Source organism: Microbacterium sp. IO18, assembly GCF_049099505.1.
GTDB classification, from domain to species: domain Bacteria; phylum Actinomycetota; class Actinomycetes; order Actinomycetales; family Microbacteriaceae; genus Microbacterium; species Microbacterium aurugineum.
The window spans coordinates 519,929-576,165 of record NZ_JBMJAF010000001.1 but is presented as its reverse complement, the minus strand read 5'-3'; the positions used below and the strand labels follow the sequence as shown (position 1 = coordinate 576,165).

Here is a 56,237-nt window from a genome sequence, read left to right as displayed (position 1 = left end):
CGTCCGCATCGCCTCGTTCCCGCTCGTGAAGGGCGGCTACGTGGTCGCTGACGTCGATGCAGCTCTCGGTCGCGTGGAAGACGCGTTCGCCGCTCGGGAGCGCGAGCGCGTCGTGCGCACGGAGGGAGCCGGCGCCTGGGTCGATCAGGCGAGAGCCGATGCGCAGGTGATCCTCGACCACCTCGCCCGACCCCGTCGTCATCGTTTCGCTCGCACCGGCGTGCTGACCTTCGGGTATCGCATCGACGAGGTCGACCACGTGTCGACGAGGATCGTGCGCTATCTGCGTGACGGCGATGCGCTCACCGCGGAACAACTCCGCTCGGCAGCCTTCCGGATGCAGCGCGGTGGCTACCGCGAAGAGCAGGTCGATGCTCTCCTCGACGCGACGATCGACGTCATTCTCGCCGTCCGCTGAGGTTCCTGATGGTCGATTCAGGCGCCTTTGCGTAGACTGTCCTTCATCGTGAACTCCCGAAACGACATGAACCTCGAACGAAGCGACTCCTCGCCGGTGCCCGCGGCCAGGGTGAAAGCCGCGCGCCCGGGTGCTCGCCGTTGGTCGCGTCGACGCGGTGTGGTGAGTGTCTTCAGCGCCCTCGCCGTGGTCGGATTCGCCGGAGCACTCGTCGCACCGACCGGAGTGGCGCTGGCGGACCCCACCCCGACCGACTCGCCCGACTCGGCCTACTCGTTGGCTCTCGCCGATACCCAGAATCTCGCGGTCACCGTGAGCGGTGCGGCGATCACGCCGGTCGAGCGCGGCACCTTCGAGGTGTATGTGAAGCCGAAGCCCAAGCCGAAGCCCGCTCCCACGGTCGCGTCCAGCTCGAACGGCGGGTCGTCCGGCGGATCGTCCCTGCCCCCGTACTCGGGAGGCGGAGCACCCGCCGAGTGGATGGCTGCAGCCGGGATCGCCCAGAGCGACTGGCAGTACGTCGACTACATCGTCTCGCGTGAGAGCGGTTGGAATCCCAACGCCACGAATCAGTCGTCGGGCGCATGCGGCCTGGTTCAGGCACTGCCCTGCAGCAAGGTGCCGGGGAACGGCTACAACCCGGTCGACAACCTGCGGTGGGCGACGGGGTATGCCACGGGACGGTACGGCAGCTGGGCCGGCGCCTACAACTTCTGGACCAACAACCACTGGTGGTGAGCAGGCGCCATGCCACGCTCACGCAGACGCCCTCCGGCGCGCCCGGAACCCGAGGACGCGTTCGACAGGTTGCTCGCCGGCTGGAAGCGCACGGAGACACGCCGCGGCGCGGAGTGGACCGTGCAGCCGGTGTCTGCCGTGCAGGCACAGAAGGCGTACGTGTGCCCGGGGTGTGGCGGACAGATCGTGATCGGCACGGCGCACCTCGTGACCTGGCGTGCCGACGGAGTGCTGGGCGACGCGGCGGACCTCGCCGCGCGCAGACATTGGCACACACACTGCTGGAGGATGGCGTGAGCATGGAGATCCGAGGACCGTTGGAGCTTCCGGCGCAGCGCGAGGACATCGAGCTGACGACCGCGGACGGGCTCACGCTCGTCGGCGAGCTCGCCGTGCCGCAGGAGACCGCACCGGTGGCGACGCTCGTGACGCTGCACCCGTTGCCCACCGCGGGCGGCTTCATGGACTCCCACATCATCCGCAAGTCAGCGGCCCGCCTGCCTGCTCTCGCCGACCTCGCGGTCCTGCGCTTCAACACCCGCGGAACGACATCGCCGCGCGGGACCAGCGACGGCGCGTTCGACGGCGGTGCCGCCGAGCAGTTCGACGTGGCGGCGGCGATGGATTTCGTCCGTGACCGCGCCTTGCCGAACCCCTGGCTCGTCGGATGGTCGTTCGGCACGGAGCTCGCCCTCAAGTACGGTCGCGACCATGACATCTCCGGCATCATCCTGCTCTCCCCGCCCTTGCACCGCGCGACGGACGCGGAAGTCGCTGCCTGGGGTGCGGTCGACGTGCCGGTGGTGATCCTGGTGCCGGAACTCGACGACTACCTGCGTCCGGACGAGGCACGTGAACGGTTCGCGTCGATCCCGCACGCGAATCTGATCGCCGTGGACGGCGGCAAGCATCTGTGGGTCGGGGAGACGCAGACCCGGCGCGTGCTCACCGAGATCGTGGCGGCGGTGAACCCGTCGGCGCTCCCGCTGGCGACGCACTGGCCCGAGGCGGACTGAGCCCTTCGCCTCGCCTCAGAGCTCGTTCATGCGGGGGATGAGCACCTGACGGTAGATGATCAGGATGCTCGCGGCGACGGGGATCGCGATGAGCGCCCCCAGCAGCCCGAGCAGGCTTCCTCCGGCGAGTGCGGCGACGACCACGACGGCGCCCGGAACGGAGACCGCACGACTCATGATGCGCGGGGAGATCACGTACGCCTCGATCTGCATGTAGATCAAGTAGTAGATGGCAGCGGCGATCGCGATTCCCGGCGAGCCGAGTCCGGGGATGAGACACACGAGCACGATGATCGTCGAGCCCGTCAGGGTGCCGACGAGCGGGATCAGCGAGAAGAAGAACGCGATGATCGCGAGGACCGTGGGGAACGGCGCGTTGATGATGGAGAGGAAGATGGCGCTCAGGACGCCGTTGAGCACACCCTGGGAGACCTGGCCCATCACGTAGTAGCCGACCGAGTCGGTGATCTGCTCGGAGAGATCGATGAACCGATCGCGCTTCGAGGCCGGGGCGAGCTGGTAGACGGCGCGCTTGAGGGAGGGGGTCGACGCGGTCAGGTAGATCGTCAGGATGAGCACGATGAACGCCCCGAAGAGTCCACTGAGGACGGCACCGCTCGCGACGAGGACCCCTTGACCGATCGAGCCGCCGATCTCGGCCAGATTCGTCGTGAGCCATTCCGTCACGTAGGTGAAGACGTCATCGACGAGCAGGTTGGGGAACGTGGCCTGCATCCACTCCTTGAGATCGGGGATCAGGTTCCCGCGTGAGACGATCGCCGAGATCTGTGCGATGAGCTGAGAGATCTGGTCCACCAGCACCGGGAGGATGATCAGGACGATCCCACTGAACACGGCGAGGACAGCGACGATGGTCACCAGCACGGCGAGCCACCGGGGGAGTTTGCGGCGTTCGAGGAACGAGACCAGCGGATCCAGGCCCAGGCTGAGGAAGAGCGCGGTGCCGACGTAGAGGAGCACCGTGGAGAGCGTCTGCACGCTGCTGATCAGCAGGATCCCCAAACCCACTCCGAGCGTCGCCACCAGCGCGGTGCGGAAGGGATTGTGGATCTTCATCTGTGGACTCCTCGAAACGGCTGCAGCAAGGCTACCGAGCGGGAGCCTCGAGCAGCGGGCGACGTGCCGTTTCCTGCCCGCACTGCACCTCCTCGTGGGCAACACACAGCTGATTTCGCTAGTCTGAAATGTCGAGTGTTGCGTCGCGGGCAGATGCCGGTGATGCGTGAGGAGACTATTCGTGCGTTTCGTATGGGCCGTGGTGGCCTTCGTGCTGGCCGCGGTGCTGATCGGGGCGGGGATCGCCCAGCGCACCATATTCATGGGGCCCGACTCGCAGCAGACGCAGGTCGAGATCGATGAGCCCGCACCGTTCGTGCTGCTGGATGGCGACGTCCTGCGGACGAACCCGGGTGCGCAGAAGCTGATCGTCCGCGGCCAGGGAGACATCTTCAGCAGCTACGGCCGGACCGCCGACATGGAGGCCTGGCTGGCTGACTCCGACTACAACCGGGTGACGGTGGACGACGACGGCGAGTTGTCGGTCGAGCACGTCACGGCACCCGAAGACCCGGATTCGACGGACGCCGGTGAGGACGCGGGCGACGGGGCGACCGAGGAACCCGCAGGCCGCGACCCGCGAGGGTCCGACCTGTGGCTGGACTCCTTCGAGGATGAGAACCTCCTCACCGTCGACAAGATCCAGTTGCCCGAGGGAACGAGCACGTTGATCGCCTACGACGGCACGCTCGACGCGCCCGACCAGATCACGGTCTCCTGGCCGTTGGACACGAAGACGCCTCTGGCAGGGCCGCTGATGGTCGCCGGTGGCATCGTGCTGCTGATCGGACTCATCCTGTACGTGCTCGGGATCCGCCATCAGCGGCGAGGACGCGGCCCTCGTCGCAAGGGTCCCGGCCCGCTTCCGGCGACCGAGCCGATCGACGTCGCCGCGCTTCCGCCCGCGGAGCGCGCCGCACTCGAAGCCGGGAACGATACATCGGAATCTCAGACTTCCGTCGACGGAGCATCGGACGGCGGGACCGAAGATGCGGAGATCGTGGACGATCACAAGGGAACCGACTCGAAGAACGCCATGCGTGCGGCGCGCCCGGTACGGCGGCGTCGGATGCTGGCACTCCCGGCACTCGGTCTGACGGCCGTCCTCGCTGCCGGATGCTCGGCGGACTCCTGGCCCCAGTTCGACGGCGCTTCGACGTCTCCGTCGCCGAGCCCGACGGTGATCGCCCCCGAGAACCAGAAGCCGCCCGCTGTGACGGAGTCACAGGCCAAGCGCATCCTGCAGTCCGCGTCCGAGACCGTCGCCGAAGCGGACTCCGCGCTCGACCTCGACCTCGCGACCACTCGTCTCGACGGCCCCGCACTCGCCGCGCGGACCACGGAGTATGCACTGCGGTCGAAGATCGCGGATATGGCGCTACCCGCAGCCATCCCGACCGACGACTTCGAGGTGGTGCTCCCCGAGGCCACCGACCGCTGGCCCCGCACGGTCCTCATGCTGTCGAAGAGCACCGGTGACGACACCGTGCCCCCGGTCCTCCTCATGATGACGCAGGCGGACCCGTGGTCGAACTACCGGATCAGCAACATGGCGGAGATGTCGGCGGACGCTGTGTTCCCCGACGTCGCAGCCACCTGGCTCGGCACGTCCCTCGTGCCGTCCGATTCCGCCTTCCTGACGCTTCCACCGGCTGAGCTCGCTGCGGCCTTCGCCGATGTCGTCGATGCCGGGGAGAAGAGCGAGTACTACGGTCTGTTCGACGACCTCGCGTTGAATCTCGCGACCTCGATCACCGACAGCAGGCAGGCCGTCGTGAAGAACCTCGCCGACAAGGGGGCGTCAGAGACGTCGAAGGCAGCCTTCGACATGTCCCCGACGACCGCCGAGCCCATCTCGATGACCACTCTCGACAGTGGTGCGATCGTCGCCGTGTCTCTCACCGACAAGGAGACCGTGACTCCGACGTCGTCGGATGTGGTGATCCGATTCGGTGACAACGCCGAGGCGAAGGCGCTGACGGGGGCGACCGAGTCCGCGAAGGGCGTCGAGACGACGTACGAGTTCCAGCTGTTCTTCTCGGTCCCCGCACAGGGATCGACGGAACAGATCCGACTCCTGGCAGTCCACCAGGACCTCCTCTCCGTGAAGGTGATCAAGTGAGTGAAATCTCCCCGGCCGCGCTGCGTGGCGCGGTGGACCTTTCGAGCCTCCGCAACCGGCCGGCGTCGCCGTCCGAGAGCACAGCAACGTCCGGCGTCGTCGATGTCGTCGTCGACGCCACTGATGAGACGTTCGGCCAGATCCTCGAGCTCTCGCGCACGGTGCCGGTCGTCGTCGACCTGTGGGCGGAGTGGTGCGGTCCGTGCAAGCAGCTCAGCCCGATCATCGAGAAGGTGACCCGCGAACTCGGCGGTCGCGTCCTGTTGGCGAAGGTCGATGTCGATGCGAACCCGCAGCTCGCGCAGAGCTTCCGGGCGCAGTCGATCCCGATGGTGGTCGCGTTGATCGCCGGCCAGCCCGTGCCGATGTTCACCGGTGCGGTGCCGGAGCAGCAGGTGCGAGAGGTCTTTGCCCAGCTGTTGCAGGTCGCCGCACAGAACGGTGTCACCGGCACTCTCGCGGTCGAGGAGCCGGCGGCGGCTGACGCACCGAGCGCACCGGAGGAGCCGGAGCTTCCGCCGCTGCACGCCGAGGCCTTCGCCGCGATCGAGGTCGGGGACTACGCCGCCGCGATCCGCGCGTACGAGAAGGCACTGGCCGAGAACCCGCGCGATGAGGAAGCCCTCGCCGGACTGGGACAGGTGCGCCTTCTCGATCGCGTGCAAGGGCTCGATCTGCAGGTGGCCCGTGCGGCCGCCGCCGAGCGTCCGCTCGATGTCCAGGCGCAGTTCGATGTCGCGGATCTCGACCTTTCGGGAGGCCACGTCGACGATGCGTTCGGTCGACTGCTCGACCTCTTCGCGCAGCTGCCCTCCGATGAGCGCACTCCTGTCAGGGAGCGCCTGGTCGAGCTGTTCGGACTCATCGGCGCAGCCGACCCGCGCGTCGTCTCCGCCCGCAACCGGCTCTCTTCGCTGCTCTTCTAGGGAAGACGGGAACCGGGCGGGTGCACTGTTACCCGTGACTCACGGTGGGCACGTGCGGCTCGGGCTGATGGCGCAGCCAGAGCGTCGAGAGCGCGGGGAGTGTCACCGCCGCGGTGGGAGCGGCGCCCTCATCCGCGCTCGCGAAGACCATGCCGAGGTTTCCCGAGCCTCGCCCGCCGTACTCGGCGGCGTCTGTATTGAGCACCTCCTGCCACACCCCTTCCCGGGGGAGCTCGAGGCGATAGCCGGCGTGCTCGACGCCCGCGAAGTTGCTGACGACGACCAAGCGTCCTCCGTGGTCGTCGCGCCGCTCGAACGCGATCACGGACGGATCCCAGTTCGGCGCACCGAGTCGATGGAAGGAGGACCCGTCGTTGTCCCGCGCCCAGAGCGGTGCCTGTGCGCGATAGGTCCGGTTCATCGCGCCCACGAAATCCTGCAACTGCAGATGCGAGGGCTGGTCGAGAAGCCACCAATCGAGTTCGCGACTCTCCGACCACTCGGCGAGCTGACCGAACTCCTGTCCCATGAACAGGAGCTTCTTGCCCGGGTGCCCCCACATGTATGCGAGGTACGCGCGGGTGTTGGCGAGCTTGTGCCAGTGATCGCCCGGCATCTTCGTGAGCAGGCTCCCCTTGCCGTGCACGACCTCGTCGTGGCTGATCGGCAGCAGGTAGTTCTCGCCGAAGGCATAGACGAACGAGAACGTCATCTCGCCCTCATGATGCGAGCGGTACATGGGATCACGTGAGATGTACTGGAGCGAGTCGTTCATCCACCCCATGTTCCACTTGAAGCCGAACCCGAGCCCCGCGTGATCGGTGGGGGCGGTGACGCCCGGGAAGCTGGTGGATTCCTCGGCGATCATCATGATCCCCGGATGCAGGCGGTAGGCGGTGGCGTTGACCTCCTGCAGGAACCGGATCGCTTCGAGGTTCTCGCGTCCGCCGTGGATGTTGGGCTCCCATTGGCCGGCCTCGCGGGAGTAGTCGAGATAGAGCATCGAAGCGACCGCGTCGACCCGCAGCCCGTCGACATGGAACTCTCTGAGCCAGTAGAGCGCGTTGGCGACCAGGAATCCTCGGACCTCGGGGCGTCCGTAGTCGAAGATGAGCGTGCCCCAGTCCTGGTGTTCGCCGCGGCGCGGGTCGGGGTGCTCGTACAGCGGCTGACCGTCGAAGCGGGCGAGGGCGAACGCGTCCTTCGGGAAGTGCCCCGGCACCCAGTCCATGATGACGCCGATACCGGCCTGATGCAGACGATCGATCAGGTAGCGCAGATCGTCAGGGCTGCCGAACCGGCTCGTCGGCGCGTAGTACCCGCTCACCTGGTAGCCCCAGGAGCCGCCGAACGGATGCTCGGCCAGGGGCATGAATTCGACATGGGTGAACCCTGCCGCCGTGACATGCTCGATCAGCGGACCCGCGAGCTCGCGATACCCGAGCCCGGAACGCCAGGACCCGACGTGGAGCTCGTAGATCGAGAGCGGCTGCGCGACGGCATGCGTTGCCGCACGCCGGGTCATCCACGCACCGTCGGACCAGGCATAGGACGAGGAGGTCACCACGGAGGCGGTGTCCGGAGGAACCTCGGCGGCGAGCGCCATGGGGTCGGCCTTGAGGATCCATGCCCCGTCACGCGTACGGATCTGGTACTTGTACCGGGTGCCGACCGACAGGTCCGGGATGAAGAGCTCCCAGACTCCACTCACCCCCATCGAACGCATCGCGTGGGCTTCGCCGTTCCAGTCGTTGTGGTCACCCACCACGCGCACCGCGGTGGCGTTGGGCGCCCAGACGGCGAAGGAGACGCCCGGCTCGCCCTCCGAGGTCCGGGGGTGCGCACCCAGCGCGTCCCAGAGGCGTTCGTGACGCCCCTCGGCGATCAGATGCAGGTCGAGGTCGCCGAGGGTGGGACGGTGCCGATAAGGATCGCCCACGACGGTTTCCGCGTGATCGGCGTAGCGCGTCGCGACCCGGTAGGGGAGAGGGGGACCGACGTGCTGCCCCTCCCAGATGCCGTGCGCGGCGTGGGAGAGTTCGAGTCTGGTTCCATCATCGAAGACGGCGGCGACCTCCGACGCGAGAGGGCGTCGGACGCGGATGACGGTCACCGTCCGGTCGGCGGCGTCCTGGTGGGCATGTGCGCCGAGCACGGAATGCGGATCATGGTGGGTGGCCGAGGAGACCGCCTCCCATTCGGTGGATGCGGCGACGTCTTCCGTGTAGCTCATGATCGCTCCCTCACCTTCAGGATGTGGACCGGCTCGGCGAAGGCGTCGAGTCGTACGTAGTTGTGGTCGCTCCAGGTCCAGATCGCGCCGGTGAGGAGGTCCTCGACCTCGAACGGGTGGCCGAGGGGAACGCCCCACCGGGTCGTGTCGAGGTGGACGGTGGTCTCCCGCACCGAATGCGGGTCGACGTTGGCGACCACGATGATCGTGTCCGCGTGCCCGCTCCCGGTGAACGGCGCCGCGAGGTGCTTGCTGTAGACGAGGACGGCGTCGTCGTCGCTCCAGTGGGTCGAGAAGTTGCGGAGCTGACGCAGTGCCGGGTGGGCGGCGCGGATTTCGTTGAGCCTGCGCAGCAACGGCGCGAGTGACTCCCCGCGAGCCTCGGCCCCGTTCCAGTCGCGGAACTTGTACTCGTACTTCTCGTTGTCGATGTTCTCCTCGGAACCCGGACGGGCGACGTTCTCGAAGAGCTCGTAGCCGGCGTACACGCCGTAGATCGGTCCTGCCGTGGCCGCGATGCAGGCACGGACCCGGTAGGCCGCCCGACCGCCGAACTGCAGATACTCGGTCAGGATGTCGTGGGTGTTCACGAAGAGGTTCGGGCGCATGTAGTCGGCGGTCTCGTGCGAGACCGAGGTGAGGAACTCCTCGAGCTCCGCTTTCGTGTTCCGCCAGGTGAAGTAGCTGTAGCTCTGCTGGAACCCCACAGCGGCGAGGGCGCGCATCACCGCGGGACGGGTGAACGCCTCCGCGAGGAAGATCACGTCAGGGTCGACCGCGTTGACTTCCGCGATCAGCCACTCCCAGAACTGCAGAGGCTTGGTGTGCGGGTTGTCGACCCGGAAGATCTTCACCCCCTGCGCGACCCAGTGCTGAACCACCCGGAGCATCTCCGCCGAGATCCCCGCAGGGTCGTTGTCGAAGTTGAGCGGGTAGATGTCCTGGTACTTCTTCGGCGGGTTCTCCGCGTACGCGATGCTGCCGTCGGGCAGCGTGGTGAACCACTCCGGGTGTTCTCTGACCCACGGGTGATCGGGGGAGGCCTGCAGTGCGAGATCGAGCGCGATCTCGAGGCCCTCCTTCCGCGCGGCGCGGACGAAGGCCCGGAAGTCCGCGAGAGTGCCGAGGTCGGGGTGGATCGCGTCGTGGCCGCCCTCTTCCGCACCGATGGCATACGGCGATCCCGGGTCGCCCTGCTCCGCCGTGAGGGTGTTGTTGCGTCCCTTCCGGTTCGTGATGCCGATCGGGTGGATCGGTACGAGGTAGACCACGTCGAAGCCCATCGCCGCGACTTCCGGGAGGCGCTTCGTCGCTGTGCGGAACGTCCCGCTCCGCACCGTCCCGTCCTTCAACCGCTTGGCGCCTTCGGAGCGCGGGAAGAACTCGTACCAGGCACCGACTCCTGCGGCCAGCCGATCGACGACGAGACTCTGCTCGGGGGTGGCGGAGCGGATCGCCGTGACAGGCCGGGCGCGGAAGATCTCCGTCAGCTGGGGGTCCGCGGCGAGGGCCGCGGTCACCGCGCCGTCGCCGCTCCGCAGTGACTCGGCGTCTGTGAGCAGCCGTCGTCGCTGCGCGGCCGGGCGGTCCTTCTCCGCGGCGGCGCGCTCGAGCAGTTCGGCCCCCAGGGCCGCCATCACGGGGATGTCGACGCCCGCGGCGACCTTCAACGCCGCCGCGTGGGCCCAGGTCGCGAAGTCATCGGTGAACGCCTCGAAGCGGTAGTGCCAGGTGCCCTGCTCGTCGAGCGCGACGTCTGCTGACCAGGTGTCGGTGCCGTCGTGACGAGGGGAGAGTCTGTGGAGCGTCTCTTCTCCGGAGGGCGACGTGAGGCGGAGATGCACACCGATGATGTCGTGGCCCTCGCGGAAGGACACCACGTGGAAGGGGACGACTTCGCCGACGAAGGCCTTGGCGGGAAAACCACCGGGCACCGCGGGCGAGGGGTCGAGCAGCGGGAGCCGGGTCGTACGCAACGCACCGGGGAGGTCTACGTGCCCGGGCGCGCGCGCCGGGATCTGAGCGGGGCTCCGGAGAGCCGAGGACCGAGTACCAGCACGTGCAGCCACATCCCGAATCTACCGCGCGGACGTGATCGCGGGTAGCGCGCCGTGGGGTGCGTCGGAGCCGGGTGTCATTCGACCCGGAACAACCTCATCGACGTGCCCGATACGGGCAGGACGTCTCCGGGGGCGAAGACCTCCTCGTCGTCGGAGGGACGCTCCTGCGCACTCGACCACAACGAGACGAAGCGCGTCGCATCCTCGATCTCCTCCGGGAGACGCACGTCGATCGGTGACTCGGTTCCGTGCACGATGAGCAGGATGCGGTTGTACGCCTCGGCGTCAGGAGTGGATGCCGCGACGTACTGCAGGGTGCGGTTGCCGGGATCCGCCCATTGGCTCTCCTCCATCGTCTCGCCGTTCTGGTCGTACCAGTCCATGACGGAGGCGTTCGGGATGTGTTCACCCAGTCGGGCATAGCGACTGGGACGGAGCGCGGGGTTCTCCCGCCGCAGCCGGGTCAGGCGGGAGACATGCGCGCGCAGATCCTCCTGCCACGGTTCGAACTCCCACCCGAGCCACGTGAGGGCGGAGTCCTGCGCGTAGGCGTTGTTGTTGCCGCGCTGTGTGCGTCCGACCTCGTCGCCGGCCGTGAGCATCGGCACGCCCGCGGACAGCAGGAGCGTCCCCAGGAGGTTGCGCATGGCCTTGCGCCGCGCGGCCAGGATCGTCGGGTCGTCCGTCGGGCCTTCGATCCCGTGGTTGAACGCGCGGTTCATGTCGGCGCCGTCGCGGTTGTGCTCCCCGTTGGCCTCGTTGTGCTTCACGTCATAGGAGACGAGGTCGTGCAGGGTGAAACCGTCGTGCGCGGTGATGAAGTTCACGCTGGCGAGGGGACCGCGCTCCTCGCTGAACGTGTTCGAAGAGCCGGCGAGCCGCGTCGCGAACCCGCCGATCCCCACCGGTGCTGAGGCGCGACGCGCGTAGTCGATGTCGCTCAGCCAGAAGTTGCGCACGCGGTCACGGTAGCGGTCGTTCCATTCCTGCCAGCCGGTCGGGAAGTGCCCCGTCTGCCAGCCGCCGAGTCCGACGTCCCACGGCTCGGCGATGAGCTTGGTGTCCGCCAGGATCGGGTCGTTCGCGATGGCTGCGAGGAGCGGATGATCGGGTGTGTAGGTGTGCGTGCCGTCCCGCGCGATCGCGGTCGCGAGGTCGAAGCGGAAGCCGTCGATCTGCATCTCCTGCGCCCAGTAGCGGAGGGAATCGAGCACGAGCCTCGCACCGGCGTCGGTGGCCGTGTTCAGAGTGTTCCCGCACCCCGTGGTGTCGATGTAGACCCCGGACTCGTCCTGTCGGTAGTAGGAGGCGTTGTCGATGCCGCGCAGACTCGAGCGGGGACCGCCGATGCCTTCTTCCGACGTGTGGTTGTAGACGACGTCGAGGATCACCTCGAGACCGGCTTCATGCAGCAGCCTGACCATGCCCTTGAACTCGGCGAGCACGGCCTCGGGGCCCTCCTTGCGGGCCTCCTCGGTGGCGTAGGCCGTGTGCGGGGTGAAGAAGTTCAGGGTGTTGTAGCCCCAGTAATTGGTGAGGCCGCGCTCGAGCAGGCGGGGCTCCGGCACGAAGGCATGCACGGGGAGCAGCTCGATCGACGTGATCCCGAGCGAGTGGAAGTACTCGATCATCGCGGGGTGCGCGAGACCGGCGTAGGTGCCGTGCAGAGCAGGAGGAACGTCGGGGTGACGCTTGGTGAGCCCTTTGAGGTGGCCCTCGTAGATGACCGTGCGATCCAGGGGCACCCGGGGCTTCTGCGAGTCGCCCCAGTCGAAGCCGTCGACGATCACGACCGAGCGCCACTCCTCGTAGCCGTCGCCCTGAGCGAGGCCGCGGGCGTAGGGGTCGAGGAGGAGGGTCTCCGGGTTGAAGGTGTTCCCGGGCCCGTGCGGCCCTCCGACCCGGATGGCGTACCGCACGCCGGGCTGCAACAGCTCCGTCGTGATCTCCCAGACACCGCCGGGGCGGCGCTCGAGCTCCAGCTCATCCGTCGCCCAGTCGAGGTCGGTGGCGTCGAACACCACGAGCTCGACGGAGGAGGCGTTCTGCGACCAAACGCGCAGCGTGCCGAGGCCGTCATGGAGACGGACACCGAGGTGGTCGAGAGTGGAGCCGCCGGGCACGGCGAGGGCAGGGGACACGGGCATGAGTACACACTAGAGGCGATGTGTCGCCGTCTCATCTCCGGGCGTACCGGGTTCCACGCCCACACGCCCCGACCGAGGCCGATTCGCGAGAGAATCGAGGGATGCGGCACTATCTCGATCATGCGGCGACCACGCCTCTGCGCCCGGAGGCGCGCGCCGCGTGGCTCGATGCCTCCGAGACCGTGGGCAACGCGTCGTCGACACATGGGGCAGGACAGGACGCCCGGCGTCTGCTCGAGGAGTCGCGCGAGCGTGTCGCCGCGGTGTTGGGCGCCGATCCCATCGAGATCGTGTTCACTTCGGGCGGTACCGAATCGATCAATCTGGCACTGCAGGGGATGTGGCGATCCCGCGCGACCGGGACAGCGGCGGTCGTGATGCCGGAGGCGGAGCACCACGCCACGATGGACACCGTCACCGCTCTCCTCGACGACGGCGCCGAGTTGCGTCGGGTGCCGGTCACCGCCCACGCGCGGATAGACCCCGAGGTCTTCGCCGCACGCCTTCCCGGTGCCGCCCTCGCGACGGCCCTCGTCGCGAACAACGAAGCGGGCACGATCAACCCGGCCGCGATGCTGGCCCGCTATGCGGCGATCGCCCGCGTGCCGCTCCACCTCGACGCCGTGGCCGCGCTCGGCCATGTTCCGGTGTCTTTCCGCTCGATGCGTGGCGATGCCGCCGACGGTGTCGGACTCGTGGCGATGAGCCTGGCCGGCCACAAGATCGGCGCGCCCGTGGGAGTCGGAGTCCTCGTCGCTGCCCGCACCGCACGGATCACGGCGCTGTTGCGCGGTGGTGCCCAGCAACGCGGGCTCCGGGCCGGGACGCAAGACGTCCCCGGAGCTGCGGCGTTCGCCACCGCGGTCGAACTCGCCGAGACCGAGCGCGAACAGGAGGCCGCACGATTGGCCGGTCTCCGCGAACGCCTCATCACGGGAATCCGCTCCGCCGTGCCCTCCGCCGTGCTCCTCGGTGACCCGATAGAGCGTCTGCCCGGCAACGCGCACGTGCTCTTCCCCGGTGCCGTGGGGGAGAGCCTGCTGTTCCTTCTCGACGTGGCCGGGGTCGCCGCATCCACAGGATCCGCGTGTCAGGCAGGGGTGGCCGAGCCCTCACACGTCGTGATGGCGATGGGGCGGAGCGAGCGGGAGGCGCGCAGTGTGCTGCGGTTCTCCCTGGGGCGCACGTCGACGGCCACGGACGTCGATGCGGTACTCGCCGTCATCGCCGATGCCTACGCCCGCGCATCCGGCGCCGGCACAGGCACACGCTCGTAGACTGTTCTCATGCGGATACTTGCGGCGATGAGCGGTGGAGTCGATTCCGCCGTTGCAGCCGCCAGGGCTGTGGAGGCGGGACACGACGTCGTCGGTGTGCATCTGGCTCTCTCCCGCGCCGGGGGCACGCTGCGAACCGGTAGCCGTGGATGCTGCACGATCGAAGACGCTCTCGATGCACGCCGGGCTGCCGACGTGCTCGGCATCCCCTTCTACGTCTGGGACTTCTCGGAGCGCTTCCGCGACGACGTGATCGAGGACTTCATCGCGGAGTATCAGGCGGGCCGCACGCCCAACCCCTGCATGCGTTGCAACGAGAAGATCAAGTTCGCCGCGCTTCTGGAAAGAGCCATCGAGCTCGGCTTCGACGCCGTGTGCACGGGCCACTACGCCACACTCATCGACGGCGAGCAGGGGCTGGAGCTGCACCGTGCCTCGGACAACGCCAAGGATCAGTCGTATGTGCTGGGCGTCTTGACCTCCGAGCAACTCGCTCACACATACTTCCCGCTCGGCACGACGCCGTCGAAGGCGATCGTGCGCGCGGAGGCGGAGTCGCGTGGGCTGAGCGTCGCGCAGAAGCCCGACAGCCATGACATCTGCTTCATCCCCGACGGCGACACCCGCGGCTGGCTGGCGGAGAAGGTCGGCACCGCCACGGGCGAGATCGTCGATCGCAGTGGTGAGGTCGTCGGATCGCACGAGGGCGCCCACGCATTCACGGTAGGACAGCGTCGCGGACTCAAGCTCGGCATCCCCGCCCCGGACGGCAAGCCTCGGTTCGTCCTCGAGGTCCGGCCGGTGTCGAACACGGTCGTCGTCGGTCCGAAGGAAGCGTTGGCGATCGCGGAGATCGCGGGGGAGCGCTTCAGCTGGGCGGGCGCCGCACCCACCGAATCCGTGTTCGAATGCCACGTCCAGATCCGCGCTCACGCGGAACCGGTCCCTGCGCGGGCCACGGTTTCGGACACCGGCGTCCGCGTCGTCCCGGACGTGCCGCTCGACGGGGTGGCGCCGGGGCAGACAGCGGTGCTCTATGTCGGCACCCGCGTTCTCGGACAGTTCACGATCGACACCACGGTCTCGGCCGTTCCGGTCGGCGCGTAGACGTTTCCGGTGTCGGTGCCCACTCATAGACTGTCGAGGTGCCGGAGAACATCTCGCTGGAAGACGCCCGAACCGAAGCCGAGGAGCTGACCACCCGCATCCTCGATGCGAAAGAGGCCTACTACGGCCGAGACACCTCGCTCGTCGACGATTTCACGTATGACGGGTGGATGCACCGGCTCGAAGAACTCGAGAGGCTTCATCCCGAGCTTCAGGGGCAGGACTCGCCCACGCAGATGGTCGGCGCCGCCGAGGCCACAGGGCTCGCGACCATCGAGCACGCCGAGCGCATGCTCAGCCTCGACAACGTGTTCTCCGTCGACGAGCTGAGGGACTGGGCGGCGAAGACCGAAGCCGCGGCCGGCCGTCACGTCGCATGGCTCACAGAACTGAAGATCGATGGCCTCGCGATCAACCTCCGGTATGAGAACGGGGTCCTGACCTCCGCCGCGACGCGTGGTGATGGACGAGTGGGGGAGGTCGTCACCGAGAACGCCCTGCGCCTTCCGGAGATCCCGTATCGTCTGAGCGGCGAGGGACACCCCGAGATCGTCGAGGTGCGCGGTGAGGTGTTCATCCCGGTCGCTGCCTTCGAACGTCTCAATGCCGCGCAGGCGAGCTACCGCGATCGCGCCTACGCCGATGCTCTCGCGAAGTGGGAAGCGCGGGGCGGGGTCAAGAAGCCCTTCGACGAAGAGAAGGCGCGCACCGCCGCCGCGCGACGCTTCCCGTCCTTCGCGAATCCACGGAACGCGGCCAGTGGAGGGCTCCGTCAGCAGATCGACAAGAAGAACGGGCTCGAGCTCGAAGCGGGACTTCTGCGCATCGAGTCCCTGTCGCTCTACGTGCACGGTGTCGGCGCGTGGACGAATCCTCCCGTCGCAGCGCAGAGCGAGGTGTACGAGGTGCTCGCCGGATGGGGCCTGCCGACGAGCCCGCACACGAAGGTCTGCGGCACGATCGACGACGTCGTCGCGTTCGTCGAGTACTTCGGCGAGCATCGGCATGACATCGAGCATGAGCTCGACGGCATCGTGGTCAAGGTCGACGAGCTCGAGCTGCACGCTGAACTCGGAGCCACGAGTCGTGCGCCGAGGTGGGCGATCGCCTACAAGTACCCGCCGGAAGAGGTGCAGACCACGCTGCTCGACATCGTGGTCTCGGTCGGTCGTACGGGTCGTGCGACCCCCTTCGCCGTCATGGCGCCGGCGCACGTCGCCGGTTCCGTGGTGCGTCAGGCCACGCTGCACAACAAGGACGTGGTCAAGGCCAAGGGCGTGCTGATCGGTGACACCGTCGTGCTGCGCAAAGCCGGTGATGTCATCCCCGAGGTTCTCGGACCCGTGGTCGAGAGACGAGACGGCACGGAGCGCGAGTTCGTGATGCCCGTCGAATGCCCCGAGTGCGGCACACCTCTTCGGGCGATGAAGGAGGGCGACATCGACCTGAGGTGCCCGAACGCCCGTTCCTGCCCCGCACAGGTCCGCGGTCGCGTCGAGCACATCGGCTCACGCGGGGCACTCGATGTCGAAGCTCTCGGTGAGGTCACCGCAGCCGCGTTGACGCAGCCGACCTCGCCGGCGATCCCGCCTCTCGAGACGGAGGCGGGCCTGTTCGCCCTCACCCTCGAACAACTCGTGCCGATCGAACTCTTCGTGCGCGATGCCGAGACCGGGCTTCCGAAGGAGGATGACGACGGGGTCGTCAAGACGCGTGCGCCGTTCCGCAGGAACCCGACCCCGGCCGAGAGGAAGTCCGGTCTCGAGGGGCCGCAGCCCTCCTCGCAGGCCTTGACACTCCTCGCTGAGCTCGAGAAGGCGAAGACGAAGGACTTGTGGCGTCTGCTCGTGTCGCTGAACATTCGTCACGTCGGGCCGGTCGCGGCGCGCGCACTCGCCCAGTGGTTCGGTTCTCTCGACGCGATCCGCGCTGCGACGCGGGACGAACTCGCCGCCGTGGAGGGGGTCGGGGGGATCATCGCGGATTCGGTCCTCGACTGGTTCGAGATCGACTGGCACCAGGAGATCGTGCAGAAGTGGGCGGACGCCGGTGTGCAGTGGTCGACGCCCGGTCACCCCGGTCCGGGTGGTGCGGTTCCCGCCGGCGGCGTCCTCGAAGGCCTGACCATCGTCGCCACCGGCTCGCTCGACGGATACACCCGGGAGGGCGCTCAGGAGGCCATCATCAAGGCGGGGGGCAAGGCGGCATCCAGCGTCTCGAAGAAGACGGACTTCGTCGCTGCCGGGCCGGGTGCCGGGTCGAAGCTGGCGAAGGCCGAAGAGCTCGGACTCCGGATTCTCGACGCAGCCCAGTTCCACGTGCTGGTGACGGAAGGGCCTGGGGCGCTTCCTCCCGCAAGCGAGGGGTCGTGAAGCGATACGGTCCGCTGATCGTCGTCCCGGATGCGCTGGCCGTCGGCGACCCCGGCCGCCATCATCTTCGGCTGACGCCGGAGGCGGTGATGATCCGGGCGGGTGTCGAGAGCCGAAGCATCCTGCCGTGGGCGAGCGTCGAACGGGTCGTGTTCGACGTGCCGACCACCAGGTTTCGTCTGCCGGGTCTGGTCGGCACGCTGGTGCTCGGTGCCGTGACCGCGGCGACGCTGAGCGACCCCGGAGTCGAACCTGAGGACGGTACCGCGACCCTCACGGTCGGTGGTGAGAACACCACCGTGCCGTTGAGTCGTCATCATGTCGGCGGATACTGGGCTCCGAGCGTCGCGGGGGCGCACCGCCTGATCGCCCATCTCATCGCGCACACCGAACAGCGTGCACTGCTCGAGCATCCGGAACGGTTGATCGACGTGGCGGCGCAGCTCGCGCGCGGATCGGGCTAGCTGTGATGTCCAGGGAGCTTATTCCCTTGAGCCGATCCGTCCCTCGCGACTTTGGTGACATCGTCAGATGGTGTTGGCTTGATGCCAACGTCGCGTGTCGTTGGCAGTCCGTGTCAGGCATGGAGGCGTGGGATATGAAGGAGGACGACAGATGATGTCGACCCCTTCGCCCTCTCGTGACTGAGGGCGAGAACACCGGGCTAGGAGCCCGGAACGACGAAACCGACAGCACTGCTGTCAATGCGTTCAATCGCGGTGTCATCGACGAGTTCCGTGCGAACGCCGGCCGCGTCGGCGGCAAGTTCGAGGGGTTCACCCTCGCTCTGCTCACCACGACCGGCGCGCGCACGGGCATCCGCCGCACGACACCGTTGGCGTACTTCGAGCTGAATGGGATGCCCGCCGTCGTCGCATCGGCGATGGGCGGGCCACGGCACCCCGCATGGCTTGCGAACGTCCGCGCGCGTCCCCAGGTGAGCGTCGAAGTCGGAGCGGAGTCATTCGACGCACTCGCGTCGATTCCGTCAGGCATAGAGCGCGACCGGCTGTTCGCGCAGGTCGTCGAGCAGGATCCGGAATTCGGTGACTATCAGGCGCGCACATCGCGGGTGATTCCCGTGGTGATACTGCAGCGACTCAGCTCGCCGTCCGTCCCGCCATTCGAGGGGGAGCGCGCGCGCTTGGTCGCCTGGGCAACCGAACTGCGGCAGGTTCATGACCGGCTCCGTCAGGCGCTGCGGGTCGCGCAGGACTCCGCCGCACAGGGACGATCTCCCGAGGTCGCGGGGCGTGAGCTGCTGCTGTTCTGCCATGGGTTCTGCACGGCACTGACCGGACATCACGAGGGCGAGGATCGCGAGCTTTTCCCCGCGATCGCGGCCGCGCACCCGGAACTGCGGGACACGTTGCGGTATCTGCAGCAGGATCACTCGATGATCGCTCACCTTGTGAGGGGGTTGCAGTCGTCGGTGGACGCATCGGCAACACCGGTCGAGCTCGCCCGGCACCTGGAAGGGATCGCCGCGATCATGGAAAGCCACTTCCGTTACGAGGAACGGCAACTCCTCGAGGTGCTCGAGACCCTCGCACTCGATGCCGACCCCAAACGCGTGCTCGGCCCGCTCTGAACCCTGTCTCTGCGCGGGTTGGACGTGATTCTGCATCGCCGACCGCGCGCTGTCTCTTGGAGTTGATCCTCATGTCCCCCGTCAACGCTGTTCTTACGCCACGCACTCGGCTTCGACTCGCACGCATGATCGTCGACGGCAAGCATCCCGTCCGCCACGTCGCGAAGCTGTTCATGGTGTCGCCGGTCACCGCCCGCAAATGGGCAGACCGGTATCGCGCCGAGGGCGCGACGGGGATGAAGGATCGGTCGAGCCGCCCGCACGGCATCCCGCATCGGACGAGCGAGCACATGAAGCGGAAGATCATCGCATTGCGTTGGCGGCAGCGCCTCGGCCCTGCCCAGATCGCAGCCCGAACATCCCCGACGGCGGCGGATGGCGCTTCGTCGGCAAACAGCAAGGCGACTGGAACCGTCAGGCCACCGCCCGCCGAACGGGGCAGCGCAACAGTCGGTCAGAACCCCGCCTCGGCACCGCGTTCGTCCATATCGTCCTCGATGACCACTCTCGCGTCGCCTATGCCGAGATCCATTCCGACGAGAAAGCCGTCACCGCGATCGGCGTCGTCGAACGCGCGACGACGCGTCAGCTCTTGTGACGGGGTTTGCGGTACGGCTTCTCGTCGCGGTTGTCGCGTGCCGGACGGTCGTCGCGGTCGCGTCGTTCGAACTTGCCACCGTCGCGCGGAGCAGTGCGCCGAGCGCCCCCGGGGCCACGATCGGGCTTGATCTCGATCAGGCGACCGGAGATGCGCGTGTCGCGGAGCTTCTCCAGGACGGCGGGGTCGAGATTGGAAGGCAGCTCGACGATCGAGAAATCGGGGCGGATGTTGATGGCTCCGAAATCATCTCGACCCAGCCCGCCCTCGTTCGCGAGGGCGCCGACGATCTGGCGGGGTTCGACACGGTGACGGCGTCCGACCTCGATGCGGTACGCCGCATAGTCGCCGCGGCTACGGCGTTCGGTGCGCGGCTCACGCGAGTCGCGGGCGCTGCGCTCCCGAGGCGGACGGTTGTCGGCCTCGACCGCCTTCGAGAGAGGATCGTTCGCGGGGTCCAGGAGCAGTGGCTTGTCGCCCTGAGCGACGACGGCCAGGGCGGCGGCCACGTCTCCCTCCGGCACATCGTGGTGGCGGACGTAGTGGGCGACGATGTCGCGGAACGCCTCGATCCGTCCGGTCTCCGAGAGCGCGGTGGTGATCGCGTCGTCGAAGCGGTTCAGACGCGTGGTGTTCACGTCCTCCGTGCTCGGCAGCTGCATCTGGGTCGGCTGCTGACGGGTCGCCTTCTCGATGTGCTTGAGCAGGTAGCGCTCACGCGGTGTGATGAAGCTGATGGCGTCGCCCGAGCGTCCCGCCCGACCCGTGCGACCGATGCGGTGCACGTACGACTCGGTGTCGGTGGGGATGTCGAAGTTCACGACGTGGCTGATGCGCTCGACGTCGAGCCCGCGCGCAGCCACGTCGGTGGCGACGAGGATGTCGAGCTTGCCGTCCTTGAGCTGGTTCACGCTGCGCTCACGCTGCACCTGGGGGACATCGCCGTTGATCGCTGCCGCGGAGTAGCCGCGGGCGCGGAGTTTCTCGGCGAGCGTCTCGGTCTCGTTCTTGGTGCGGACGAAGACGATCATCCCGTCGAAGTTCTCGACTTCGAGGATCCGGGTGAGAGCGTCGACCTTCTGCGCGTAAGACACCACGAGGTAGCGCTGGGTGATGTTGGTGCCGGTGGCGGTCTTGGACTTGATGCTGATCTCTTCCGGCTCACGCAGATACTTCTGCGCGAGGCGGCGGATCTGCGGGGGCATCGTCGCCGAGAACAGGGCGACCTGCTTCTCTTCGGGAGTCTGCGCGAGGATCTGCTCCACGTCTTCGGCGAAGCCCATCTTCAGCATCTCGTCGGCTTCGTCGAGCACGAGATACTGGAGCTGGGACAGGTCGAGAGTGCCCTTCGCGAGGTGGTCCATGATGCGGCCGGGCGTGCCGACGATGACGTGGACGCCGCGACGCAGCGCCGACAGCTGAACGCCGTAGCCCTGTCCGCCGTAGACGGGGAGGACGTGGACGCCCTTCATCTTGGAAGCATAGGACTCGAAGGCCTCGCAGACCTGGAGCGCGAGTTCGCGGGTGGGCGCGAGCACGAGTGCTTGCGGGGTCTTCTGCGAGACGTCGAGGCGCTCGAGGACGGGAAGCGCGAAGGCCGCGGTCTTTCCGGTTCCGGTCTGCGCCATCCCGACGACATCGCGTCCGGCCAGGAGCGTGGGAATGGTGGCCGCCTGGATGGGCGACGGGGTCTCATAGCCGAGATCCTTGATGGCTTTGAGGACGGGCCCGGTGATGCCGAGCTCCTCGAATCCGGGGGTCGCGGGGGAGTCCTCGGGGGCGTCGGTCAGCTCTGCATCTTCAGGGGTCACTTCCCAAGGGTAGCGCGCCGCGATGCTCGGCGCCTGTGAGGGCGGCCTCAGACGCCGGTGGTCAGTGAGATCAGCCGCTCCTTCACCTGGCGTCGGAGCACCTTTCCGATCAGGGACTTGGGCAATTCGTCGACCACGAAGACGCGACGGGGCACCTTGTACGGAGTCAAGATGCTGCGCGCGAAGTCACGGATCTCTTCGACATCGATATCGGTTCCGGGGTCCACGACGATCGCAGCGACGACCTCTTCGCCCGAATGCTCGCTGGGCAGACCGACGACCGCTGCATCGGCGACCTTCGGGTGCTGGCGCAGGACGTTCTCGACCTCGGTGGGAGCGACGTTGAAGCCACCCGTGATGATGAGTTCCTTGATCCGATCGACGATCCGTACGAAGCCGGCGTCGTCGATCGTGACGATGTCGCCCGTGCGGTACCAGCCGTCGACGAAGACGGCTTCGGTCTCCTCGGGCTTGCCGTAGTAGCCCGAGAAGACCTGCGGCCCGCGCACGACGAGTTCGCCGGCCGCCCCGGCCTCGACGTCGCGGCGGGGGTTCTCCGGGTCGACGACGCGACACTCCGTCCCCGGAAGGGGGAGCCCGACGGTGCCGGGCACACGGTTGTCGGCGACCGGGTTCGCCATGAGGACGGGCGAGCACTCACTGAGCCCGTAGCCCTCGACGAGGTAGCCGTGGGTCGCCTCTTCGAAGGGGACCACCAGCTCATGCGGCAGTGCCATCGCGCCGGAGATCGCGACCTCTATGCCGTCGAGCGACACGTCCTTCGCCTTTGCCGCAGCGAGAAGACGGTCGGCGATCGGCGGCACGAGCGGCAGGAAGGTCGCGGGGTGCTTCTTGACGACGTCGAGGACGAGGTCGGGATCGAACTTCGGGAAGAGAACGAGTCGTGCACCCATCGACATCGCGAACGTGAGACACAGGGTGAGGCCGTAGGCGTGGAACATCGGCAGCACGGCGTAGACGACGCAGCCGTTCCCGCGTTCGATCGACGGTACCCAGGCTTGCGCCTGGGCGGCGTTCGCGAGCAGGTTGCGATGGGTGAGGGCTGCGCCCTTCGGCGTTCCGGTGGTTCCGGACGTGTACTGGATGATCGCGAGGTCGTCGGTTCCCGGTCTCGGATGCGATTCCGGGATCGGAGCCGCCGCGAGCAACGTCTCCCAGGCGACCGCCCCGCGGACCTTCTCGGTCAACGCTGCACGGGATTCGCGGGCCTTCGCCATGGGAAGTCGCAGAGCGACACGGGTGAGGAACGGCATGGCCCTCGTCACGTCAACGGCGATGAGGTTCGTCACGGCAAGATCCGCGGGGAACTCCTGCACGGTGGAGACGACCTTGTTCCACACGATCGCGTGCTTCGCACCGTGGTCCTCGAACTGCTTGCGCAACTCTCGTGGCGTGTAGAGGGGGTTGTGTTCGACGACCACCGCGCCGAGACGGAGGACGGCGTAGAACGCGATGATTTGCTGCGGGCAGTTGGGCAGCACGATCGCGACCGGGTCGCCGGCGCGGACGCCCAGGTCGCGCAGTCCCGTCGCGGCGCGGTCGATCGCGGTCTGCAGCTGCGCATATGTCGTCTCCCGCCCGAAGAACTGGAGGGCGGGCGCGTCCGGGTAGTCGCGGGCCGACGCGGTGACGATGTCCACGAGAGATCCGTCGACGGGAGGCAGGTCTTCCGGGACGCCTCCGGCGTAGCTGGCGATCCACGGGCGAGGGGGCTGGAACGTGCTCACCCGCCCAGCATATGTCGAGTCGCTCGTCGGGACGGAGGACCGGGGAACGCGCCAACTAGACTGAAGGGGTGTCTGAAATCACCCCTGATCTTGTACGCCATCTCGGCGTGCTCGCGCGCATCCAGCTGAACGACGACGAGGTGACGCGGCTCACGGGCCAGCTCGACGCCATCGTCGACAACATCGCCAAGGTGTCGGAGGTCGCCACCGCTGACATCGTCGCGACGAGCCACCCGATCCCGCTGAGCAACGTGTTCCGTCCCGACGTCGTCGGACAGACGCTCACGCACGAGCAGGTACTGCAGAATGCGCCGGACGCTGCCGACGGCCGTTTCCGCGTCACCGCGATCCTGGGAGAAGAGCAGTGAGCGACATCATCGGACTGAACGCGGCCGATCTCGCCGCGAAGCTGGTCGCGGGCGAGGTGTCGAGCGTCGAAGCGACGCAGGCCCATCTCGATCGCATCACCGCGGTCGACGGCGACGTCCACGCGTTCCTGCATGTCAATGAGGGTGCCCTCGAGGCCGCGGCGGCGATCGATGCCCGTCGTGCCGCGGGTGAGACTCTCGGCCCGCTGGCCGGTGTGCCGCTGGCCATCAAGGATGTCCTGGTCACGACCGATCAGCCGACCACCAGTGGTTCGCGCATCCTCGAGGGATACCGCTCGCCGTACGACGCGACCGTCGTCGCCCGTTCGCGAGCGGCGGGACTGGTGCCGCTGGGCAAGACCAACATGGACGAGTTCGCGATGGGATCGTCCACCGAGCACTCGGCATACGGCCCCACTCGCAATCCGTGGGACCTCGACCGCATCCCGGGCGGCTCGGGCGGCGGCTCGGCCGCGGCGGTGGCGGCTTTCGAAGCACCGCTGGCCCTGGGCTCGGACACCGGTGGCTCGATCCGGCAGCCCGCGCACGTCACCGGCACCGTGGGCGTCAAGCCGACCTACGGCGGCGTGAGCCGCTACGGCGCGATCGCTCTCGCATCCAGCCTCGACCAGGTCGGTCCGGTCTCGAGAACGGTCCTCGACTCGGGGCTGCTGCACGATGTGATCGCCGGGCACGACCCGAAGGATTCCACCTCCCTGCGTGACGAATGGCCGTCGTTCGCCGAGGCGGCGCGCGAAGGCGCGCGAGGGGACGTCCTCAAGGGACTCAAGGTCGGCGTCATCCGTGAACTGCCCGACAGTGGATTCCAGCCCGGTGTGGCAGCGTCGTTCCGCAGCGCACTCGCGATGATGGAGGCGCAGGGAGCGGAGATCGTCGAGATCGGTGCTCCGCACTTCGAGTACGGCGTGGCCGCCTACTACCTCATCCTGCCAGCGGAGGCATCGAGCAACCTGGCGAAGTTTGACTCCGTGCGCTTCGGCCTGCGCGTGACTCCCGACGGCACGCCCACTGTCGAGGATGTGATGTCCGCGACGCGCGATGCCGGTTTCGGTGACGAGGTGAAGCGCCGCATCATCCTCGGCACGTACGCGCTCTCCGCCGGGTACTACGACGCCTACTACGGGAGTGCGCAGAAGGTCCGCACGCTCATCCAGCAGGACTTCGCGAACGCCTTTGCGGAGGTGGACGTGATCGCGACGCCCTCGGCTCCGACCACGGCGTTCAAGATCGGCGAGAAGGTCGACGATCCGCTGCAGATGTACCTCAACGACATCACCACGATTCCGGTCAACCTCGCCGGCGTCCCCGGCATCTCGATCCCGAGCGGTCTCGCCGACGAGGACGGGCTGCCCGTCGGCATCCAGTTCATCGCTCCTGCGCGTGAGGACGCGCGCCTGTATCGCGTCGGCGCCGCGTTGGAGACGTTGCTCGTCGATTCGTGGGGCGCTCCGTTGCTCACCCGCGCACCCCAGCTCGCAGGAGGGACCCGCTGATGGCCGCCGCCAAGCTCATGGACTTCGACAAGGCGCTCGAGCTGTTCGAGCCGGTCCTCGGTTTCGAGGTGCACGTCGAACTCAACACGAACACGAAGATGTTCTCCGACGCGCCCAACCCGGCCAACGAGGCCTACCACGCCGCGGAACCGAACACTCTCATCGCTCCCGTGGATCTCGGTCTCCCCGGCTCGCTGCCGGTCGTGAACGAGACGGCGATCCGTTCCTCGATCAGCCTGGGTCTCGCCCTCGGCTGCTCGATCGCGGAGTCGAGCCGGTTCGCCCGCAAGAACTACTTCTACCCGGATCTCGGCAAGAACTACCAGATCTCGCAGTACGACGAGCCGATCGCCTATGACGGGTCGGTCGAGGTCGAGCTCGAGGACGGCACGCTCATCACGATCCCGATCGAGCGCGCGCACATGGAGGAGGACGCCGGCAAGCTCACTCACATGGGTGGGGCGACCGGACGCATCCAGGGGGCCGAGTACTCGCTGGTCGACTACAACCGGGCGGGTGTCCCGCTGGTCGAGATCGTGACGAACATCATCTACGGCACCGAGCACCGTGCACCGGAGGTCGCCAAGGCCTACGTGCAGGCGATCCGCGACATCGTGCGTGGCCTCGGCATCTCCGAAGCGCGACTGGAGCGGGGCAACCTGCGTTGCGACGCGAACGTCTCGCTGCGTCGACGTGGCACCGACGAGCTCGGCACTCGCACCGAGACGAAGAACGTCAACTCGATGCGCTCCGTGGAGCGGGCCGTGCGGTACGAGATCCAGCGCCAGGCGCAGATCCTCGCCGACGGCGGCACGATCACCCAGGAGACGCGTCACTGGCACGAGGACACCGGGACCACCTCGCCGGGGCGCCCGAAGTCGGACGCCGATGATTACCGGTACTTCCCGGAGCCTGACCTGCTGCCCGTGGAACCGGCCGCCGAGCTGGTCGAGGAGCTGCGTGCGGCTCTTCCCGAGCAACCGGTGGCTCGCCGCCGTCGTCTGATGACGGAATGGGGATTCACCGATCTGGAGTTCCAGGACGTCCGCAACGGCGGCCTGCTCGAGGTCGTCGAGGCGACGATCACCGCGGGGGCGACACCCGCCACCGCACGCAAGTGGTGGACCGGTGAGATCACTCGCATCGCAAACGCCCAGGACCAGGACGCCACCGCGCTGATCAGCCCGGAGAACGTCGCTGCTCTGCAGCGGCTCGTCGACGCGGGAACGCTCACCGACAAGCTCGCCCGCCAGGTGCTCGAAGGCGTCATCGCCGGTGAGGGCACTCCGCAGGAGGTCGTGGATGCCCGCGGGCTCGCGGTGGTGTCTGATGACGGCGCGCTGATCGCGGCGATCGACGAGGCTCTGGCGGCACAGCCCGACGTGATGGCGAAGATCAAGGACGGCAAGGTGCAGGCGGCCGGAGCGGTCATCGGAGCGGTCATGAAGGCGATGAAGGGCCAGGCGGATGCCGCGCGCGTCCGTGAGCTCATCCTCGAGCGCGCGGCGCAGTAGCGCGCGCCCCCGGGCCTCATGTCTGAGGCTCGGGGGAGAATCCTCGCATGGGACACGGTGACGGCAGAGGGCGGATCGTCTCCGACGCGGGTGCGGAGGATACCGGCACGCGTATTCTGCACGTCGACATGGATGCGTTCTATGCGGCCGTCGAGGTGCTGGATGACCCCACGCTCCGGGGTCTGCCGCTGATCATCGGCGCACCGGATGGCCGTTCCGTCGTCTCGAGCGCCTCGTACGAGGCCCGTCGATACGGCGTGCGCGCCGCGATGCCGGTGTCGCAGGCGCTGCGTCTGTGTCCGTCCGCGCGCATCGTCCCGCCGCACTTCGCGCGCTACCAAGAGGTATCCCGACAGGTCATGGCGATCTTCGAGTCGTTCACGCCGCTCGTCGAGCCGCTGTCCGTGGACGAGGCCTTCCTCGATGTGCAGGGCGTGCGGCGTCTGTGGGGGAGCCCGGCGCGCATCGCCGAGCTGATTCGAGAACGTGTGCGCGACGAGGTCGGCATCACGTGCAGCGTGGGCGTCGCGGCGACCAAGCATGTCGCCAAGATGGCTTCGACGATCGCCAAGCCCGACGGGATGCTCATCGTCGCGGGCGACGACACGCTCGACTTCCTCGCGCCTCGGCCCGTACGTGCGATGTGGGGAGTGGGACCGAAAGCTGCGGAGGCGCTCGAAGCACGCGGTATCCGCACGGTGCAGGACGTCCGCGACGCGCCGACGGAGATGATCGATCGTGCCGTCGGAGCCGCGCTCGGTGCCCGCCTCAGACAACTCGCCCGCGGAGAAGACCCTCGATCCGTCGATACGGAGCGAGTGGAGAAGAGCATCGGCCATGAGGAGACCTTCGACACGGACATCCTGGACCGGCCGTTCCTCCGTGCCGAACTGCTGCGTCTGGCCGACCGGGTCGCGGTCCGGCTTCGACGCGCCGGCTGGGAGGCGTCGACCGTCGCGATCAAGATCCGATTCGACGACTTCCGCACCGTGAACAGATCCCATACTCTGACGGAGCCCACGGCAGTCGGACAGCGGATCGGCGAGGCGGCACAGACGCTCTTCGAGCAGATCGACCGACGCGACCCCGTCCGTCTCGTGGGGGTTCGGGCAGAGAATCTGCGACCTGCCGGTGGCGCGGGAATGGCACTCTGGGACGACGACGAGGACTGGCGCAAGGTCGAAGGCGCGGTCGATGAAGCCATGGCTCGTTTCGGCTCGACGACGATCAGCCGCGCACGGCACATCGGACGCGGTGAAGGGCGAGGCGCGGCCCAACATCCCAAGGCGCACGGCGTGGATTGATCCCACACGCTCGGCGTTCCTCGACTACCGTGGGCTTATGCCGAACATTGCACTGGAACTCGGAAAGCAAGCTGCGTCCTTCGGCGTGAAGAGCGCGTATGGAGAGCCGCAGGACGTGGATGGGGTGAGCATCACGCCGGTCGCGTTCACCTATTCGGGATTCGGCGGGGGGAGTGGGGACGGCGCCGAAGGCGGTGGAGGCGGAGGCGTTTCCGTTCCGGTCGGTGTCTACGTGCGGCGTGAAGAGGGCCTGCGCTTCGAGCCCAACATCGTCACTCTGCTCGTTGTGGCCGTGCCGTTCGTCTGGGTCGCCGGACGAGCGTTCGCACGTATCATCCGTGCCCTCAAGAAGTGACGACCCGGTCGCGGCAGCACTCGAGCATGCGGCGACCCTGATCGCGCAGGACATCCGATCACTGGCTGCGGCCAACCCGGTCGTCCTCATCGACGGCGGCAGCGGTGCAGGCAAGTCTTCCCTCGCTGCGCGGCTCGTGCGGCGCTGGCCTGAGCTCGGCCACGTGCAGCTCGTCGCGCTCGACTCGATCTACCCGGGCTGGGACGGGCTCGATCAGGGCGCGGAACGCGCTCTCGAGTGGATTCTTCGCCCGCACGGGCGGGGGTACCTGGGGACCTGGCGGCGCTGGGATTGGGAAGCGGAGACCGAGGCCGAGAGCCACGCCGTCGACCCTGCTCTCGGCGTGATCGTCGAGGGCAGCGGGATCCTGCGGCCGTCGACCGCAGGCCTCGCCGACGTCCGGATCTGGGTTGAATCGACGGAAGAATCCCGGAAGAGGCGCGCGCTCGCCCGTGATGGCGACACCTATCGCCCGCATTGGGACCGATGGGCGGCTCAGGAGCGACGCCACATCGACCGAGACGACCCACGCGCGCTCGCGACGCGTATCGTCGAGATCCCCTAGCGGTCAGTCGATCGGAAGTCCTTCGGCCTCATCTGCAGCGTGGATCAGCAGATCCAGGCGATAGCCCAGCCAGTCGTAGATGCCGTGGCGATCGTCCCCGCCGGGGTCCTCGTCGGAGGTGATGCCCAGTCGGGTGGCGATGACGAGACGGATGGCAGTGAGCGTGCGCAGCCAGGCGTCGACGCTCTCGATGGACACGAACACCTCTCGCGTCGTGAGAGCCGTGTCCTCCGTGAGCGCGTCGGAGTCCGGGGGCAGTGTGCCGAGAGCCGACCGTACGATGCGGGCGTCGGCGAGGCGACGGTCGAGAAGATCGTCTCTCGTCGCGACGCTGAACTCCGCCGCCGCGTCCGAGTCCTCCGGATACGGGGTCGGAGTCAGCCGATCGACGGCGGGGTCAGCGATGTCCCGGGAATCGGTGACGAGTTCCACGAAGTCGTCCACCAGTCGCGCGAGGTGGAACGCCTCGATCAACGTCATCTCCTGAAGGATGCGCTCAACGGTCATCATGCCGCCTTCCGGACTGTCGCCCAGAGCCCGAAGTCGTGCATCGCCTGGGCATGGACCTCCATGGTCTCTCTGGGGCCGGTCGCGACCACCGCATGGCCTTCGTGGTGGACGGCGAGCATGAGTGCGGTGGCATGGTCGACCGAGTAGCCGAAGTACGTCCGGAACACGCGCACCACGTAGCTCATGAGATTCACCGGGTCGTTCCAGACGACGACCTGCCACGGCTCGAGGGGAGCGGCGCGAAGATCGGTGGTCTCGTCGAGCTCGGGAAGCGCAGCCGGTGTCGTCATGCCCATCCCATCTCATGCAGCTGGTCGTCGTCGATGCCGTAGAAGTGGGCGATCTCGTGCACCAGTGTGGTGTGGATCTCATCGCGGAGTTCGTCTTCGGAATCGCACTGTGCCAGGTGCGGGTCACGGTAGACCACGATGCGGTCGGGGAGCTCGCCCATGCCGTACTGGGTGCGCTCGGTGAGTGCCAGACCGTCGTAGAGACCGAGAAGATCGAGGCTGCCGTCCTCCGGGCGATCTTCGACGACGAACACGATGTTCTCCAGCCCCTCGACCATGTCATCGGGGAGCCGGTCGAGCTCGTCGATCACGAGCTCTTCGAAGGCGTCGGCGTTCATTTCCATCGCATCCAGCCTAGAGGCGGTAGCCGCCCGGCGCCCGCTCAGTGCACGACGACGAGGACACCGGCGACGGCGATGAACAGCGTTCCGAAGACCACGTTGAGTACACGTTGTCCACGCGCGGACGCCGTCAGCCGTCGGAAGGGCCGTGCGGCAGCTGCGAAGAACCCCCACATGACGATCACGTCGACCACGACCACGGTGGCGATCAAGGTGAGGTACTGGGGGAGTGGCGGTTCATCGAGCCGCACGAACTGGGGGATGAACGCCAGGAAGAAGACGATCGCCTTCGGGTTCAAGAGGTTCACCCAGAATCCCCGTCGGATCATCGACCAGTGGCTCTCACGGAGGTCGATCGGGGTCGGGGCGTCGACATCGACGTTGACCGCAGCGGGCCGGGCGAGCAGGAGTCTTACCCCGAGGAAGACGAGGTAGGCGGCTCCGGCATAGCGGATGGCGTTGAAAAGGAGTTCCGAGCGTGAGACGAGGAGACCGACGCCGGCAGCGACGATCGCCACGTGGACGACCAGAGCGATCTGCTGGCCGATGATGCCCCAGATCGAGCGCCGCCACCCTTGGCTCATGGCGTTGGACATGGTGTTGATGGCGCCCGCACCGGGCGTGAGGCTGATCACGACGGACGCGGTCAGCAACGAGAACCAGACCGCGAGTGACACGAGGTCAGTCTAGAGCTTCGGGGTGACGTGCCCGGCTTGTTCACGAGGGGACGAAGAAGGCCCGGGTCATTCGACCCGGGCCTTCTTCCTGAGGGTGAGTAACGGGACTCGAACCCGCGACATCCGGCACCACAAGCCAGCGCTCTACCAGCTGAGCTATACCCACCATGCGCCCACCGGAGCGGGCAACCATACGAGTCTATTACATGTTCGGAGTGAACTCTGACACCGTGCGGGTCGAGATCTCTCGTGCTTCGTCGCTGGACGGTCCCGGCTCATCGACGAAGACCGCTTCGCGGTAGTAACGGAGCTCTCGGATCGACTCCAGGATGTCAGCGAGCGCACGGTGCCCGCCGTCTTTCGTCGGCGCTTGGAAGAACACACGCGGGTACCAGCGTCGCGAGAGCTCTTTGACGCTGGACACGTCGACGTTCCGGTAGTGCAACCACTGGTCGACCTGTGGCATGTACTTGGCGAGGAACATCCGGTCTGTCCCGATCGTGTTGCCGGCGAGCGGCGCTTTGCGCTCCAGCGGCACGAAGCGCTTGATGTAGGCGAGGGTCTGCGATTCGGCCTCCTCCACGGAGACACCGCCGGCGATCTCATTGATCAGGCCCGAGGTCTCATGCATCTTCGTGACGAAGTCGTTCATGTGCGCGAGAGCGTCCGCGCTGGGGCGAATCACCACCTGGAAGCCGGGATCGACGGGGTTGAGCTCGAAGTCGGTGATGACGACGGCTATCTCGACGAGCTCATCGACCGCCAGATCGAGTCCCGTCATCTCGCAGTCGATCCATACGAGACGGTCGTTCTCGGACGCAGTTACCATGCGGCCATCCTATCGACGGGCCCGACATCGCTGACGTGGCGGGCTTCGTGCAAGGCCGCACGACCGCGATACTCTATACGCGTGCGCCTCCGTAGCTCAGGGGATAGAGCAGGAGCCTTCTAATCTCTTGGTCGCAGGTTCGAATCCTGCCGGGGGCACTTCGACTGCGTCAGCCTGAGTTGTCGGCAGGTGTGGTCCGTGTCTCACGAGTGGCGCAGCGCAGCAACGGCGTCGTCCACGTTCCAGAACTCGCCGACGACGCGAAAAGAGCCCGTGGCCAGGTGCAGGCGCTCGGCGCGATACCGGAGCCCGAGCGGATCGGCCGTGATCCTGAGATGCCCCAGGACGTGCTCCCTCCGATCCTGCACGCGCCAGAGGTGATCTGCGGCACGCACGAGGTGCTCACGGCTGGAAGAGAGCCGAGGCGTTGCGTACGGAACGTCGGGGAGGGCAGTGATCAGGTTGTCGGACATCGGAACTCCTTTCGCTCTTCGAAGATATGACCGACCTCCGACATTCGATCTCCGCTCCGACACGCGGCCTGATCGGCCCTTTCTGCACTGACAGGCCCGGGACGCGATCGGTGCACGTTTCGCGTGATTCCGAGCTATCGAGTCGTGGTCGCGGATGCAGGCTGGAGACCCGGACGACACGCGTCCGGTCACCGGAAGGACAGGACATGATCGACACGCTGACCATCGTGGGAAGAGTCGCCACAGATCCGACGCAGGGCCAGACGGGCGGCGGTGTACCCGTGACGAACTTCCGTCTCGCGAGCACCCACCGGCGGTTCGACCCGGCGACGCAGGAGTGGACGGATTCCGGGACGAACTGGTTCTCCGTCGCGGCGTTCCGGCAGCTCGGTGAGAACGTGAGGGCCTCACTGCGCACCGGCGACAGCGTGATCGTCACCGGACGATTGAAGATCCGCGAGTGGGAGAGCAACGGCAAGCACGGCACGAGTGTCGATATCGAGGCCGACGCGATCGGACACGATCTGCGTTGGGGGACGACGGCGTATCGACCGCGCGCCCGCCCGACTGCGGAGCCGGGCCTGCACGCTGTCCACAGCGACCGGTCCATGTCGCCGGCCGAAGAGCTTCGAGACGACGAGCCCGTCGGCGGCGAGGAGATGACTCCGCTCGATCTCTCCTGGACGGAGTCGAGCGCCACGACGGAAGCGGTGCGGTGAGCTCGCACGTGACTCCCACGACGACGCGGGATCTCCGTGACGTACCGAGGCGCTTCGACAGGAGCCGTAGACTCGGCACGTGATTCGTCGAACGGTCTTCTCACCGGCGCGCACGGCCGGCGTGGTGGCTTCGGTCGCTGCCGTCCTCCTGTTCGCCGGTTGCGCGCCGACACCTGAGCCTTCCGCCTCTCCGACGGCACAGGTGTCGGCGGGCCCCACGCCCGTTCCCGAACCGGCACTGGTTCCCGATGGCACGGCAGAAGAGAACCTTCCTGTCTTCACGGCGGTCGCTGAGCGCGTGTGGGCGACCGATCAGCGTGGTTCCGGCCGCGCATACGTGGATGCCCTGGTCGAGGCCGGCTTCGATCGCGACGCCATGCAGGTGACTCAGGACCAGACGACGGTAGGCAATCCGGCGGAGAGCCTTCAGTTCTCCGTGCGGTGGGGTGATGAAGCCTGCCTGGTCGGACAGGTCGGACCGTCCACAGGTCAGGTCGTCGCGACCGTGATGCCGCAACTCGCCGAGGGGCGGTGTCTCGTAGGCACCACGCGCCCGATCGACTGGTGACGGGCCGAGGGGCCGGTAGGCTGGGGTGTCGATCTTCGACGCCAACAGAAGGAGCGGTTTTCGGTGGCTGAGTACATCTACTCGATGGTGCGTGCGCGCAAGGCGGTGGGCGAGAAGCTCATCCTCGACGACGTGACCATGGCGTTCCTGCCCGGAGCAAAGATCGGCATGGTGGGTCCGAACGGCGCCGGAAAGTCCACGATCCTCAAGATCATGGCCGGTCTCGACACCCCCTCGAACGGTGAGGCGAAGCTCTCCCCGGGTTATTCGGTGGGCATTCTGATGCAGGAGCCGGAACTCGACGAGTCGAAGACGGTGATCGAGAACATCCAGGACGGGATCGCCATCAAGGCGAAGCTCGACCGGTTCAACGAGATCTCCGCGCTGATGGCCGAGCCCGACGCCGACTTCGATGCCCTCCTCGCCGAGATGGGCACCTTGCAGGAAGAGATCGATGCCGCCGACGGGTGGGACCTCGACTCCCAGCTCGATCAGGCTATGGATGCGCTGCGCACTCCTCCCGCCGACGCCGCGATCGCCCCGCTCTCCGGTGGTGAGAAGCGCCGTGTCGCGCTGGCGAAGCTGCTCCTGCAGAAGCCCGACCTCCTGCTCCTCGACGAGCCCACGAACCACCTCGATGCCGAGAGCGTGCTCTGGCTCGAGCAGCACCTGCAGGCGTACAAGGGCGCGGTGATCGCGATCACCCACGACCGGTACTTCCTGGACCACGTCGCCGAGTGGATCGCCGAGGTCGACCGCGGTCGTCTCATCGGCTACGAGGGCAACTACTCGACCTACCTGGAGAAGAAGGGCGAGCGCCTCGAGATCCAGGGCAAGAAGGACGCGAAGCTCGCCAAGCGCCTCAAGGAGGAGCTGGAGTGGGTGCGGTCCAGCGCCAAGGGCCGTCAGACCAAGTCGAAGGCTCGCCTTGCTCGCTACGAGGAGATGGCCTCGGAGGCGGAGCGCACCAGAAAGCTCGACTTCGAGGAGATCCAGATCCCGGCGGGTCCGCGTCTCGGCACGGTCGTCATCGAGGCGAAGAACCTCAAGAAGGGATTCGACGGGCGTTCACTCATCGACGGGCTGAGCTTCAGCCTTCCGCCGAACGGCATCGTCGGCGTGATCGGACCGAACGGTGTGGGAAAGACCACGCTCTTCAAGACGATCGTGGGACTCGAGCCGCTCGACGGTGGTGACCTGAAGATCGGTGAGACGGTCAAGATCAGCTACGTCGACCAGTCTCGCGCCAACATCGATCCGAACAAGACGCTGTGGGAGGTCGTTTCCGACGGCCTGGACTTCATCACCGTCGGCAAGACGGAGATCCCTTCGCGTGCCTACGTCTCGAAGTTCGGCTTCAAGGGGCCCGATCAGCAGAAGAAGGCCGGCGTTCTCTCTGGCGGTGAGCGCAACCGTCTGAACCTCGCTCTGACGCTCAAGGAAGGTGGCAACCTGCTGCTGCTCGACGAGCCGACCAACGACCTCGACGTCGAGACGCTGAGCTCGCTCGAGAACGCTCTGCTCGAGTTCCCCGGATGCGCCGTGGTGATCACTCACGACCGGTGGTTCCTCGACCGCATCGCGACGCACATCCTGGCGTACGAGGGCACCGACGAGAAGCCCGACCAGTGGTACTGGTTCGAGGGCAATTTCGAGGCCTATGAGGAGAACAAGATCGAGCGCCTCGGACCGGACGCCGCGAAGCCGCACCGGTCGACGCACCGCAAGCTGACGCGCGACTGAGACCGCGATGTCTACGTCGCCGGGGACCCGCCTGCACATCCCGATCCACCTTCGCTGGGGAGATCTGGACGCCTTCAACCACGTGAACAACACCTCGATGCTGAAACTGCTCGAGGAGGCTCGCGTGCGGGCATTCTGGCGGGCGGGCCCCGGCGAAGAGGCGCCGTCCACGGCGGTGCTCGATTCCGGCATCGACGAGGGCATCCTGACCCTCATCGCCCGCCAGGAGATCGAGTATCTCGCACCGGTGCCGTATCAGCGCCGACCTCTCGAAGTCCAGATGTGGTTCGGCAAGCTCGGCGGCTCCAGCGTCGAAGTCTGCTACGAAGTCCACAACGACCCCACCGCCGCGCCCCGTCAGATCTACGCGCGGTCGACCGCGATCATCGTGCTCGTCGATGCGCAGACCGGGCGCCCGACCCGGCTCACCCCGGAGATGCGTGACGCCTGGGAGCCCTACGTGGGTGCATCTATCGAGTACTCCCACCGCTGAGGCCTGCGGAACAGCGCGAGACCGGTGCGGCGTCAGGCGGCGTCTTCAGGGACGCGAATCATGATCTCCTGCGCGACGCTCGCCGCAAGAGAACCATCGCGTGTGTAGATCCGTCCGGTGGCGAGCCCGCGGCCGCCCCGGGCGTTCGGGGACTCCTGGACATACAGCAGCCACTCATCCACACGGGCGGGACGGTGCCACCACATCGCGTGGTCCAGGCTCGCGACCTTCAACCCGGGCAACGCCCAGTACACGCCGTGCGCGCGGAGGATCGACTCCTGGATCGTCATGTCGCTGAGGTAGGCGAGCGCGGCGCGGTGCAGGCGCTGATCGTCGGGGAGTGGTGCACGCAGACGCATCCACACCGCCTGGCGCGCGACACGCTGGTCGTCACTCGGCAGATACAGCGGAGAGTCGACGTGCCGGATGTCGGCAGCGCGTTCGCTCAACATGCGCGTGGTGCCCTCGGGAAGGCCGTGAACGCGCTCCTCGTCCGGCGTGAGCTCCTCCGGGGAAGGGATGCCCTCCGGCATCGGCTCGGCGTGCTCCACGCCGGGATCACCGTCTTGGAACGACGCGATCATCGAGAAGATCGGCACACCGTTCTGATAGGCCTGCGCCCTCCGGGTCGAGAAGGAACGGCCGTCGTGGATCCGATCGACGGCGATCGTGATTCCCTGACTCGCGTCGCCGGGGCGCAGGAAATAGCCGTGCATCGAGTGCACAGCCCGGTCTTCGGGAAGTGTGCGTTCGGCGGCGAGGAGCGCTTGCGCGAGGACTTGACCGCCGTAGATGCGTCCGCTCGGCATGGGATGCGACGAACCCGTGAAGATGTCCTCCGTGGTCCGAGCCTGCGTCGCATCGAGATCGAGGATCTCACGCAGCCGCTCGACGGTCCGGACGGCATGGTCCTCCGCGCTCATATGTTCCTTCCCCGCGACCGCACACGCCGCTCCGTTGGTAGTTTAGAACGCGTGCCGCATCACCTCCTCCTCGCCGACCCGGACACCGCGAAGGATGTCCTCACTTTCGTCGGTCGAGCGACCCGGATCACGGACGACGGGGTGCGGCTGCAGGCAGCGAACGGCGTCCTCGCGCTGACCACCGCCGCGCTGGCGCCGCACGGTCTCTTCGACCAGACTCCGACGATCCTCGCCATGCGTATCGTGCATGCTGACCCTGAACTCCGCTGCGATGTCGTCGTGGATCAGCTCACCACGACGGACGAGCAGGCCCAGCTCGCGTTCCCGGACACGGGACTATCGCCCGCGTGGGCCGGCGTCGCACCGCCCCGCTCCGGATGGGAGCAGGCCTCCGCGCTCCGGGCCTTGACCATTGCGCAGCGCGCGCAGTGGGGGATCTCCGCGGTGGCTCGGGGCGCGGGTGCAGGATCGGGCGAGGAAGCCGTCCGGGCGCTTCGCGCAGCGATCTGGGGGGAACCGGATGAGGAGCTGGGCGGACTGCCGCGTGGCATCGCCTTCGCCGCCGACGCCATGGGTTTCATCTCCGGGGACGAACAGGTGCCCGTCACCCGGTCCGGTCGGTGGACCCGGCTGTCCTTCCGCCGCGGTCATGTCCTGGTGCGAGGGCCGATCGCCTCCGGACTCACGGGCGTCCGCGACACGGGCTCCGCAGGCTGAGACGTCGACGGCGACACGCGCGGCAGACCCGAGGATCAGCTCCCGGCTGCGGCCGCACGTCCGGCTGCACGACCGCTGAAGAGACAGCCGCCCAGGAACGTGCCTTCGAGTGCACGATAGCCATGGACCCCGCCTCCGCCGAAGCCACTCGCCTCGCCTGCGGCGAACAACCCGGGGATCGGTGCGCCCTGAGCGTTCAATGCGCGACCGTCGAGATCGGTGTTGATGCCGCCGAGCGACTTCCGCGTGAGGACGTGCAGCTTCACTGCGATGAGCGGGCCGGCGCTGCGCTCTTGCAGTCGATGAGGTGCGGCGGTGCGGATGAGCTTGTCGCCGCGATAGTTCCGCATGGACCGCAGCATCGCGATCTGTGCGTCCTTGGTGAAGTCGTTCTCGACCTCACGATCCCGGGCGACCACCTCCTTGCGCACGGCGTCGATGTCGAGCAGCTCTCCGCCGGGATGGCGCTGCATCTGCTCCAGGAGTGATTCGAGATCGTTCTCGACGATGAAGTCCTCGCCCTCGTCGAGGAATGACTGCACGGGACCTGTCGGACCCTTCGCGAGCCGTGATCGGAGCAGCAGCCCGACATCCTTGCCTGTCAGGTCGGGGTTCTGCTCGCTCCCGGACAGCGCGAACTCCTTCTCGACGATCTGCCGCGACGTGACGAACCAGGAGTGGTCGTGCCCTGTCGAGCGCAGATGCTCGAGGGTGCCCAAGGTGTCGAAACCCGGGTACAGCGGAACCGGCAGACGGCGTCCGGTGGCATCCAACCAGAGCGACGAGGGCCCCGGGAGGATGCGGATGCCGTGAGAGGGCCACACCGGGTCCCAGTTCGTGATGCCTTCGACGTAGTGCCACATCCGGTCACCGTTGATCAGCCGCGCGCCCGCCGCTTCGCTCACGCCGTGCATCGATCCATCGACGTAGGCCGGCACGCCGGAGAGCATGTGCGCGGGCGGCGCGCCGAGCCTCGACGGCCACGCGGCGCGGACGAGGTCGTGGTTGCCACCGATGCCGCCCGAGGAGACGATCGTGGCACCCGCTGAGATCTCGAACTCCCTGATGACCTCGCGGGTGGTCGGCTCACCCCGCTCCGCACCGCTCGATGCGAGGATGCTGCCGCGCGCACCCGTCACCGTGCCGTCCGTCACGATCAGTTCCGACACGCGGTGTCGAGGAAGCACGGTCAGGCGCCCCTCACGTTCGCCCTGTTCCACGGCAGCGGCGAACGGTGCCACGATCCCGGGTCCGGTTCCCCACGTGATGTGGAACCGTGGCACGGAGTTACCCGGGCCGATCGCGCCGTATCCGCCTCGTTCCGCCCACCCCACGACCGGGAAGAAGCCGACGCCGCGTTCACGCAGCCAGGAGCGCTTCTCACCGGCCGCGAACTGCAGGTATGCCTCGGCCCAGCGCCGTGGCCATTCATCCTCCGGGCGGTCGAAGGCGGCATTGCCGAACCAGTCCTGCGTCGCGAGCTCGAGCGAGTCCTTGATACCGAGACGCCTCTGCTCGGGGGAGTCGATGAAGAACAGGCCGCCGAAAGACCACCATGCCTGACCGCCCAGATTGGTGCGCGGCTCCTGATCGATCAGGATGACACGCCGCCCCGCATCCAGCGCCTCTGCGGCGGCGACGAGGCCGGACAACCCCCATCCGATCACCAGGACATCCGTGGACAGGGGCGTTGTCGTCATGAGTTCTCCGTTGATTCCTGACGTGAGCGGGTCTCGAGTGTGGGACGGTCGCCCGCTGCGGCGCCGATGCCCGACGGCTCGAATGTGTTCACCATGGCATAGGCGGCGCGCTCCAGGTAGTCCCACAACGTCGATTCGTGCAGGGGGGACAACTGCGCCTCGTCGACGGCGGTCCTCATATGACGAAGCCAACGATCCCGGGCGTCCGGGTCGATGTGGAACGGCATGTGGCGCATCCGGAGCCGGGGATGCCCGCGGGTCTCCCCGTAGGTCGTCGGTCCGCCCCAGTACTGCTCGAGGAAGAGGCGGAGCCGATCCTCTGCGGGCCCCAGATCCTCCTCGGGGTACATCGGCTTCAGCACGGGATCGAGTGCGACCTCGCGGTAGAACACGGAGACGATCCTGCGGAAGGTCTCGTGACCGCCGACCTCGTCGTAGAACGTCACTTCTGGGTACTCCCGTCATCGGTGGGCTTCTTGCGCCGCCAGATCCCGCGATCGGGGATGACGGGAACGCCGGTGACGGCGTTCGGGCGCGTCTTGGGCGGATTCGCGCCTCGCACCCGGCGTGCGCCGTCGAGGCCGGTGGGGACGACGTCGGCCATCCGCGGGACGCTGATCTCCTTCTCGAGGAGGGCCGCGCGCAGGCGGCGGCGCAGTTCTTGCGCCACATCGTCCTTCGCATTGGCTCGGGCCTTGATCACGATGCGGATGACGAGCGCGTCGCCGTCGATGGATTCGAGGCCCCACAGCTCCGGCTTCTCGATGATGCGGGTGCGCCACTTCGGGTCTTTCGCGAGTCCCTGTGCCGTCTCCAGCATGGTGTGTTCGACCAGGTCGAGGTCGGAGTCTGCAGGAACACCGATGTCGATGATCGATCGCGCCCAGCCCTGAGACATGTTCCCGATGCGGGTGACCTCTCCGTTTCGCACGTACCAGAGGGTCCCGTTGACGTCGCGCACCTGGGTGATGCGCACGCTGACGTACTCCACGACCCCGCTCGCCAGGCCGAGGTCGACCACGTCACCGATGCCGATCTGGTCTTCGGCCACGATGAACATGCCGTTGAGCACGTCTTTCACGATGTTCTGGGCGCCGAAGCCCAATCCGGCACCGACGGCGGCCGTGAGGAGCGTCAGGGAGCCGAGGAGCGACGAGTTCAGTGCATTGACGATGAGCACGATCGCGATGACGACCAGCATCACGTTGACGATGTTCTGCAGGATCGTGCCGAGTGTCCTGGTGCGCTGCACCAGTCGCATGTCTGCGAGCGGCGAGCGCTCGAGTGCTTGCGTGTCGTCGACCGAGGCCTTGTTCTTGGCGCTGTCGACGATGCGACGCACGACCCGTCGGATGATGAGACGGAGCACCAGGCCGATCACGATGCAGCTGCCGATGATGAGCGCGACGGTGAGCGCGTTCTTGCCGACCTGCGTCAGCCAGGCGAGCAACGCTTCCACCCCATCGGGGAGGGGCGTCTCCGCGGGTGAGTCGGTGTCGGCGAAGGGGAGGATCATCAGTCACGATCCTAGCGATCGGGGCTCTGCGCGGGCTGGGTGCGCGCGCCAGACGAAAACGGAGACCATCCGTCCCCCTGTCGCCGTGTCGGTGAGCGACACGCCGAGTGCAGGACGGATGGTCTCCGTTTCGGATGCGTCGGGGATCAGTCCTCGGCGTCGCGCGCCTGCGCGGCCAGCGCGCGCTCCACATCCGCCAGGTTCTCGAGCACGAGTCGGCGCAGAGCCGGCGCCGCGTCCTGGTGGGCGGAGAGCCAGGCGCGGGTCGCGTCGCGCAGCGCGATGTCGGCCAGCGCCGTCGGGAAGAGCCCGACGATCAGGTACTGCGCGATCTGATAGCTGCGCGACTCCCACACCGGAAGCAGCATGTCGAAGTACGCGGGGACGAATTCGGCGAGCACCGCCGTACCTGCCGGATGCGTGAACCCGAGCGCCGCAGAGCGGACGATCGTGTTCGGAGCGTCGTCACGCTCGATCAGCGATGCCCACGCCGCCTTCTTGGACGCCGAGTCGGGAAGGGAAGCGCGTGCCTGCGCGGCGAACTCTCCGCCCTTGGCCGTGTTGTCCGAAGCGAGGGCGGCATCGATCGTCGCGGCATCCGTGGCACCGATCGTGGCGAGGCCGACGAGGAGCTGCCAGTTCAGGTCGGCGTCGACCTCCAATCCGGGCAGGGTGTCCTCTCCGGATCGCAGTCGTCCGACGATGCCTGCGTGCTCCGGGGTGACCAGGGCGTTCGCGAACGCGGTGACGAACTGCAGCTGGCTGTCGCTGCCGGGCTCCGCCGCCTCCGCGAGGCTCCACAGGCCGTCGGCGACCTTGAGGCGGGCAGCCTCGCGATCAGCGGGCGCGACGTACAGCGTCGCGGCGGAGCGGAGCTGAGCGAGCGTGGTGCGCACGGTGGTCGACTCGGTCTCGCGGCCGATGTTGCCGAGCACGAGGTCGATGTACTCCGATGCACCGGTCTCGGCGTCGCGGGTCTGGTCCCAGGCGGCACCCCACACGAGCGAACGTGCGAGGGGGTCGTGGATGTCCGCCAGGTGCGCGATCGCCGTCGCGAGCGACTTCTCGTCGAGACGGATCTTCGCGTAAGCGAGGTCGTTGTCGTTCAGGAGGACGAGGTCCGGTCGGGCGAGGCCGTGCAGCTCGGGCACTTCGGTGCGGTCCCCGTCGACATCGACCTCGAGGTGATGCGTGCGGGTGAGCGAGCCGTCGGTCAGCGTGTAGAAGCCGATACCGAGGCGGTGAGGACGGATCGTCGGGTAGTCCGCGGGCGCGGTCTGGGTGATGGCGAAGCGCGAGATCGTGCCGTCGTCACCCTCGGCGATGACCGGCTCGAGCGTGTTGACGCCGGCGGTCTCGAGCCACTTCTTCGACCACGTGCTCAGATCGCGGCCGCTCGTGGCTTCGAGCTCCGACAGCAGGTCGCTCAGCTCGGTGTTGCCCCAGGAGTGCTTCTGGAAGTACTGGGATACCCCGGCGAAGAAGGCCTCGATGCCCACCCAGGCGGCGAGCTGCTTGAGCACGGAGCCGCCCTTGGCGTAGGTGATGCCGTCGAAGTTGACCTGCACGTCTTCCAGGTCGTTGATCTCGGCGACGATCGGGTGCGTCGAAGGAAGCTGGTCCTGGCGGTACGCCCAGGTCTTCTCCATGGCGTTGAAAGTCGTCCATGCCTCGGTCCACTCGGTGGCCTCGGCCGTCGCGATGGTCGAGGCCCATTCGGCGAAGGACTCGTTGAGCCAGAGGTCGTTCCACCACTTCATGGTGACGAGGTCCCCGAACCACATGTGCGCGAGTTCGTGGAGGATCGTCACGACCCGGCGCTCCTTGACGGCGTCGGTCACCTTGCTGCGGAACACGTAGGTCTCGGTGAACGTGACCGCTCCCGCGTTCTCCATCGCGCCGGCGTTGAACTCCGGCACGAACAGCTGGTCGTACTTGGCGAACGGGTACGGGACGCCGAACTTCGATTCGAAGTAGGCGAAGCCCTCGCGGGTCTTGTCGAAGATGTAGTCGGCGTCGAGATGCTGCCACAGGCTCTTGCGGCCGTACACGCCCAGCGGGATGACGCGGCCGGACGCACTCGTGAGCTCCGAGAAGGTCGACTCGTAGGGCCCGGCGACGAGGGCGGTGATGTAGGACGAGATCCGAGGGGTCGGCTCGAAGCCCCAGGTCGCGGTGACGTCGTCGTCGTGCACGATGGCTTCCGGCGTGGGGGAGTTGGAGATGACCTTCCACGCCGCCGGAGCGGTGACGGTGAACTGGAAGGTCGCCTTGAGGTCGGGCTGCTCGAAGACCGCGAACACACGACGTGAATCGGGGACCTCGAACTGCGAGTAGAGGTAGACCTCCCCATCGACGGGATCGACGAAGCGGTGCAGGCCCTCCCCGGTGTTCGTGTAGAGGCAATCGGCATCGACCACGAGGACGTTCTCCGCCTGGAGCCCCGTGAGCGCGATGCGCGAGTCGGCGAAGACCTCGCTCGGGTCGAGCTGCTCGCCGTTGAGGGAGATCTCGCGCACATCCCGGGCGATGAGATCGATGAAGGTGAAGCTCTCGGGCGTCGCGGTGAAGCGCACGACACTGCGAGAGCCGAAGACCTCGGCGCCCTTTGTCAGATCGAGGGCGACTTCATAGGACTGCGTGTCGATGACATCGCGGCGCTCCTGCGCTTCGATACGGGTGAGGTTCTCTCCAGGCACAGCTGTACTCCCAGGGGTGAGGGGATGTCACCGGGGCTGGGCGCAGTTGGCGCCGACGGCAACCATGACAGCCTACGCCAGAGCGGCGAATGTCCACCCGCATCGAGGTGGACGCTCCTACGCGGCGGAGGTGAAAGGATGGAGTCGTGACTGCGATCGAGCCGAATGCTGTTCCCTTTGCCTCGCCCGGTGCCGCCGATGGCGCACCGTACGTGACCACGCCCGTGGCCTATGACGCGATCCTCCTCGCGGGGTTCGGGGGCCCCGAAGGGCAGGAGGACGTGATCCCGTTCCTGCGGAATGTGACCCGGGGAAGGGGCATCCCCGACGAGCGGCTCGAAGAGGTCGCGCACCACTACCGTCACTTCGGTGGAGTGAGCCCGATCAACGGGCAGAACCGCGTGCTCAAGGAGGCCCTCCAGAAGGCCCTCGTCGAGCGCGGCATCGATCTCCCGGTCTACTGGGGCAACCGGAACTGGGCTCCGTATCTCGAGGAGGTCGTGAGCGAAGCCTCCGTCAACGGACACAACTCCCTGCTCGCCTTCGCGACGAGCGCCTACAGCTCCTTCTCCAGCTGCCGCCAGTACCGCGAGGACTTCGCTCGCGTGCTGGAGGAGACGGGTCTGGGAGAGACGGTCACGATCGACAAGATCCGTCCGTTCTACGATCACCCGGGCTTCGTCGAGGCCTTCGAGACCGGAGTGCGCGATGCGGTCGAGGGTTTCCTCGCCGAGGGCGTCGCGGCCACCGACATCCAGATCCTGTTCTCGACCCACAGCATCCCGACGGCCGATGCGGAACGCTCCGGAGCCCGCGACATCGAGTGGGGTGAGGGCGGCGCCTACGCCGCGCAGCACCTGGCCGTGGCCGCCTGGGTGATGGACCGTGTCCGCCGGACGGTACCCGGTGCGGAGGACGTGTCGTGGGAGCTCGTGTACCAGTCGCGGTCCGGGCCCGCCTCGCAGCCGTGGCTCGAGCCCGACGTGTGCGACGTCATCGCCGAGCTGCCGAGCCGGGGGCGCAAAGCCGTCGCGGTGGTCCCCGTCGGCTTCATGAGCGATCACATGGAGGTCCTCTGGGACCTCGACACCGAGGCGGCCGAAGCCGCGGAGGAAGCGGGCCTGTCGTTCACCCGCACACCCACCCCGGGTGTGTCACCTGCCTTCGTCGCGGGCATCGTCGACCTGATCGAGGAGCGTCTTCAGGGCCGTCCCAACGAGGACCGACCCCACGTGACGTCGCTTCCCGGGGCGTTCGACGTGTGCCGTCCCGGCTGCTGCGAGAACGTGCGCGCGGGCTTCAAGCCGGCAGCCGCAGGCCTCGTTCCCTGACATCCCGATCGCGATCCGGCACTTCTAGGATGGGAGCCATGCGCATCCACATCGCCACCGACCACGCGGGCCTCGACTTCTCCACCCAGCTCCAGGATCATCTGCGCGCTGCGGGCCATGAGGTCGTCGATCACGGGCCGATCGAGTACGACGCCGTCGACGACTACCCCGCATTCTGCATCCGCGCCGCGCAGGCGGTCGTCGCCGATCAGCGTGCGGGTGTTGACGCGCTCGGCGTGGTGTTCGGCGGCTCCGGGAACGGGGAGCAGATCGCTGCGAACAAGGTCGGTGGAATCCGCGCGGCCCTCGTGTGGAATCTGTCGACCGCGGAGCTCGCCCGGGAGCACAACGACGCCAACGTGATCTCGATCGGTGCGCGGCAGCACTCCTACGAGGAGGTCACGTCGTTCATCGACCGGTTCATCGAGACGCCGTTCTCCGGTGACGAGCGCCATGTCCGTCGCATCGGTCAGATCGCGGACTTCGAGCGCGACGGGTCGCTTCTCCCGGATCCCCGGGCCTGACATGCCCGAGGGGCATTCCGTCCACCGGATCGCGCGGCAGTTCGATCGGAATTTCGTCGGCAAGACGCTGAGTGCATCGAGCCCGCAGGGACGATTCGCCGAGGGAGCCGCGGTCCTCGACGGGCGGGCGGCGGTGAGCGTGCAGGCCGTCGGGAAGCAGATGTTCCTGGAGGCGGAGGGGGACATCTGGCTACGGGTGCACCTCGGTCTCTACGGGGCCTGGGACTTCGCGGGCGAAATCCTCGTCGACCCGACCATCGCGTCGGCCAACGGTCGGATGGGGCAGACGAACCAGCGGGGAACCGTCCTGGATGAACCGATCCTGGACGACGCGGGGGAGAACTCGCTGGCGTCGATCGGAGCACCTCGTCGCACGCGGGTCCACGTGCGCATGTCGGAGCAGACCAAGGGGCTCGCGGACGAGGGGCTGGAATGGCCGCCTCCGGTCGTCGGGCAGGTGCGTCTGCGCCTCATGACGGACATCACCGCCGCGGACCTGCGCGGACCGACCGCCTGCGTGCTGCAGTCGCCGGAGGAGATGCTCGCCACGATCGCGAAGCTCGGTCCCGACCCGCTGGTCGGCGATCCGGTGGAGAACGAGGAGCGTTTCGTTCGTGCCGTGCGGAAGAAGTCGACAGTCATCGCGCTGCTGCTGATGGACCAGTCGGTCGTGAGCGGTATCGGCAACGTCTACCGTGCCGAGATGCTCTATCGCCAGCGGTTGAATCCGCACACGCCGGGGCGAGACGTTCCGGAGGAGATCGTCCGGGCGCTCTGGCACGACTGGGTGCGTCTGCTCGCCATCGGCGTCGAGACCGGGCAGATGATGACCATGGACGGTCTCACCGGCGAGGACTACCGGGCGGCCATGGCCAACCGTGACGATCGGCACTGGGTGTACCACCGGGCGGGGCTTCCCTGCCGGATCTGCGGTACCGAGATCGCTCTCGAGGAGATCGGCGCGCGCAAGCTCTACTGGTGCCCGCGCTGCCAGGCGTGAGGTCGGTTCCCCGGACACGCGGGTGGGGGTCCGCTCCGGTCCGCTTCCTGTGAATATGGTGACAGCGTCGAATACGCCGACACCGACAGGAGCCGACATGGATCTCACCAACCTCCAGACAGTTCTCGAGACCGTGAGCGGATTCATCTGGGGACCGTTCTTCCTCATCCCGTTGCTGCTGGGCACGGGTCTGTACCTCACCATCCGATTGGGAGGCCTGCAGTTCGTTCGGCTCGGCTCGGCGCTGCGACTCGGACTCTTCACGCGCAACGACCCCGGCGCCGATGGGGACATCTCCCAGTTCCAGGCCCTCACGACGGCCCTCGCCGCCACGGTCGGCACGGGGAACATCGTCGGCGTCGCGACGGCGATCGGTATCGGTGGTCCTGGCGCTCTCTTCTGGATGTGGATCACCGGGCTGCTCGGCATGGCGTCGAAGTACTCCGAGGCGTTCCTCGGCGTGCGCTTCCGCAAGACCGACGACGCGGGGGAGAAGTCCGGTGGCCCCCAGTACTACCTCGAGCGCGGCATCCGGGGTCCCTTCGGCAAGGTCCTGGCGCTCTCCTTCGCCGTGTTCGCGGTGATCGCCTGCTTCGGCATCGGCAACATGACGCAGGGCAACTCGATCGCGCAGAACCTCCAGGCGAGTTTCGACGTGCCGACCTGGGTGACGGGTATCGTCCTCACCGCCTTCGCCTTGGTGGTCCTGGTGGGCGGTATCAAGTCCATCGGGCGTGTGACGGCAGGCCTGGTGCCGATCATGATCATCTTCTACGTGCTCGGCGCCCTCTACATCCTCATCGCGAACGTGGGGGCGATCCCTGCCGCGTTCGCCCAGATCTTCTCCGAGGCGTTCACCGGCACCAGCGCTGTGGGCGGTTTCGCGGGGTCCGCGATCATCATCGCCGTTCAGTTCGGTGTCGCACGCGGCATCTTCTCGAACGAGTCCGGAATGGGATCCGCGGCGATCGCCGCGGCGGCCGCGAAGACCAGCCACCCGGTGCGGCAGGGTCTCGTGTCGATGACGCAGACGTTCATCGACACGATCATCGTCGTCACGTGCACCGGGCTGGTCATCATCTCGACCGGCACGTGGAAGGAGATCGACCCTGAGACGGGCGAGCAGCTGAGTCCCGCTCTCATGACCGGGGCGGCGTTCTCCCACGGACTCCCCGGGGACTGGGGACACATCATCGTGACACTGGGGCTGGTGATGTTCGCCGGCTCGACCATCCTCGGATGGTCCTACTATGGGGAGCGCAACGTCGAGCGACTCATCGGCCGACGCGCCGTCATGCCCTTCCGGATCATCTTCTCGCTCGTCGTGTTCATCGGGTGCACCGTGCAGCTCGGCGTCGTGTGGGCCTTCTCGGACGCGATGAACGGCCTGATGGCGCTGCCCAACCTGATTGGTCTCCTGCTCCTCTCCGGCCTGGTGGCGAGGGAGACCAAGAAGTACCTCGACAACGATCCGAAGCTGCGCGCGGATCGCGCGCAGATCGATGCCTTTATGGCCGGTACTCCGGGGTGGGAGGAATGGAAGACGCAGGCGATCCCTGTGGTCGGGCGCCGTCGACGCTGACGCGGCGAGTGGCTCGATGTCGCGGCTCTAGGCTATTGGCATGCGACAGAACCCCAGCTTCACCCTGGCGGATGTCGACGAGATCCGCCGTGTGATCGACGCCCATCCGTGGGCCACGATCATGAGCGCGGGTGAAGGCGGACTCGTCGCTTCCCACTATGCGGTGCTCCTCGACGAGGGGCGCGATGACTTGACGATCGTCGGGCATGTCGGACGGCCGGACGATCTGATCCACGGCATGGGGGAGCGTGAGCTGCTCGTCGTCTTCCAAGGTCCGCACGGATACGTGTCCCCGGGGTGGTACGGCGATGTGCCGACGGTTCCCACGTGGAACTACACGGCCGTCCACCTCGCAGGCGTTCCCGAGATCCTCGATGCCGAGGAGAACCTCAGGGTGCTCGATAGCCTGGTCGCTCGATTCGAGTCACGCATGCCGGACCCGAGGCTGATGTGGGAGCGGCCGAACGACGCCGCTTTCGTGGAACGTCTCGCCGCGGGAACGGTGGGCTTCCGGCTCGTGCCGACACGCGTCGTCGCGAAGCGGAAGCTCAGCCAGAACAAGCCTCCGGAGACCATCGAGACGGTGATCGCCGCGCTCGACGCGGAGGGGCCCTACTCGAACCCGGCTCTGGCCGCGGAGATGCGGCGCGCGCAGGACGCACGCCCCGGAGGAGCGCAGTGACCGAACGTGGAACCGCGATCAGCACCGTCCGAGCCGCGCGGATCGCGGGTCCGGGGCGCGAGTTCCTGATCGACGATGAACCGGTCGACATCCACATCGCCGACGGGCGCATCGTCGACATCGCGCCGACCGGAGCCTTGCGTGCGGGGGGAACGGTCATAGATGTCGAAGGCGCATGGGCCTTGCCGGGATTGTGGGACAACCACGTCCACACCGTTCAATGGGCGTTGACGTCGGAGCGGGCACCGCTCGGGCATGCCCGGTCGGCTGCCGAGGCCGCGCGGGCGATGCGCGATGTCGTACCGCTGGCGGACGGCCGCCGTGTGGGGACCGGCTTCCGCGATGCTCTGTGGCCCGATCGGCCGACGCAGGAAGTCCTCGATGCCGAGACCGGCGCGGTGCCGACATATCTCATCAATGCGGACGTCCACAGCGTGTGGCTGAACAGCGCGGCCTTGGCCCGGGAGGGCTTCCGGAGTGCCGATGGGATGCTCCGGGAGACGGAGGCGTTCGAGATCTCCCGACGCCTCAACGCCGTTGAGGCCGAGCACGGCGATCAGGCGATGGAGCGTGCGGGACGGCAGGCGGCCGCTCGGGGCGTCACCGGACTCGTCGACTTCGACATGGCGTGGGGCGCGGAGGCGTGGCCTCGCCGAGTTCGGAACGGATTCGCCTCCCATCGCGTCGAGTTCGCCGTCTATCCCTTCGACCTCGATCGGGCCATCGAGGCCGGCCTCCGTACCGGTGACGTCCGTGAGGATGTCGACGTCCCCGAACGCGGGCGTGGGCTCGTGCATGTCGGATCGTTGAAGATGATCACCGACGGCTCGCTGGGTACGCGCACAGCTGCGTGCTCGCACCCCTATCCCGGTGATCCCGACAACTTCGGGATGCTGACCGTGCCGGCCGAGGAGCTGGTCTCCCTGCTGACACGTGCGACGGGGGCGGGATTGGCTGTCGCCGTGCACGCCATCGGCGATCGTGCCATCACCAACGCCCTGGATGCCTTCACGACGACCGGGGCTGTCGGTTCCATCGAACACGTGCAGTTGGTCCGTCACACGGACCTGGCGCGGTTCGCGCGCCTCGGCGTGATCGCCAGCCTCCAGCCGCAGCATGCCGTCGATGACCGGGATCTGGTGGAGCGGCATTGGGCTGAGCAGACGGCGATCGGATATCCGCTCGCCTCGCTGCACGCGGCCGGGGCGGAGCTGCGGTTCGGCTCGGACGCGCCGGTAGCGGCTCTCGATCCCTGGCATGCGATCTCCGCGGCCGTCTCCCGCACGGACGACGACCGCGCGCCCTGGCACCCCGAGGAGCGGCTCGGTGTCGAGCAGGCCATCGATGCGAGTGTTCGGACCGCGCTGCGCCCCGGCGAGCCGGCGGACATCGTCGTGTGCGGTGCGGACCCGCTCACGGCGAGCGGCGACACGCTGCGGCGGATGCCGATCAGCGCGACCCTGCTGGCGGGAAACGTCACCCACTTCGGATAGTCCGAAGTCGAACGCCGAAAGGGCCGGCCCTCCGATGACGGAGGACCGGCCCTTCCGGACGACGGGTCAGGCGGCGATGTGCGAGAGAAGGAACCAGCGGTCCTTCTCGAGGCCGCGCTGGATCTCGATCGCGACGTCCTGGCTCGTGAGGTCGACCTCGTCGAGGCCTTCGACGGCGGCCTTGACATCGACGAGGATCGCATCGATGTCGGAGATGACCGCACGGATCAGCTCGTCGGACTGTGTGAAGCCCGCCGGAACCGACGTGGCTCCCGCCTTGTCGGCGACAGCGCTCACACGGGCGTCGATCGGAAGACCCAGGGCCACGATCCGCTCGGCGGCGGTGTCGGCGAAGTCGCCGGCGTGGGCGACGATGGTGTCCAGCAGCTCGTGGACGCCGACGAAGTTCGCGCCGCGGACGTGCCAGTGGGCCTGCTTGCCGTTGACGGTCAGGGCCTGAAGGCCGAGGACGACGGGGGAGAGGAACTGGGCCGCCCCCGCAGCCACGGTCGGGTCGATGGCGGTGGTGGAAACGGTCTGTGCCTTGCTCATCCTGTGCTCCTCCTGGAACGGTTCTCTTACCTGATGAAGACAACGCTACTCAGGCTCAGACATTCCGCAAGCAAGCTGAGGCTCGGCTCACTTCCCTGTCATTCCGCGGATCTGAGGGTAGTCTCGCCTCATGACCATCGCCGTGGAAGCCTCCCTCCTCGCCCTGCCGAACAGCGCGCCGTCGGTCGATTCCACGGCATTCGTCGCCGCGGGGGCGCGCATCATCGGAGACGTCTCGCTCGCTGCAGGATCCAGCGTCTGGTACAACGCCGTGCTCCGTGGCGATTCGGCGGAGATCGTCATCGGCCCGGGGTCGAACGTGCAGGACAACGTCTCCGTCCATGTGGACGGAGGACACCCGGTCATCGTCGGTTCGAAGGTGTCGATCGGACACAATGCCGTGGTGCACGGCTGCACGATCGGCGATGGATCGCTCGTCGGCATGGGGGCGGTGATCCTCAGCGGTGCGGTGATCGGCGAGGGGTGCTTGATCGCCGGCGGCGCGGTCGTCCTGGGTGGGACGGAGGTCCCCGCGGGCTCACTGGTGGCCGGTGTGCCTGCGAAGGTCCGCCGTGCGCTCAGCGAGGAAGAGCGTGCGGGCCTGATCAGCAATGCCGACGTCTATCTGGGACACTCGCAGACGCACTCCGCAGCGACCTCTGTGTGACCGCTGCATGACCTCGCACAACGATAGGCTGAGGTGCGTACGGGGCGGTGGCCAAGCTGGTTAAGGCAGTGGGCTCATAACCCAACGATCGCGGGTTCAAGTCCCGCCCGCCCTACTCTTCGATCCCGAGGCGAGATACCTGCGTTCGTGAGACGAACACGGGCGCGCCCGGGCCGATCCGCCGCTGTCAAGCCCCTCCCGCGCGGGACTCTGCCACGCCATTCTTCGACGGAGCGGCATCGCGTCGCAGAACGGGAGAAACCATGAGCATCGGCAGCGGAATCGCGCTCTTCGTGATCGGAGCAATCCTCGTCTTCGCGGTGAACGTCGACATCCAATGGGTCGACCTCGACATGGTCGGGTACATCCTCATGGGCGCCGGAGTCGTCATATTCCTGATCGGAATCGTCCTCCTCGCCCGTCGTCGTCGGACCGAGACCGTCTCACGCACCTTCGTCGACCCCGCGACGGGGGAACCGACCACTCGCCGCTCCGTCAGTTCGAGTGGCGACGAGGCGGTCTGAGCAGGACTGACGGTTCCGGGTGGTCGAGCCATCCGGAACCGTCAGTCGGCAGCGACGCTCTCGAGGTGCTCCTCCACGAGGAGGATCCCTCCACTGGAGCTGGCGGAGTGAGCGAGGTCTTCGATCCACTTCCGGCTCAGCTCCGGGGACTCGGGCTCCTGGAACACGAACCGGAGCGGGATCGAGGGGTGCAGCCACAGAGTCGAGCGTCCGGGTGCATCCCCTTCCGGGTGTCGCCACGAGAGGGTGAAGCTCTCGTTGCGGCGGAGTTTGGTCGCGATGACGACCTTCAGGTGCGCGAGCGCGCGGTCGTCGATCTGGATCGGAGTCTGGGCGTCGCCGTAGTAGAGACTGCCCATCAGCGGGCGGAGGTTTCGATGTCAGAGCGGATCTGGACCATGGGGACTCCTCGACGGTGTGCGCGACAGGCCGGGAGGGTGCTCCGGGTACTTGAACTCTAACCACACGGCGGCGAAGCGACGGGGGCGGGAGATCGACTCGCCGTCGGATACGAAAAGATTGTTCGCCCCGTGTCACGGTCCCGTGAGCGACGGTGTGTTGCCGTACGCCTCACGGTAGGCGGCACTGAACCGCGAGGAGTTGCTGAAGCCCCAGCGACGGCAGATCTCCGTGACGGAGCGACCGTTGCCAGCGTGGAGATCACGCCGGGCGCCGTCGAGGCGTGCGCGACGCAGCGCTTCCGCAGGCGTGATGTCGAGCGCCCGACGGAATGCGTACTGCAGACCCCTCGTCGAGATGAACGACGCCGCGGCGACATCGTCGATGGTGATCGCACGATGCGCGTTCTCGTCGATGTACGCGAGCGCCCTCCGGACGGCTGCCGGTGCCGCGGCGCGCTGGGCAGGGCGATCGAGATACTCGGAGAACGTCGTCGGAAAGGTGGCGAGGGTCATCATCAGGACGTGTCGTTCGAGCTCGGCGATCAGGAGCGGCTCTGCGGCCTCGTCGCCGAGGGCTCCCTCGACATAGGAGAAAGCCCTCTCCCAGCGCTGCGCGGCGACGGCGGAGGGGGGAGCGAATCCCGTGGTGCGCAGCTTTCGTCCGTCGACCCCCGTGATCTGTGCAGCGCGGGTCTCCGCGGCGGCGCGATCGATGACGAACGCGCGGACTCGTGCAGCGCGATCCCATCTCGCCTCGACGCGGGTGCCGTCCGAGATCCACGGTCGCCCCGGGTCGAGCGAGTGGCGAGCGGACCAGACTCTGGCGTCGGGTGCGTCGACACGGCACACCAGCAACTGGTCCTGCGGTTCGGCGAGGGAGTGGATCTGTGCGGCGAGTCGGTAGTTCACGACAGCGACGCTGTCGAGGGTTTCGGAATGCCAGTCGAAGCGGAAGTGGCGAGGGTCGGCGTTCTGCAGCGACGACGAGGGGACGAACTGGTGCCACGTGGACTCCACCTGTGCGATGTCGGTGGATGTGAACTGCATGGCCGTGCTCCTTGTTCCTCGCGCTGCGATCCCACTCGGCAGCACATCACCAGGAGCGTATAGCACCGTGTCTGATCGTTTCCGGGTCGGGCAGACGCACGTCGACTCGTAGACTCGGATCATGACCGTGCCTTCCCCGTATGCAGACCGCCTGCGTCGCCTCCCCGTGCAGCGACACGAGGTCGGGGTGCGGGGTGCGACGACCGCGTACTGGGTGTATGGGCCCGAGGATGCTGCGACCACCGTCATCGCCGTGCACGGCTTCCGCGGCGAGCACCACGGCCTCGAACCGGTGTTGGCCTACGTTCCCGAAGTGCGTGTGATCGCCCCTGACCTCCCCGGTTTCGGCGAGTCGGCACCGTTGCCCGGGCGGCGGCATGACCTGGACGAGTACGCCGGTTGGCTCACGGACTTCGCGGCCACGGTGGCGCCGGGTGCCGTGATCCTCGGGCACTCGTTCGGTTCGATCGTGACGGCAGCGGCCGTCGCGCGAGGTCTGGGCACTCCCCGGCTGATCCTGCTGAACCCGATCGGTGCTCCGGCGCTGGAGGGCCCCAAAGGTCTGATGACGCGCCTTGCCGTGCTCTACTACGCGCTCGGTGCCCGTCTTCCGGAGCGGCTCGGAACCGCGCTGCTGCGCAACCGCGTCATCGTCCGGGTGATGAGCATCACGATGGCGAAGACGAAGGATCCCGCGCTGCGCCGGTTCATCCACGACCAGCACGACACCTACTTCTCGCGCTTCTCAGACCGCGACGTGCTGCGCGACGCCTTCGTCGCGAGCGTCTCGCACGACGTCCGGGAGTTCGCGCCCGAGATCGATGTCCCGACCCTGCTCGTGGCTGCGGAGCGCGACGACATCACCCCGATCGAGGCCGAGCGGAAGCTGGCGAAGACCTTCCCGGATGCCGAATTGGTCGAGATCGCTCACGTCGGTCATCTCATCCACTATGAGACGCCTGCCGAAGCGGCGGGTGCGGTGCGTCGCTTCCTCAGGATTCCCGTCGCGCGAGGCCGATGAGGCCCGCGACGCGGAACGGGATGACCTCGCCCATCGCGAGCGAGGTCTCGGTGCGTTCCACCCCCTCGATCGACAGGATGCGGGCGTCGGTGTCGAAGAGATGGCGTGCATCGCGGCATGCGACCCGCGCGAGCAGATCGATCGACCCGCTTAGTCCGTGCGCCTGGACGACCTCGGGGATCCGCGCCAGTTCGTTGATGATGCGGGGGAGTTCCGTTTGTCGCACGCCGATGCTGACGAACGCCTGAAGCGGGAAGCCCAGGACGTCGGGCGAGAAGGACCGCTCGTAGGAGAGGAAGATCCCGCTCTGCTCCAAGCGCGCCATCCGCGCCTGGATCGTGTTGCGTGACAGCCCCAGATTCTCCGCCAACGCCACGATCGTCGTCCTCGGGTCGTCGGCGAGAGCAGCGAGGAGTTCGAGATCGATACGGTCCAGTCCGGGCATAGTGCCAAACCTTAGCAGCATCGCCCCCGCGCAAATTGAGCAACATGCTCAAGCCGGGTTCGAATGCTTGAGCGAGGTGTTCAGCGGACGTACTCTCGGACCATGCCGGTGATGACGCCGGCATCACCGCGCGGAGCCTCACGAGGGCCGCCGAGGACGAGGAGGACGATGATGTCACCGCAGATCACCCCCATCGCAGACACCGCCCAGGACCTGGAGCTCTCCGAGCGCATCCTGGCCCCGGACGGAAGCCGTGTCGCGAACCCTCGGTTGGACCCGTTCGTCTCGGACGTCGATGCCGAACAGCTGCGCTCTCTGCTCCGCGACATGGTCATCCTCCGCCGGATCGATGCCGAAGGCGTGGCGCTCCAGCGGCAGGGCCAGCTCGGTCTCTGGGCTCCCTGCCAAGGCCAGGAGGCCACGCAGATCGGCACTGCCCGGGCGATCGCGAAGGACGACTTCGTGTTCCCCAGCTACCGGGAGACCGGCGTCATCTACGCGCGCGGCGCAGAGCCCGGTGACTACGTGCGCATGTGGCGCGGTGAAGAGGGGGCCGCGTATGACCCCGCTGCACTCGGCGTTGCTCCGTTGCAGATCATCATCGGCGCGCAGACGCTTCACGCGGTCGGTTACGCTCTGGGCATTCAGCACGACGGTGCCGACGAAGTCGCGGTGACGTACTTCGGAGACGGCGCGACCAGCCAGGGCGATGTGAACGAGGCGATGATCTTCGCCGCGTCCTACCAGGCACCGGTCGTCTTCGTCTGCCAGAACAACCACTGGGCCATCTCGGAGCCGGTCGCGGTGCAGTCCCAGTATCCGATCGCCGGGCGGGCGCCGGGGTTCGGCATCCCCAGCGTCCGCGTCGACGGAAACGATGTCCTCGCCTGCATGGCGGCCATGCGCTGGGCGCTCGATCACGCGCGCTCCGGCAAGGGGCCGGCCTACATCGAGGCGGTCACGTACCGCATGGGTCCGCACACGACGGCCGACGATCCGACGCGGTACCGAGACCAGGACGAACTCGAGTCCTGGCGCCGCCGCGATCCGATCGCGCGGCTGGAGGCACACCTGCGCGCCACCGGAGACCTGACGGACGAGGATCTCGCCGAGACTCAGGCGGCCGCCGACGTCATCGCGTCGGAGATGCGGGCGGCGTGCCTGAACATGGTGACGCGCCCGCCGCTGGCCGTGTTCGATGGGGTCTACGCCGATCCGCACACCGGGCTCGAGCGCCAGCGCGACGAGTACGCGGCGTACCTCGCGACCTTCGAAGGCGAGGTCTGAGCATGACCGAACTTACGCTCGGAAAGGCCCTCGGCGCAGGACTCCGCCAGGCGATGCGCGACGACGACAAGGTCGTGCTCCTCGGCGAGGACATCGGGAAGCTCGGTGGGGTGTTCCGCATCACCGATGGGCTCCTGGACGAGTTCGGCGCCGCGCGTGTGATCGACACCCCGCTGGCGGAGTCCGGCATCGTCGGTACAGCGGTCGGGCTCGCGTTCCGCGGCTACCGCCCGGTGGTCGAGATCCAGTTCGACGGCTTCGTCTACCCGGCCTTCGATCAGATCGTGGCGCAGGTCGCGAAGCTGCACTACCGCACGCAAGGGCGCGTCAAGATGCCCATCACCATCCGGATCCCGTGGGCTGGAGGCATCGGTGCGGCGGAGCATCACTCCGAGTCTCCGGAAGCGTACTTCGTCCACACCGCCGGATTGCGCGTGATCGCGGTCTCGAATCCCGAGGACGCGTACCGCAGCCTGCGGCAGGCGATCGCCTCGGATGATCCCGTGATCTTCTTCGAGCCGAAGCGGCTCTACCACCACAAGGGAGAGGTCGACCTCGACGCCCCCCTCGCCGACGCACCTCCGATGGGATTGGCGCGTGTCGTCCGTGCCGGCACGGACGC

At 67.3% G+C, this 56,237-nt stretch carries 54 protein-coding genes, 3 tRNA genes and 1 pseudogene (1 of these 58 cut by a window edge); 36 read left to right on the top strand and 22 right to left on the bottom strand.

The window, feature by feature from the left end:
• The 4 genes in view from ACLF6J_RS02860 to ACLF6J_RS02845 are tightly spaced (at most 48 nt apart) and all read left to right on the top strand, a layout consistent with a single transcriptional unit that may run on beyond the window.
• Window positions 1–418: the 3' portion of a DivIVA domain-containing protein gene (locus tag ACLF6J_RS02860; protein ID WP_134353662.1), read on the top strand. 161 nt of this gene lie to the left of the window's left edge; 418 of the gene's 579 nt are visible here — the last part of the coding sequence; its start codon lies off the left edge, out of view; its stop codon occupies window positions 416–418.
• Between the two features lie 48 nt (window positions 419–466).
• Window positions 467–1,156, top strand: a complete 690-nt coding sequence (locus ACLF6J_RS02855; RefSeq protein WP_244093653.1) for a transglycosylase SLT domain-containing protein — start codon at window positions 467–469, stop codon at window positions 1,154–1,156.
• A gap of 9 nt (window positions 1,157–1,165) precedes the next feature.
• On the top strand, window positions 1,166–1,453 hold the full coding sequence (locus tag ACLF6J_RS02850; RefSeq protein ID WP_047523352.1) for a hypothetical protein: 288 nt from the start codon (window positions 1,166–1,168) through the stop codon (window positions 1,451–1,453).
• A gap of 2 nt (window positions 1,454–1,455) precedes the next feature.
• A complete protein-coding gene (locus tag ACLF6J_RS02845) occupies window positions 1,456–2,172 on the top strand; it encodes an alpha/beta hydrolase (protein WP_134353663.1) in 717 nt (238 codons plus the stop codon).
• A gap of 15 nt (window positions 2,173–2,187) precedes the next feature.
• Here the strand turns inward: ACLF6J_RS02845 and ACLF6J_RS02840 are convergent, their stop codons facing one another.
• The gene (locus tag ACLF6J_RS02840) at window positions 2,188–3,249 is read right to left on the bottom strand and encodes an AI-2E family transporter (protein ID WP_047523349.1); all 1,062 of its coding nucleotides are present in this window, start codon (window positions 3,247–3,249) and stop codon (window positions 2,188–2,190) included.
• A gap of 181 nt (window positions 3,250–3,430) precedes the next feature.
• Here ACLF6J_RS02840 and ACLF6J_RS02835 point away from each other — a divergent pair, with 181 nt between their 5' ends.
• A complete protein-coding gene (locus ACLF6J_RS02835) occupies window positions 3,431–5,371 on the top strand; it encodes a glycosyl transferase (RefSeq protein ID WP_134353664.1) in 1,941 nt (646 codons plus the stop codon).
• Window positions 5,368–6,297 carry a tetratricopeptide repeat protein gene (locus ACLF6J_RS02830; protein ID WP_421076820.1) on the top strand — a complete coding sequence of 310 codons (930 nt, stop codon included), beginning with the start codon at window positions 5,368–5,370 and terminating at the stop codon, window positions 6,295–6,297. The genes ACLF6J_RS02835 and ACLF6J_RS02830 overlap by 4 nt, the downstream gene beginning before the upstream one ends.
• Before the next feature lie 28 nt (window positions 6,298–6,325).
• Here ACLF6J_RS02830 and glgB read toward each other — a convergent pair whose 3' ends face one another.
• The 3 genes from glgB to glgX form a co-directional block, all read right to left on the bottom strand.
• Window positions 6,326–8,530: a 1,4-alpha-glucan branching protein GlgB gene (gene glgB / locus ACLF6J_RS02825; RefSeq protein WP_134353666.1), complete on the bottom strand. Its 2,205-nt coding sequence runs from the start codon at window positions 8,528–8,530 to the stop codon at window positions 6,326–6,328.
• The gene (locus ACLF6J_RS02820) at window positions 8,527–10,599 is read right to left on the bottom strand and encodes an alpha-1,4-glucan--maltose-1-phosphate maltosyltransferase (protein WP_208526544.1); all 2,073 of its coding nucleotides are present in this window, start codon (window positions 10,597–10,599) and stop codon (window positions 8,527–8,529) included. Before ACLF6J_RS02820 ends, glgB begins: the two co-directional genes overlap by 4 nt.
• Before the next feature lie 65 nt (window positions 10,600–10,664).
• Window positions 10,665–12,737: a glycogen debranching protein GlgX gene (gene glgX / locus ACLF6J_RS02815; protein ID WP_134353667.1), complete on the bottom strand. Its 2,073-nt coding sequence runs from the start codon at window positions 12,735–12,737 to the stop codon at window positions 10,665–10,667.
• Window positions 12,738–12,838: 101 nt separating this feature from the next.
• On the opposite strand from glgX, the gene ACLF6J_RS02810 reads away from it, so the two are divergent.
• The 6 genes and pseudogenes from ACLF6J_RS02810 to ACLF6J_RS02785 all read left to right on the top strand — a co-directional run.
• Window positions 12,839–14,014 (top strand): cysteine desulfurase family protein, encoded by a 1,176-nt coding sequence (locus ACLF6J_RS02810; protein ID WP_134353668.1) that lies wholly within the window; start codon window positions 12,839–12,841, stop codon window positions 14,012–14,014.
• A gap of 9 nt (window positions 14,015–14,023) precedes the next feature.
• Window positions 14,024–15,121, top strand: a complete 1,098-nt coding sequence (gene mnmA / locus ACLF6J_RS02805; protein WP_134353669.1) for a tRNA 2-thiouridine(34) synthase MnmA — start codon at window positions 14,024–14,026, stop codon at window positions 15,119–15,121.
• 38 nt (window positions 15,122–15,159) lie between these two features.
• On the top strand, window positions 15,160–17,493 hold the full coding sequence (ligA, locus tag ACLF6J_RS02800; RefSeq protein WP_134353670.1) for an NAD-dependent DNA ligase LigA: 2,334 nt from the start codon (window positions 15,160–15,162) through the stop codon (window positions 17,491–17,493).
• The gene (locus ACLF6J_RS02795) at window positions 17,490–17,957 is read left to right on the top strand and encodes a hypothetical protein (protein ID WP_134353671.1); all 468 of its coding nucleotides are present in this window, start codon (window positions 17,490–17,492) and stop codon (window positions 17,955–17,957) included. Before ligA ends, ACLF6J_RS02795 begins: the two co-directional genes overlap by 4 nt.
• Window positions 17,958–18,133: 176 nt before the next feature.
• Complete coding sequence (locus ACLF6J_RS02790) at window positions 18,134–19,084, top strand: nitroreductase/quinone reductase family protein (RefSeq protein ID WP_134353672.1); 951 nt, start codon at window positions 18,134–18,136, stop codon at window positions 19,082–19,084.
• 71 nt (window positions 19,085–19,155) lie between these two features.
• Window positions 19,156–19,661, top strand: a pseudogene (locus ACLF6J_RS02785) (helix-turn-helix domain-containing protein); the annotation flags it as partial.
• Between the two features lie 8 nt (window positions 19,662–19,669).
• Here ACLF6J_RS02785 and ACLF6J_RS02780 read toward each other — a convergent pair.
• Window positions 19,670–21,493: a DEAD/DEAH box helicase gene (locus tag ACLF6J_RS02780; RefSeq protein ID WP_421076819.1), complete on the bottom strand. Its 1,824-nt coding sequence runs from the start codon at window positions 21,491–21,493 to the stop codon at window positions 19,670–19,672.
• A 47-nt stretch (window positions 21,494–21,540) separates the two neighbouring features.
• Entirely contained in the window at window positions 21,541–23,241 is a 1,701-nt protein-coding gene (locus tag ACLF6J_RS02775) for a long-chain-fatty-acid--CoA ligase (RefSeq protein WP_134353674.1), read from the bottom strand.
• A gap of 68 nt (window positions 23,242–23,309) precedes the next feature.
• Between ACLF6J_RS02775 and gatC the strand changes: the two genes are divergently transcribed.
• The 6 genes from gatC to ACLF6J_RS02745 are packed head-to-tail and all read left to right on the top strand — an operon-like array spanning window position 23,310 to window position 28,861.
• A complete protein-coding gene (gene gatC, locus ACLF6J_RS02770; RefSeq protein ID WP_047523335.1) occupies window positions 23,310–23,609 on the top strand; it encodes an Asp-tRNA(Asn)/Glu-tRNA(Gln) amidotransferase subunit GatC in 300 nt (99 codons plus the stop codon).
• The gene (gene gatA, locus ACLF6J_RS02765; protein ID WP_047523334.1) at window positions 23,606–25,123 is read left to right on the top strand and encodes an Asp-tRNA(Asn)/Glu-tRNA(Gln) amidotransferase subunit GatA; all 1,518 of its coding nucleotides are present in this window, start codon (window positions 23,606–23,608) and stop codon (window positions 25,121–25,123) included. The genes gatC and gatA overlap by 4 nt, the downstream gene beginning before the upstream one ends.
• Window positions 25,123–26,637, top strand: a complete 1,515-nt coding sequence (gene gatB / locus ACLF6J_RS02760; RefSeq protein WP_134353675.1) for an Asp-tRNA(Asn)/Glu-tRNA(Gln) amidotransferase subunit GatB — start codon at window positions 25,123–25,125, stop codon at window positions 26,635–26,637. The genes gatA and gatB overlap by 1 nt, the downstream gene beginning before the upstream one ends.
• Window positions 26,638–26,684: 47 nt before the next feature.
• Window positions 26,685–27,941 carry a DNA polymerase IV gene (gene dinB, locus ACLF6J_RS02755; protein ID WP_134353676.1) on the top strand — a complete coding sequence of 419 codons (1,257 nt, stop codon included), beginning with the start codon at window positions 26,685–26,687 and terminating at the stop codon, window positions 27,939–27,941.
• A 37-nt stretch (window positions 27,942–27,978) separates the two neighbouring features.
• A complete protein-coding gene (locus ACLF6J_RS02750; protein WP_047523330.1) occupies window positions 27,979–28,296 on the top strand; it encodes a hypothetical protein in 318 nt (105 codons plus the stop codon).
• A complete protein-coding gene (locus ACLF6J_RS02745; protein WP_134353677.1) occupies window positions 28,280–28,861 on the top strand; it encodes a hypothetical protein in 582 nt (193 codons plus the stop codon). The genes ACLF6J_RS02750 and ACLF6J_RS02745 overlap by 17 nt, the downstream gene beginning before the upstream one ends.
• 3 nt (window positions 28,862–28,864) lie before the next feature.
• Here the strand turns inward: ACLF6J_RS02745 and ACLF6J_RS02740 are convergent, their stop codons facing one another.
• The 6 genes from ACLF6J_RS02740 to orn all read right to left on the bottom strand — a co-directional run bounded on the left by ACLF6J_RS02740 (window position 28,865) and on the right by orn (window position 31,508).
• On the bottom strand, window positions 28,865–29,368 hold the full coding sequence (locus tag ACLF6J_RS02740; RefSeq protein ID WP_134353678.1) for a DUF2017 family protein: 504 nt from the start codon (window positions 29,366–29,368) through the stop codon (window positions 28,865–28,867).
• Entirely contained in the window at window positions 29,368–29,661 is a 294-nt protein-coding gene (gene clpS / locus ACLF6J_RS02735) for an ATP-dependent Clp protease adapter ClpS (RefSeq protein ID WP_244093655.1), read from the bottom strand. Before clpS ends, ACLF6J_RS02740 begins: the two co-directional genes overlap by 1 nt.
• Window positions 29,658–30,005: a metallopeptidase family protein gene (locus tag ACLF6J_RS02730; protein ID WP_134353680.1), complete on the bottom strand. Its 348-nt coding sequence runs from the start codon at window positions 30,003–30,005 to the stop codon at window positions 29,658–29,660. Before ACLF6J_RS02730 ends, clpS begins: the two co-directional genes overlap by 4 nt.
• A gap of 38 nt (window positions 30,006–30,043) precedes the next feature.
• Window positions 30,044–30,679 carry a LysE family transporter gene (locus tag ACLF6J_RS02725; RefSeq protein ID WP_134353681.1) on the bottom strand — a complete coding sequence of 212 codons (636 nt, stop codon included), beginning with the start codon at window positions 30,677–30,679 and terminating at the stop codon, window positions 30,044–30,046.
• 93 nt (window positions 30,680–30,772) lie between these two features.
• Window positions 30,773–30,845 (bottom strand) — tRNA-His (locus ACLF6J_RS02720).
• A 36-nt stretch (window positions 30,846–30,881) separates the two neighbouring features.
• Window positions 30,882–31,508: an oligoribonuclease gene (gene orn, locus ACLF6J_RS02715; protein WP_131490977.1), complete on the bottom strand. Its 627-nt coding sequence runs from the start codon at window positions 31,506–31,508 to the stop codon at window positions 30,882–30,884.
• Between the two features lie 85 nt (window positions 31,509–31,593).
• Here orn and ACLF6J_RS02710 point away from each other — a divergent pair.
• Window positions 31,594–31,666 (top strand) — tRNA-Arg (locus ACLF6J_RS02710).
• Window positions 31,667–31,711: 45 nt separating this feature from the next.
• Here ACLF6J_RS02710 and ACLF6J_RS02705 read toward each other — a convergent pair.
• Window positions 31,712–31,981, bottom strand: coding sequence for a hypothetical protein (locus tag ACLF6J_RS02705; RefSeq protein ID WP_047523321.1), 270 nt, complete (start codon window positions 31,979–31,981; stop codon window positions 31,712–31,714).
• A 206-nt stretch (window positions 31,982–32,187) separates the two neighbouring features.
• Here ACLF6J_RS02705 and ACLF6J_RS02700 point away from each other — a divergent pair, with 206 nt between their 5' ends.
• The 4 genes from ACLF6J_RS02700 to ACLF6J_RS02685 all read left to right on the top strand — a co-directional run bounded on the left by ACLF6J_RS02700 (window position 32,188) and on the right by ACLF6J_RS02685 (window position 35,504).
• The gene (locus ACLF6J_RS02700) at window positions 32,188–32,700 is read left to right on the top strand and encodes a single-stranded DNA-binding protein (RefSeq protein ID WP_134353682.1); all 513 of its coding nucleotides are present in this window, start codon (window positions 32,188–32,190) and stop codon (window positions 32,698–32,700) included.
• A gap of 79 nt (window positions 32,701–32,779) precedes the next feature.
• Window positions 32,780–33,268: a DUF6993 domain-containing protein gene (locus ACLF6J_RS02695; protein ID WP_194239225.1), complete on the top strand. Its 489-nt coding sequence runs from the start codon at window positions 32,780–32,782 to the stop codon at window positions 33,266–33,268.
• A gap of 63 nt (window positions 33,269–33,331) precedes the next feature.
• On the top strand, window positions 33,332–35,011 hold the full coding sequence (gene ettA, locus ACLF6J_RS02690; protein WP_047523319.1) for an energy-dependent translational throttle protein EttA: 1,680 nt from the start codon (window positions 33,332–33,334) through the stop codon (window positions 35,009–35,011).
• A 7-nt stretch (window positions 35,012–35,018) separates the two neighbouring features.
• Window positions 35,019–35,504 (top strand): acyl-CoA thioesterase, encoded by a 486-nt coding sequence (locus tag ACLF6J_RS02685; protein ID WP_131490980.1) that lies wholly within the window; start codon window positions 35,019–35,021, stop codon window positions 35,502–35,504.
• A gap of 32 nt (window positions 35,505–35,536) precedes the next feature.
• On the opposite strand, the gene ACLF6J_RS02680 is transcribed toward ACLF6J_RS02685, so the two are convergent.
• Window positions 35,537–36,427, bottom strand: coding sequence for an acyl-CoA thioesterase (locus tag ACLF6J_RS02680; protein ID WP_134353683.1), 891 nt, complete (start codon window positions 36,425–36,427; stop codon window positions 35,537–35,539).
• A gap of 51 nt (window positions 36,428–36,478) precedes the next feature.
• Between ACLF6J_RS02680 and ACLF6J_RS02675 the strand changes: the two genes are divergently transcribed.
• The gene (locus ACLF6J_RS02675; protein WP_134353684.1) at window positions 36,479–37,144 is read left to right on the top strand and encodes a hypothetical protein; all 666 of its coding nucleotides are present in this window, start codon (window positions 36,479–36,481) and stop codon (window positions 37,142–37,144) included.
• A gap of 35 nt (window positions 37,145–37,179) precedes the next feature.
• Here the strand turns inward: ACLF6J_RS02675 and ACLF6J_RS02670 are convergent, their stop codons facing one another.
• The 4 genes from ACLF6J_RS02670 to pepN all read right to left on the bottom strand — a co-directional run bounded on the left by ACLF6J_RS02670 (window position 37,180) and on the right by pepN (window position 43,059).
• Window positions 37,180–38,844 carry an FAD-binding dehydrogenase gene (locus ACLF6J_RS02670; protein WP_134353685.1) on the bottom strand — a complete coding sequence of 555 codons (1,665 nt, stop codon included), beginning with the start codon at window positions 38,842–38,844 and terminating at the stop codon, window positions 37,180–37,182.
• Complete coding sequence (locus ACLF6J_RS02665) at window positions 38,841–39,290, bottom strand: globin (protein ID WP_131490984.1); 450 nt, start codon at window positions 39,288–39,290, stop codon at window positions 38,841–38,843. The genes ACLF6J_RS02670 and ACLF6J_RS02665 overlap by 4 nt, the downstream gene beginning before the upstream one ends.
• Window positions 39,287–40,360 carry a mechanosensitive ion channel family protein gene (locus tag ACLF6J_RS02660; protein WP_134353686.1) on the bottom strand — a complete coding sequence of 358 codons (1,074 nt, stop codon included), beginning with the start codon at window positions 40,358–40,360 and terminating at the stop codon, window positions 39,287–39,289. Before ACLF6J_RS02660 ends, ACLF6J_RS02665 begins: the two co-directional genes overlap by 4 nt.
• Before the next feature lie 146 nt (window positions 40,361–40,506).
• Window positions 40,507–43,059, bottom strand: a complete 2,553-nt coding sequence (gene pepN, locus ACLF6J_RS02655) for an aminopeptidase N (protein WP_134353687.1) — start codon at window positions 43,057–43,059, stop codon at window positions 40,507–40,509.
• A 146-nt stretch (window positions 43,060–43,205) separates the two neighbouring features.
• Here pepN and ACLF6J_RS02650 point away from each other — a divergent pair, with 146 nt between their 5' ends.
• The 6 genes from ACLF6J_RS02650 (at window position 43,206) to ACLF6J_RS02625 (ending at window position 49,671) form a co-directional block, all read left to right on the top strand.
• The gene (locus tag ACLF6J_RS02650; protein ID WP_134353688.1) at window positions 43,206–44,390 is read left to right on the top strand and encodes a ferrochelatase; all 1,185 of its coding nucleotides are present in this window, start codon (window positions 43,206–43,208) and stop codon (window positions 44,388–44,390) included.
• Window positions 44,391–44,428: 38 nt separating this feature from the next.
• Window positions 44,429–44,914: a ribose-5-phosphate isomerase gene (locus tag ACLF6J_RS02645; protein WP_047519663.1), complete on the top strand. Its 486-nt coding sequence runs from the start codon at window positions 44,429–44,431 to the stop codon at window positions 44,912–44,914.
• Window position 44,915: 1 nt separating this feature from the next.
• On the top strand, window positions 44,916–45,914 hold the full coding sequence (locus tag ACLF6J_RS02640; protein WP_131490989.1) for an Fpg/Nei family DNA glycosylase: 999 nt from the start codon (window positions 44,916–44,918) through the stop codon (window positions 45,912–45,914).
• Between the two features lie 97 nt (window positions 45,915–46,011).
• Entirely contained in the window at window positions 46,012–47,496 is a 1,485-nt protein-coding gene (locus ACLF6J_RS02635) for an alanine/glycine:cation symporter family protein (protein ID WP_047519659.1), read from the top strand.
• 40 nt (window positions 47,497–47,536) lie between these two features.
• The gene (locus ACLF6J_RS02630; RefSeq protein WP_134353689.1) at window positions 47,537–48,178 is read left to right on the top strand and encodes an FMN-binding negative transcriptional regulator; all 642 of its coding nucleotides are present in this window, start codon (window positions 47,537–47,539) and stop codon (window positions 48,176–48,178) included.
• On the top strand, window positions 48,175–49,671 hold the full coding sequence (locus ACLF6J_RS02625) for an amidohydrolase (RefSeq protein WP_134353690.1): 1,497 nt from the start codon (window positions 48,175–48,177) through the stop codon (window positions 49,669–49,671). Before ACLF6J_RS02630 ends, ACLF6J_RS02625 begins: the two co-directional genes overlap by 4 nt.
• 66 nt (window positions 49,672–49,737) lie before the next feature.
• Here ACLF6J_RS02625 and ACLF6J_RS02620 read toward each other — a convergent pair whose 3' ends face one another.
• The gene (locus tag ACLF6J_RS02620) at window positions 49,738–50,223 is read right to left on the bottom strand and encodes a Dps family protein (RefSeq protein WP_047519653.1); all 486 of its coding nucleotides are present in this window, start codon (window positions 50,221–50,223) and stop codon (window positions 49,738–49,740) included.
• Between the two features lie 130 nt (window positions 50,224–50,353).
• Here ACLF6J_RS02620 and ACLF6J_RS02615 point away from each other — a divergent pair, with 130 nt between their 5' ends.
• From ACLF6J_RS02615 to ACLF6J_RS02605, 3 genes are all read left to right on the top strand, one after another.
• Window positions 50,354–50,890 carry a gamma carbonic anhydrase family protein gene (locus ACLF6J_RS02615; protein WP_134353691.1) on the top strand — a complete coding sequence of 179 codons (537 nt, stop codon included), beginning with the start codon at window positions 50,354–50,356 and terminating at the stop codon, window positions 50,888–50,890.
• A gap of 41 nt (window positions 50,891–50,931) precedes the next feature.
• Window positions 50,932–51,005 (top strand) — tRNA-Ile (locus ACLF6J_RS02610).
• Between the two features lie 148 nt (window positions 51,006–51,153).
• The gene (locus ACLF6J_RS02605; protein WP_047519650.1) at window positions 51,154–51,414 is read left to right on the top strand and encodes a DUF6458 family protein; all 261 of its coding nucleotides are present in this window, start codon (window positions 51,154–51,156) and stop codon (window positions 51,412–51,414) included.
• Window positions 51,415–51,455: 41 nt separating this feature from the next.
• Here ACLF6J_RS02605 and ACLF6J_RS02600 read toward each other — a convergent pair whose 3' ends face one another.
• Together ACLF6J_RS02600 and ACLF6J_RS02595 are read right to left on the bottom strand one after the other, a co-directional pair.
• Window positions 51,456–51,773, bottom strand: a complete 318-nt coding sequence (locus tag ACLF6J_RS02600) for a hypothetical protein (RefSeq protein WP_047519648.1) — start codon at window positions 51,771–51,773, stop codon at window positions 51,456–51,458.
• 174 nt (window positions 51,774–51,947) lie between these two features.
• Window positions 51,948–52,862: a helix-turn-helix transcriptional regulator gene (locus ACLF6J_RS02595; protein WP_421076818.1), complete on the bottom strand. Its 915-nt coding sequence runs from the start codon at window positions 52,860–52,862 to the stop codon at window positions 51,948–51,950.
• 121 nt (window positions 52,863–52,983) lie between these two features.
• Here ACLF6J_RS02595 and ACLF6J_RS02590 point away from each other — a divergent pair, with 121 nt between their 5' ends.
• Window positions 52,984–53,883 carry an alpha/beta fold hydrolase gene (locus tag ACLF6J_RS02590; RefSeq protein ID WP_134353693.1) on the top strand — a complete coding sequence of 300 codons (900 nt, stop codon included), beginning with the start codon at window positions 52,984–52,986 and terminating at the stop codon, window positions 53,881–53,883.
• Here the strand turns inward: ACLF6J_RS02590 and ACLF6J_RS02585 are convergent.
• Complete coding sequence (locus tag ACLF6J_RS02585) at window positions 53,855–54,328, bottom strand: Lrp/AsnC family transcriptional regulator (protein ID WP_028501915.1); 474 nt, start codon at window positions 54,326–54,328, stop codon at window positions 53,855–53,857. The genes ACLF6J_RS02590 and ACLF6J_RS02585 overlap by 29 nt on opposite strands.
• A gap of 171 nt (window positions 54,329–54,499) precedes the next feature.
• On the opposite strand from ACLF6J_RS02585, the gene pdhA reads away from it, so the two are divergent.
• Together pdhA and ACLF6J_RS02575 are read left to right on the top strand one after the other, a co-directional pair.
• The gene (gene pdhA, locus ACLF6J_RS02580) at window positions 54,500–55,615 is read left to right on the top strand and encodes a pyruvate dehydrogenase (acetyl-transferring) E1 component subunit alpha (RefSeq protein ID WP_134354009.1); all 1,116 of its coding nucleotides are present in this window, start codon (window positions 54,500–54,502) and stop codon (window positions 55,613–55,615) included.
• Between the two features lie 2 nt (window positions 55,616–55,617).
• Window positions 55,618–56,237: alpha-ketoacid dehydrogenase subunit beta (locus ACLF6J_RS02575; RefSeq protein WP_421076817.1), on the top strand; the 620-nt coding region annotated here is incomplete at its 3' end.

Excerpts from the sequence above, each read along its gene's own strand:
- pdhA (WP_134354009.1), top strand. The coding sequence starts at position 54,500 with ATGTCACCGCAGATCACCCCCATCGCAGACACCGCCCAGGACCTGGAG.
- ACLF6J_RS02700 (WP_134353682.1), top strand. The coding sequence starts at position 32,188 with ATGATCGACACGCTGACCATCGTGGGAAGAGTCGCCACAGATCCGACG.
- ACLF6J_RS02660 (WP_134353686.1), bottom strand. The coding sequence starts at position 40,360 with ATGATCCTCCCCTTCGCCGACACCGACTCACCCGCGGAGACGCCCCTC.
- ACLF6J_RS02585 (WP_028501915.1), bottom strand. The coding sequence starts at position 54,328 with ATGCCCGGACTGGACCGTATCGATCTCGAACTCCTCGCTGCTCTCGCC.
- ACLF6J_RS02600 (WP_047519648.1), bottom strand. The coding sequence starts at position 51,773 with ATGGGCAGTCTCTACTACGGCGACGCCCAGACTCCGATCCAGATCGAC.
- ACLF6J_RS02620 (WP_047519653.1), bottom strand. The coding sequence starts at position 50,223 with ATGAGCAAGGCACAGACCGTTTCCACCACCGCCATCGACCCGACCGTG.
- ACLF6J_RS02635 (WP_047519659.1), top strand. The coding sequence starts at position 46,012 with ATGGATCTCACCAACCTCCAGACAGTTCTCGAGACCGTGAGCGGATTC.
- ACLF6J_RS02705 (WP_047523321.1), bottom strand. The coding sequence starts at position 31,981 with ATGTCCGACAACCTGATCACTGCCCTCCCCGACGTTCCGTACGCAACG.
- ACLF6J_RS02750 (WP_047523330.1), top strand. The coding sequence starts at position 27,979 with ATGCCGAACATTGCACTGGAACTCGGAAAGCAAGCTGCGTCCTTCGGC.
- gatB (WP_134353675.1), top strand. The coding sequence starts at position 25,123 with ATGGCCGCCGCCAAGCTCATGGACTTCGACAAGGCGCTCGAGCTGTTC.
- ACLF6J_RS02810 (WP_134353668.1), top strand. The coding sequence starts at position 12,839 with ATGCGGCACTATCTCGATCATGCGGCGACCACGCCTCTGCGCCCGGAG.
- ACLF6J_RS02595 (WP_421076818.1), bottom strand. The coding sequence starts at position 52,862 with ATGCAGTTCACATCCACCGACATCGCACAGGTGGAGTCCACGTGGCAC.
- orn (WP_131490977.1), bottom strand. The coding sequence starts at position 31,508 with ATGGTAACTGCGTCCGAGAACGACCGTCTCGTATGGATCGACTGCGAG.
- ACLF6J_RS02640 (WP_131490989.1), top strand. The coding sequence starts at position 44,916 with ATGCCCGAGGGGCATTCCGTCCACCGGATCGCGCGGCAGTTCGATCGG.
- ACLF6J_RS02850 (WP_047523352.1), top strand. The coding sequence starts at position 1,166 with ATGCCACGCTCACGCAGACGCCCTCCGGCGCGCCCGGAACCCGAGGAC.
- ACLF6J_RS02680 (WP_134353683.1), bottom strand. The coding sequence starts at position 36,427 with ATGAGCGCGGAGGACCATGCCGTCCGGACCGTCGAGCGGCTGCGTGAG.
- dinB (WP_134353676.1), top strand. The coding sequence starts at position 26,685 with ATGGGACACGGTGACGGCAGAGGGCGGATCGTCTCCGACGCGGGTGCG.
- ACLF6J_RS02845 (WP_134353663.1), top strand. The coding sequence starts at position 1,456 with ATGGAGATCCGAGGACCGTTGGAGCTTCCGGCGCAGCGCGAGGACATC.
- ACLF6J_RS02740 (WP_134353678.1), bottom strand. The coding sequence starts at position 29,368 with ATGACCGTTGAGCGCATCCTTCAGGAGATGACGTTGATCGAGGCGTTC.
- mnmA (WP_134353669.1), top strand. The coding sequence starts at position 14,024 with ATGCGGATACTTGCGGCGATGAGCGGTGGAGTCGATTCCGCCGTTGCA.
- ACLF6J_RS02730 (WP_134353680.1), bottom strand. The coding sequence starts at position 30,005 with ATGGAAATGAACGCCGACGCCTTCGAAGAGCTCGTGATCGACGAGCTC.
- ACLF6J_RS02840 (WP_047523349.1), bottom strand. The coding sequence starts at position 3,249 with ATGAAGATCCACAATCCCTTCCGCACCGCGCTGGTGGCGACGCTCGGA.
- ACLF6J_RS02630 (WP_134353689.1), top strand. The coding sequence starts at position 47,537 with ATGCGACAGAACCCCAGCTTCACCCTGGCGGATGTCGACGAGATCCGC.
- ACLF6J_RS02615 (WP_134353691.1), top strand. The coding sequence starts at position 50,354 with ATGACCATCGCCGTGGAAGCCTCCCTCCTCGCCCTGCCGAACAGCGCG.
- glgB (WP_134353666.1), bottom strand. The coding sequence starts at position 8,530 with ATGAGCTACACGGAAGACGTCGCCGCATCCACCGAATGGGAGGCGGTC.
- ACLF6J_RS02590 (WP_134353693.1), top strand. The coding sequence starts at position 52,984 with ATGACCGTGCCTTCCCCGTATGCAGACCGCCTGCGTCGCCTCCCCGTG.
- ACLF6J_RS02645 (WP_047519663.1), top strand. The coding sequence starts at position 44,429 with ATGCGCATCCACATCGCCACCGACCACGCGGGCCTCGACTTCTCCACC.
- clpS (WP_244093655.1), bottom strand. The coding sequence starts at position 29,661 with ATGACGACACCGGCTGCGCTTCCCGAGCTCGACGAGACCACCGATCTT.
- glgX (WP_134353667.1), bottom strand. The coding sequence starts at position 12,737 with ATGCCCGTGTCCCCTGCCCTCGCCGTGCCCGGCGGCTCCACTCTCGAC.
- ACLF6J_RS02670 (WP_134353685.1), bottom strand. The coding sequence starts at position 38,844 with ATGACGACAACGCCCCTGTCCACGGATGTCCTGGTGATCGGATGGGGG.
- ACLF6J_RS02685 (WP_131490980.1), top strand. The coding sequence starts at position 35,019 with ATGTCTACGTCGCCGGGGACCCGCCTGCACATCCCGATCCACCTTCGC.
- ACLF6J_RS02605 (WP_047519650.1), top strand. The coding sequence starts at position 51,154 with ATGAGCATCGGCAGCGGAATCGCGCTCTTCGTGATCGGAGCAATCCTC.